Annotated in this window: 37 protein-coding genes; 17 read left to right on the top strand and 20 right to left on the bottom strand. The window is 73.4% G+C overall.

Features of this window, described 5'->3' with window-relative positions:
• The coding region (locus tag AB0G32_RS32400) for a hypothetical protein (protein ID WP_361171510.1) at positions 1-2,157 on the bottom strand (2,157 nt) is incomplete at its 3' end.
• Between the two features lie 108 nt (positions 2,158-2,265).
• On the opposite strand from AB0G32_RS32400, the gene AB0G32_RS32395 reads away from it, so the two are divergent.
• From AB0G32_RS32395 to AB0G32_RS32385, 3 genes are read left to right on the top strand one after another with little or no spacing between them, the layout of a single operon-like run.
• Positions 2,266-3,699 (top strand): S8/S53 family peptidase, encoded by a 1,434-nt coding sequence (locus AB0G32_RS32395; protein ID WP_361171507.1) that lies wholly within the window; start codon positions 2,266-2,268, stop codon positions 3,697-3,699.
• Between the two features lie 59 nt (positions 3,700-3,758).
• Positions 3,759-4,334, top strand: a complete 576-nt coding sequence (locus tag AB0G32_RS32390; protein ID WP_361171504.1) for a sigma-70 family RNA polymerase sigma factor — start codon at positions 3,759-3,761, stop codon at positions 4,332-4,334.
• Positions 4,331-4,810: a hypothetical protein gene (locus AB0G32_RS32385; RefSeq protein WP_361171501.1), complete on the top strand. Its 480-nt coding sequence runs from the start codon at positions 4,331-4,333 to the stop codon at positions 4,808-4,810. Before AB0G32_RS32390 ends, AB0G32_RS32385 begins: the two co-directional genes overlap by 4 nt.
• Before the next feature lie 8 nt (positions 4,811-4,818).
• Here the strand turns inward: AB0G32_RS32385 and AB0G32_RS32380 are convergent, their stop codons facing one another.
• The 4 genes from AB0G32_RS32380 to AB0G32_RS32365 all read right to left on the bottom strand — a co-directional run bounded on the left by AB0G32_RS32380 (position 4,819) and on the right by AB0G32_RS32365 (position 10,416).
• Entirely contained in the window at positions 4,819-6,042 is a 1,224-nt protein-coding gene (locus tag AB0G32_RS32380; RefSeq protein ID WP_361171498.1) for a cytochrome P450, read from the bottom strand.
• 71 nt (positions 6,043-6,113) lie between these two features.
• On the bottom strand, positions 6,114-6,911 hold the full coding sequence (locus AB0G32_RS32375; protein ID WP_361171495.1) for an N-formylglutamate amidohydrolase: 798 nt from the start codon (positions 6,909-6,911) through the stop codon (positions 6,114-6,116).
• 112 nt (positions 6,912-7,023) lie between these two features.
• Complete coding sequence (locus AB0G32_RS32370; RefSeq protein ID WP_361171492.1) at positions 7,024-9,243, bottom strand: NADP-dependent isocitrate dehydrogenase; 2,220 nt, start codon at positions 9,241-9,243, stop codon at positions 7,024-7,026.
• A 36-nt stretch (positions 9,244-9,279) separates the two neighbouring features.
• Complete coding sequence (locus AB0G32_RS32365; RefSeq protein ID WP_361171489.1) at positions 9,280-10,416, bottom strand: mechanosensitive ion channel family protein; 1,137 nt, start codon at positions 10,414-10,416, stop codon at positions 9,280-9,282.
• 299 nt (positions 10,417-10,715) lie between these two features.
• Here AB0G32_RS32365 and AB0G32_RS32360 point away from each other — a divergent pair, with 299 nt between their 5' ends.
• Positions 10,716-11,915 (top strand): AAA family ATPase, encoded by a 1,200-nt coding sequence (locus tag AB0G32_RS32360; RefSeq protein WP_361171486.1) that lies wholly within the window; start codon positions 10,716-10,718, stop codon positions 11,913-11,915.
• 55 nt (positions 11,916-11,970) lie between these two features.
• The gene (locus tag AB0G32_RS32355) at positions 11,971-13,590 is read left to right on the top strand and encodes a VWA domain-containing protein (protein WP_361171483.1); all 1,620 of its coding nucleotides are present in this window, start codon (positions 11,971-11,973) and stop codon (positions 13,588-13,590) included.
• Positions 13,591-13,605: 15 nt separating this feature from the next.
• Here the strand turns inward: AB0G32_RS32355 and AB0G32_RS32350 are convergent, their stop codons facing one another.
• Entirely contained in the window at positions 13,606-14,505 is a 900-nt protein-coding gene (locus tag AB0G32_RS32350; protein WP_361171519.1) for a lysylphosphatidylglycerol synthase domain-containing protein, read from the bottom strand.
• 228 nt (positions 14,506-14,733) lie between these two features.
• Here AB0G32_RS32350 and AB0G32_RS32345 point away from each other — a divergent pair, with 228 nt between their 5' ends.
• The gene (locus AB0G32_RS32345) at positions 14,734-16,635 is read left to right on the top strand and encodes an ABC transporter ATP-binding protein (RefSeq protein ID WP_361171516.1); all 1,902 of its coding nucleotides are present in this window, start codon (positions 14,734-14,736) and stop codon (positions 16,633-16,635) included.
• Here the strand turns inward: AB0G32_RS32345 and AB0G32_RS32340 are convergent.
• A complete protein-coding gene (locus AB0G32_RS32340) occupies positions 16,604-17,512 on the bottom strand; it encodes an AraC family transcriptional regulator (protein ID WP_361171480.1) in 909 nt (302 codons plus the stop codon). The two genes, AB0G32_RS32345 and AB0G32_RS32340, sit on opposite strands and share 32 nt — an antisense overlap.
• A gap of 89 nt (positions 17,513-17,601) precedes the next feature.
• Here AB0G32_RS32340 and AB0G32_RS32335 point away from each other — a divergent pair, with 89 nt between their 5' ends.
• The 3 genes from AB0G32_RS32335 to AB0G32_RS32325 are packed head-to-tail and all read left to right on the top strand — an operon-like array spanning position 17,602 to position 20,034.
• Complete coding sequence (locus AB0G32_RS32335; protein ID WP_361171477.1) at positions 17,602-18,162, top strand: quercetin 2,3-dioxygenase; 561 nt, start codon at positions 17,602-17,604, stop codon at positions 18,160-18,162.
• 10 nt (positions 18,163-18,172) lie between these two features.
• The gene (locus AB0G32_RS32330; protein ID WP_361171474.1) at positions 18,173-19,129 is read left to right on the top strand and encodes an amidohydrolase family protein; all 957 of its coding nucleotides are present in this window, start codon (positions 18,173-18,175) and stop codon (positions 19,127-19,129) included.
• A gap of 14 nt (positions 19,130-19,143) precedes the next feature.
• Entirely contained in the window at positions 19,144-20,034 is an 891-nt protein-coding gene (locus AB0G32_RS32325) for an alpha/beta hydrolase (protein ID WP_361171471.1), read from the top strand.
• Between the two features lie 16 nt (positions 20,035-20,050).
• On the opposite strand, the gene AB0G32_RS32320 is transcribed toward AB0G32_RS32325, so the two are convergent.
• Positions 20,051-20,560, bottom strand: a complete 510-nt coding sequence (locus tag AB0G32_RS32320) for a MarR family transcriptional regulator (RefSeq protein ID WP_361171468.1) — start codon at positions 20,558-20,560, stop codon at positions 20,051-20,053.
• A gap of 114 nt (positions 20,561-20,674) precedes the next feature.
• Between AB0G32_RS32320 and AB0G32_RS32315 the strand changes: the two genes are divergently transcribed.
• Positions 20,675-22,051: an MFS transporter gene (locus tag AB0G32_RS32315; protein ID WP_361171465.1), complete on the top strand. Its 1,377-nt coding sequence runs from the start codon at positions 20,675-20,677 to the stop codon at positions 22,049-22,051.
• Positions 22,052-22,075: 24 nt separating this feature from the next.
• Here the strand turns inward: AB0G32_RS32315 and AB0G32_RS32310 are convergent, their stop codons facing one another.
• Positions 22,076-23,308 carry a cytochrome P450 gene (locus AB0G32_RS32310; RefSeq protein ID WP_361171462.1) on the bottom strand — a complete coding sequence of 411 codons (1,233 nt, stop codon included), beginning with the start codon at positions 23,306-23,308 and terminating at the stop codon, positions 22,076-22,078.
• A gap of 237 nt (positions 23,309-23,545) precedes the next feature.
• On the opposite strand from AB0G32_RS32310, the gene AB0G32_RS32305 reads away from it, so the two are divergent.
• Together AB0G32_RS32305 and AB0G32_RS32300 are read left to right on the top strand one after the other, a co-directional pair.
• Positions 23,546-23,755, top strand: a complete 210-nt coding sequence (locus AB0G32_RS32305) for a hypothetical protein (protein WP_361171459.1) — start codon at positions 23,546-23,548, stop codon at positions 23,753-23,755.
• A gap of 121 nt (positions 23,756-23,876) precedes the next feature.
• Positions 23,877-24,569, top strand: a complete 693-nt coding sequence (locus AB0G32_RS32300) for a response regulator transcription factor (protein WP_361171456.1) — start codon at positions 23,877-23,879, stop codon at positions 24,567-24,569.
• Between the two features lie 59 nt (positions 24,570-24,628).
• Here the strand turns inward: AB0G32_RS32300 and AB0G32_RS32295 are convergent, their stop codons facing one another.
• From AB0G32_RS32295 to AB0G32_RS32285, 3 genes are all read right to left on the bottom strand, one after another.
• On the bottom strand, positions 24,629-25,066 hold the full coding sequence (locus tag AB0G32_RS32295; protein WP_361171453.1) for a pyridoxamine 5'-phosphate oxidase family protein: 438 nt from the start codon (positions 25,064-25,066) through the stop codon (positions 24,629-24,631).
• A 91-nt stretch (positions 25,067-25,157) separates the two neighbouring features.
• A complete protein-coding gene (locus AB0G32_RS32290) occupies positions 25,158-26,885 on the bottom strand; it encodes a GAF domain-containing protein (protein ID WP_361171450.1) in 1,728 nt (575 codons plus the stop codon).
• Positions 26,886-27,024: 139 nt separating this feature from the next.
• Positions 27,025-28,113 carry a MerR family transcriptional regulator gene (locus AB0G32_RS32285; protein ID WP_361171447.1) on the bottom strand — a complete coding sequence of 363 codons (1,089 nt, stop codon included), beginning with the start codon at positions 28,111-28,113 and terminating at the stop codon, positions 27,025-27,027.
• 256 nt (positions 28,114-28,369) lie between these two features.
• Here AB0G32_RS32285 and AB0G32_RS32280 point away from each other — a divergent pair, with 256 nt between their 5' ends.
• Both AB0G32_RS32280 and AB0G32_RS32275 read left to right on the top strand, forming a co-directional pair.
• A complete protein-coding gene (locus AB0G32_RS32280; protein ID WP_136327069.1) occupies positions 28,370-28,525 on the top strand; it encodes a hypothetical protein in 156 nt (51 codons plus the stop codon).
• A 372-nt stretch (positions 28,526-28,897) separates the two neighbouring features.
• Entirely contained in the window at positions 28,898-29,935 is a 1,038-nt protein-coding gene (locus tag AB0G32_RS32275; protein WP_361171444.1) for a 3-dehydroquinate synthase family protein, read from the top strand.
• A 1-nt stretch (position 29,936) separates the two neighbouring features.
• On the opposite strand, the gene AB0G32_RS32270 is transcribed toward AB0G32_RS32275, so the two are convergent.
• Positions 29,937-30,809, bottom strand: coding sequence for an ROK family protein (locus tag AB0G32_RS32270; RefSeq protein ID WP_361171513.1), 873 nt, complete (start codon positions 30,807-30,809; stop codon positions 29,937-29,939).
• Positions 30,810-30,841: 32 nt separating this feature from the next.
• Positions 30,842-31,276 carry a type II 3-dehydroquinate dehydratase gene (locus AB0G32_RS32265; RefSeq protein WP_361171441.1) on the bottom strand — a complete coding sequence of 145 codons (435 nt, stop codon included), beginning with the start codon at positions 31,274-31,276 and terminating at the stop codon, positions 30,842-30,844.
• 218 nt (positions 31,277-31,494) lie between these two features.
• On the opposite strand from AB0G32_RS32265, the gene AB0G32_RS32260 reads away from it, so the two are divergent.
• Genes AB0G32_RS32260 through AB0G32_RS32250 form a run of 3 tightly spaced genes read left to right on the top strand, consistent with a single transcriptional unit; the run spans position 31,495 to position 34,545 of the window.
• On the top strand, positions 31,495-32,661 hold the full coding sequence (locus AB0G32_RS32260) for a DegT/DnrJ/EryC1/StrS family aminotransferase (protein ID WP_361171438.1): 1,167 nt from the start codon (positions 31,495-31,497) through the stop codon (positions 32,659-32,661).
• Positions 32,658-33,812: a Gfo/Idh/MocA family oxidoreductase gene (locus AB0G32_RS32255; RefSeq protein ID WP_361171435.1), complete on the top strand. Its 1,155-nt coding sequence runs from the start codon at positions 32,658-32,660 to the stop codon at positions 33,810-33,812. Before AB0G32_RS32260 ends, AB0G32_RS32255 begins: the two co-directional genes overlap by 4 nt.
• A gap of 43 nt (positions 33,813-33,855) precedes the next feature.
• Positions 33,856-34,545 carry an HAD-IA family hydrolase gene (locus tag AB0G32_RS32250; RefSeq protein WP_361171433.1) on the top strand — a complete coding sequence of 230 codons (690 nt, stop codon included), beginning with the start codon at positions 33,856-33,858 and terminating at the stop codon, positions 34,543-34,545.
• Positions 34,546-34,670: 125 nt separating this feature from the next.
• Here AB0G32_RS32250 and AB0G32_RS32245 read toward each other — a convergent pair whose 3' ends face one another.
• The 6 genes from AB0G32_RS32245 to AB0G32_RS32220 all read right to left on the bottom strand — a co-directional run.
• Positions 34,671-35,855: a cytochrome P450 gene (locus tag AB0G32_RS32245; RefSeq protein ID WP_361171430.1), complete on the bottom strand. Its 1,185-nt coding sequence runs from the start codon at positions 35,853-35,855 to the stop codon at positions 34,671-34,673.
• An 80-nt stretch (positions 35,856-35,935) separates the two neighbouring features.
• A complete protein-coding gene (locus AB0G32_RS32240) occupies positions 35,936-37,171 on the bottom strand; it encodes an LLM class flavin-dependent oxidoreductase (RefSeq protein WP_361171427.1) in 1,236 nt (411 codons plus the stop codon).
• Between the two features lie 79 nt (positions 37,172-37,250).
• Positions 37,251-38,009 carry an arylamine N-acetyltransferase gene (locus AB0G32_RS32235; protein ID WP_361171424.1) on the bottom strand — a complete coding sequence of 253 codons (759 nt, stop codon included), beginning with the start codon at positions 38,007-38,009 and terminating at the stop codon, positions 37,251-37,253.
• Between the two features lie 48 nt (positions 38,010-38,057).
• Positions 38,058-46,358: a type I polyketide synthase gene (locus AB0G32_RS32230; protein ID WP_361171421.1), complete on the bottom strand. Its 8,301-nt coding sequence runs from the start codon at positions 46,356-46,358 to the stop codon at positions 38,058-38,060.
• A 29-nt stretch (positions 46,359-46,387) separates the two neighbouring features.
• The gene (locus tag AB0G32_RS32225) at positions 46,388-52,840 is read right to left on the bottom strand and encodes a type I polyketide synthase (protein WP_361171418.1); all 6,453 of its coding nucleotides are present in this window, start codon (positions 52,838-52,840) and stop codon (positions 46,388-46,390) included.
• Positions 52,841-52,858: 18 nt separating this feature from the next.
• Positions 52,859-56,566, bottom strand: a 3,708-nt coding sequence (locus AB0G32_RS32220; RefSeq protein WP_361171415.1) for an SDR family NAD(P)-dependent oxidoreductase, incomplete at its 5' end; no start/stop codon positions are given.

The raw sequence follows: 56,566 nt of genomic DNA, 5'->3' as shown, positions 1-56,566 counted from the left end.
CGCGGACCCGCCGCCGGCCGGACCGCCGTAGCCCTCGGCGAGCAGGGGGACCTCCGCGCCGCCGCTGGCCAGGCCCGGGCCGCGGACCAGGACGTGGCGGCCGCCGGGCGGCGGCGCGGTCTCGCGGGCGCGCAGCCAACTGGTCGCCGACGGCGAGACGCTGAGCACCCGGTCGCGCAGCGCCGGCAGCAGCGCCCACGGCACCCGGTGCAGCCGCCCCGGCGGTACGACCACGACCGGCCCGGTACCGAGGTGTTCCGCCGCCGGACCGAGCAGCAGTTCCTCCAGGCGCCGCCCGGCGGCCTCCACCACCGGCAGCCGGGCCTCCGCGCCCGGATGGGCCAGCCGCCGCAGCCCGGCCTGGACGTGCTCCGCCTCCCGCTCCGCCTCCGCCAGCAGCCCCGCCTCGAACCGCCGCACCCGCCCCTGCCCGCACAGCAGCACCTGCACCCGGCCGTCCAGCACCGCCAGTTCCACCAGCCGTACGTCGGCACCGAGCGCCGTCAGCAGCCGGCCGACGTCGAACCGGTCGCCGCCGCCCGGCGCCTCCCCGCGCATGTGCAGCGTCCGCGAGCGGATCTCCCGCTCCAGGCGCCGCTGTTCGCGCTCCAGCGCCGCCACCGGACGCCCGTCCATCCGGGCCTCCTCGGCGCGCGCGGCGATCTCCCGGAACGCGGTCAGGTCACTGAGCAGCACCGGGTCGGCCGGCGGCCGGGCTGGCGGCGCGGTCAGCACCGTGGCCCGCCACCGCTCGCTCCACACCAGCAGCCGCCGCGGCCCGCCCGAGGCCAGCGACGCCTCCTGGGCCAGCGCCGCCAGCTCCGCGCCCTGCGCGGTGGCCCGCGCCCGCAGCTCCGAGGCCCCGAGCGTCATCCGGTGGTCGTCCAGTACGTCGAGCCCGCGCCGGCACGCCTCCAGCACCCCCCGCGTGGAGCCGGCCGCCCGGGCCCGCAGCGCCTGCGCCGCCCAGCCCGTCATCCGGGCCAGCGGCGGCCCGCCGCGCCGGCTGCGCGCGGCGACCGCCAGGTGCCGTTCCGCGTCCGCCGTCCAGCCCAGGTCCAGCGCGATCCGCCCGGCCAGCAGCGCCGCCTCCGGCGCGGCCGGCGCGCCGAAGGACGCCAGCTTCTCCGCCACCGCCGCCGCGTCCGCGACCAGCCGCCCCGAACCCCGCCCGGCCGCCACCCGCGCCTCGATCAGCACCAGCCGGGCATGCGTCTCGTACCAGGTGCGCCGCTGCGCCGCGAACAGCCGCACCGCGACCGCCGCCCGCGCTATCGCCGTCTGCGCGTCGCCCCCCACCCGCGCCGCCTTCGCCGCGACCAGCAGCAGCTCAGCCTTGCGGGTGGACTGCCCGCCCATCCCGTCCAGGACCGCGATCGCCTGGTCCACCTCGGCCAGCGCCTCCGGCGCCAGCCCGGCCGCCAGCATGACCTCGCTGCGCCGGATGTTCAGCATGAACATCGGCGTGCCCAGCGCCGCGTACCGCTCGCTCGCCTCGTCGAGCAGCCGCAGCGCCGCCGGCACGTCACCGGACCGGAACGCCGCCAGCCCCCGGCTCTCCACCGCGTCCGCCTTGTCGTGCTCCTGGCCGGTGGTGCCCCACAGCTCCTCCGCCGCCGCGAAGTCGGCCTCCGCCCGCTCCACCGCGCCCAGCGCCAGATGCACCGTGGCCCGCAGCGTCAGCGCCCGCGCCGTCCAGATCACGTCGCCCGCCTGCCGCAGCACGACGATCGCCCGCCGGACGTCCTCCAGCGCCTGCCCGTGCCGGCCCAGCACCCACCACGCGTACGCCCGCCGGAACAGCACCCGGGCCCGGGTGTGCCCGGTGCCGCGCGCCACGCCCCGTTCCAGGGCGGCCAGCCCCTGCCGGGTGCGGCCGGTGTGCACCAGGGCCACCCCCAAGGTGGCCAGCACGTCGGCTTCTCGTTCGGGTGAATCCGCCCGGGCCGCCAGATCGCGGGCCCGGCGCAGATGGGCCAGCGCCAGCCGGGTGTCGCCGAAGTCCCGCTGCCAGATGCCGATCACCTGGTGGGCAATGGAGGCGTGCAGTGGCGGCGGAGCGGTGTCCAGCAGCCCTTCCGCCCGCGCCAGTGCCTCGTTCGGGGCCGCGAACACCATCGGCAGCAGATCGAAAACCGAGTCGCTTCCCGCTGTCACCTCAAGGATGGTAGTGGCAGCGCACCACGTCACACAGGTGCGGGTCTGTATCAATCGGCCGCCTTCGGACTCTGATTGACGAACGCCGCCTCAGGGGGAGGATCCGCCATGGCACCACAGCGATTCCGCGAGCAGTTCGGCCACATCCAGCGCTCGATGCCCGACGTCCCGCTGGCGATGGGACCCGACGACTCCGCCGAGTTCCTCTACGAGAAGGGCGTCGTCCTCGCCCGCGACGGGGAGGAGGCGCGCGTCGTCGAGGACACCGTGCGGGAGCACTTCACCGCCACCGCCGGGCTCGACGCCGGCCACGTGCGCCGCGCGAGCGCCGAGACCAACCGCAGCGGCATCACCCGCATCCAGGTCGGCGACCCCGGCCAGGGCGCCGCCGCCGGCGACCCGGCCGTCGCGAACGCGCTGCGGTCGCTGCGCGCCGCCGAGGGCCGCGCCCGGCGCCGCCTGGTCAGCCGCAACCACGTGGTGCACATCGCCGTCAACGCCTGCCCCGGTGACGAACCCGTTCCGGTGCCGCGCACCGAACCGCCCAACCCGGCGGCGGCCGACACGCCGTACGACCCGGACTCGGCGGTCGGCGTCCTCGTCATCGACACCGGCCTCATGCGCGACCACCGCTCCTACCCGCCGCTCGCGCACACCCGCGGCGACCTGCAGATCCAGGAGTGCGACGACGCGGGCTGCCTGCTCCAGTACGTCGGCCACGGCACCTTCATCGCCGGGCTGCTCGCGGCCGTCGCCCCCAACACGGACATCACCGTGCGCAACACCCTCAACGACGCCGGGGCGATCCTGGAGTCCGAGTTCGGCGAGAAGCTGTTCGAGGCCGTCGACCAGGGCGGCTGGCCCGACGTCCTCAGTCTCTCCGCCGGCACCTCCAACGGCCGCTCCGACGGCCTGCTCGGCGTGCACGCCTTCATGGAGGAACTGCGGGCGCGGGACACCCTGCTGGTCGCCGCCGCCGGAAACAACGGCAGCGCCACGCCGTTCTGGCCCGCCGCCTACGCCGATCTGCCCGGCTGGGAGGACTCCGTGCTGTCGGTCGGCGCGCTGCGCGGCGACGGCGAGTTCGGCGCCTGCTTCTCCAACCACGGCGCCTGGGTGAAGGCGTACGCCCCCGGCGAGCGCCTCACCGGCGCCCTGACCGGCTTCGAGACCCCCGTCCCGTACGTCTACCAGCACTCCACCTACGACGCCTGCCGGTTCGGCTTCGGCTACGGCTGCACCTGCCAGGCGCCCCGGCACACCGGGCTGCTGAGCGAGCCGGGCGAGGCACCCGGCAAGCCGGACCAGGTGATGTTCGAGGGGCACGCGCAGTGGAGCGGGACCTCGTTCGCCGCCCCCGTCGTCGCCGGTCTGATCGCCGCGCACATGACGGCGCACCAGGAGACCGACGCCCGCGCGGCCCGCGGCGCACTGCTGGCGGCGAACACCGAGTACGCGGAGGTCCGCGGCGCCCACGTGCCGGCGCTGCTGCCGCCCACCTGGCGACCGGTCCCCGTCGACTCCCCGGCCGACGGGGCATGACGGGCGGAACGGCCCCCTCCACGGCGTACGATGACGTGTCGTACACGAGGGGTGGGGCCGTGGACCGTAGTGATGTCGGGGCGCTAGTCCAGTCCGCCGCCGACGGCGACGCGGCGGCCTGGAAGGCGCTGGTGGAAGGACTGGGCCCGCTGGTGTGGTCCGTGGCGCGGGCACACCGGCTGTCCGACGCGGACGCGCACGAGGTGTACCAGACCGCCTGGTTCCGTTTCGCCCAGCACCTGGGGCGGCTGCGGGAACCGGAGAAGGCGGGCTCCTGGCTCGCGAGCACCGCGCGCAACGAGTGCCTCAAGGTGCTCAAGGCGGCCCGTCGGTGGACGCCGACGGACGATCCGCAGCTGCTCGACCGGGTCAGTGACGAACCCACGCCGGAGGAGTCGGTGCTCGACTCCGAGGAGGCCGCCGCCCAGAGCGAGCGCGTCCGGTGGCTGTGGCAGGAGTTCGAGGAACTGGGTGAGCGGTGCCGGCAGGTGCTGCGGGTGCTGATGGCGTCGCCGCCGCCCAGCTATCAGGAGGTGTCGGCGGCGCTGGGAATCGCCGTCGGCAGTATCGGACCGATGCGCCAGCGCTGTCTGAGGCGCCTGCGGGCGCGACTGGAAGCCCGGGGGGCGGCATGAGCGAGATGCGTGACGGCAACGACGAGGCCATGGACGGCGGCGCGTTCGACGACTCGCTGCTGGAGGAGGAGCTGCGGCAGGCGGCCGGCATCCTGGACCCGATACCGGCCGAGCTGAGCCGGATCGCCGTGGAGGCGTTCGCGCTGCACGGCCTGGACACCTCACTCGCCGAGCTGACGTTCGACTCGCTCGTCGACGCGCTGCCCATCCGGGGGGAGACCGACCCGCCGCGGATGCTGACCTTCCGCGCCGGGGAGGTGAGCCTGGACGTGGAGGTGAGCGCCGAGGGCCTGTTCGGACAGGTGCTGCCGCCGCAGCCGGCCCGGATCGAGGTGCTGAGCGGCCCCCGGGCGGCCCGGCCGCTGGCCGCCGACGACATGGGACGGTTCACCGGCGCGGCACCGCCGTCCGGCCCGTTCGCGCTGCGGCTGCGGGCCGGCGGCGAGGTCGTCGTCACCGAGTGGCTGCGCGCCTGAGCTCCGTGTCACCAGGCACAGGGCAGGGTCCGCGGACCGCGGATCATGGTCCGGCGCCGCCAGGCCACCTGATCGGTGCCGCCCGCGAGCCGCAGTCCGGGCAGCCGGTCCAGCAGGGTGTCCACGAGCAGTTCCAGCTGCATGCGGGCGAGTACCGCGCCGGTGCAGTAGTGCGGCCCGTTGCCGAACGCCAGGTGCGCTCCGGCGTCCCGGCCGGGGTCGATCCGGTCCGGGTCGGGGAAGACGTCCGGGTCCCGGTTGGCCGCCAGGTAGGAGACGTAGACGGGGTCGCCCGCGCGGATGCGGTGGCCGCGCAGCTCGACGTCCGCCAAGGCGATCCGGGCCAGGCCCACCGAGGAGCGGTGCGGGATCCAGCGCAGCAGCTCGTCCAGGACGGCGCCCCGTTCCGCGGGCCGCTCCCGGGCCTGGGCCAGCAGCTCCGGGCGGGTCAGCAGCAGGTACAGCATCTGGCCGCAGTTGTGGGTGACGGCCTCGCCGCCGATCTGCAGCGGACCGGCCAGCCCGACGGCCTCCTGCTCGCCGACCTCGCCGCGCGCGACGGCGGCACCGAGCAGCGAGTAGACGTCCTCGCCGGGGTCGTGCGCGCGGGAGCGGACGGTCTCCGTGATCCATCCGTACAGACTGTTCTTGGCCCGCTCGGCGCCCGCCACCCCGCCCGAGGTGGAGATGATCTCCCGGGTCCAGGAGTGCACCCGCTCCCGGTCGGCGGCCGGCACCCCCATCACCTCGCTGACGACGGCGATCGGGAAGGGTTCCAGGACCCGCTCGACCAGGTCGGCCGGCGGCCCGTCCCGCACCACGTCGTCCACCAGGGCGTCCAGCATCCGCTGCGCCCGGGGCCGCAGCCGCTTCATCGCCCCGACGGTGAACGCCCCGGCGACCGCCCGCCGCAGCCGGTTGTGATCGGGCTGGTCGGCGAAGGCGAGCGAACCGGGGCGGGGCTTGAAGTGCGGCGCCATCCGCGTCACCTGACGCTGCGTCACCTCGGCCCGTCCGAAGCGCGGGTCGTTGGTGATCAGCTTCACGTCCTCGTGCCGGGTGGCCAGCCAGGCCCAGCCCGCACCGTGCGGCAGCCGGATCCGGGCCAGCGGCCCCTCGCGCATCAGCTCGGCGAGCACCGGGTCGAAGTCCGTACCGTCCAGATCGAGCGCGGGCCAGTCCCGCACCGGGGGCGGGGTCCGTTCGGCGAGCATGCCGGTCTTCTCAGTCATCCCCCCACCCTCACCGGGCCCCGCCCTCCTGTCGCGCGGGAGTGCTCCAGCCGATGGCCCGCCCCGGCCGGTCAGCCGGAGACCGTGTCCACCAGGGCGGCCAGGGACGCGGCCAGGCGGGACAGCCCGGGGCCGGCCGGACCGCCCGGCTCGGTCAGGTACGTGTCCCGGCGGATCTCCACCATCAGCGCGCCGACCTCGGCCACCCGCCGGTAGAACTCCAGCGGTACGTACGTCCCGCTGAACGGGCTGTCCAGCCCCGTCCCCCCGCACCCGGCGAACGCCGCCCGCGCGGCGGCGAGCAGCTCGGGCGGGGTGTGGAAGGCGTCGGTGCCCAGGCAGACCGGCGGGCGCGGACCGGTGCCGTGCAGCTCGTAGGGCAGCGGCTCGCTGGGGTAGGAGTGCACGTCGACGATCACCGCCCGGCCGGTGGCGGCGAGCCGGTCCGCGACCGCCTCGGTCATCGCCCGCGCGTACGGCTGGAAGTACCGTTCGACCAGCGGCCCCGGGTCGGTGCCGGCGGCCCGCAGCACCGCGCGGTGCGTGGTCCGGGTGTACACCGCGCCCATCCCGACGGCCGCCATCTCCTCCCGCTCGTCCGGGAACCGCTCGGGATCGACGACCAGCCGCGACAGCCGGTTGACGAACCGCCAGGGCGTCACGCGCGCCCGGCCGGCCGCCGCCTCGGCGATCTGGTCCGTGTGCGCGTCGGTGATGTGGTCCAGCTCCCGCGCCAGCTCCGCGTCGTCGAGCACGAGGCCGGCCCGCACCTCGGGCGGGACCGACCGGGCGGCGTGCGGCACGTGCAGGATCACGGGGGAGTGCGCGGCGCCGGGCAGCAGCTCGAAGGAGAACGGCGCGTCGGTCATGGACTGCTCCGGGGACGGGGACGGCAGGCGCCGGTGGTGACAGCCGGACACCCCGCCGCCACCGGAGTGGAGACGGGGTGCCCACAGGACGCTCCCGGGCGGGAGCCGCGGCTCAGGCGAGGGACGCCAGCGCCTGGTTCCACGTCGTCGACGGGCGCATGACCTCGGCGGCCCGGGCCGGGTCGGGCTGGTAGTAGCCGCCGATCTCGGCCGGGGTGCCCTGGACGGCGTTCAGCTCCTCGACGATCTTCGCTTCGGCGGCGGTGAGCGTCTCGGCGAGCGGCGCGAAGACCTTGGCCAGGCCGGCGTCCTCGGTCTGCCCGGCCAGCTCCTGCGCCCAGTACAGGGACAGGTAGAAGTGGCTGCCGCGGTTGTCGATGCCGCCGACGCGGCGGGTCGGGGACTTGTCCTCGTTGAGGAAGGTCGCCGTCGCGCGGTCCAGGGTGTCGGCGAGGACCTTGGCGCGGCTGTTGCCGGTGGCCTCGGCGAACTGCTCCAGCGAGGGCACCAGGGCGAAGAACTCGCCGAGCGAGTCCCAGCGCAGGTAGTTCTCCCTGACCAACTGCTGCACGTGCTTCGGCGCCGAGCCGCCGGCGCCCGTCTCGAACAGGCCGCCGCCCGCCATCAGCGGCACCACCGACAGCATCTTGGCGCTGGTGCCCAGCTCCAGGATGGGGAACAGGTCGGTGAGGTAGTCGCGCAGCACGTTCCCGGTCACCGAGATGGTGTTCTCGCCGCGCCGGATGCGCTCCACCGACAGCTTGGTGGCCTCGACCGGGTTCAGGATCCGGATGTCCAGGCCCTCGGTGTCGTGCTCCGTCAGGTACGCCTCGACCTTGGCGATCAGGTTGGCGTCGTGGGCGCGGCCCTCGTCCAGCCAGAAGACCGCCGGGTCGCCGGTGGCGCGGGCCCGGGTGACGGCCAGCTTCACCCAGTCGCGGATCGGGGCGTCCTTGGTCTGGCAGGCGCGGAAGATGTCACCGGCGGAGACCGTCTGCTCCAGGACGGCGGTGCCGTTCTGGTCGACCAGCCGGACCGTGCCCGTGGCGGGGATCTCGAAGGTCTTGTCGTGGGAGCCGTACTCCTCGGCCTTCTGCGCCATCAGGCCGACGTTCGGGACCGTGCCCATCGTCGACGGGTCGAAGGCGCCGTTGGCCCGGCAGTCCTCGATGACGGCCTGGTAGACACCCGCGTAGGAGGAGTCCGGGATCACCGCGAGGGCGTCCTGCTCCTGGCCGTCCGGGCCCCACATGTGACCGGAGGTGCGGATCATGGCCGGCATGGAGGCGTCGATGATCACGTCGGAGGGCACGTGCAGGTTGGTGATGCCCTTGTCGGAGTCGACCATGGCCAGCGCCGGGCCCTCGGCCAGCTCCGCGTCGAAGGACGCCTTGATCTCGGCACCCTCGGGCAGCGACTCCAGGCCCTTGTGGATGCCGCCCAGACCGTCGTTCGGGGTCAGCCCGGCCTTGGCGAGCGTCTCGCCGTACTTCGCGAACGTCTTCGGGAAGAAGGCACGCACCACGTGACCGAAGATGATCGGGTCGGAGACCTTCATCATCGTGGCCTTCAGGTGCACCGAGTACAGGATGCCCTCGGCCTTGGCGCGGGCCACCTGCGCGGTGAGGAACTCGCGCAGCGCGGCGACGCGCAGCACCGAGGCGTCGACGACCTCGTCCTTCTTCACCGGCACCGACTCGCGCAGCACCGTGGTGGTGCCGTCGTCGCCGACCAGCTCGATCCGCAGAGTGCCGTCCTCGGCGATCACCGCGGACTTCTCGGTGGAGCGGAAGTCGTTCTCGCCCATGGTCGCCACGTTGGTCTTCGACTCGCCGGACCAGGCGCCCATACGGTGCGGGTGGTTCTTGGCGTAGTTCTTCACCGAGGCCGGGGCGCGGCGGTCGGAGTTGCCCTCGCGCAGCACCGGGTTGACCGCGGAGCCCTTGACCTTGTCGTAGCGGGCGCGGATGTCGCGCTCCTCGTCGGACTTCGGGTCGTCCGGGTAGTCCGGCAGCGCGTAACCCTGCGCCTGAAGCTCGGCGACGGCGGCCTTCAGCTGCGGGATCGACGCCGAGATGTTCGGCAGCTTGATGATGTTGGCCGCGGGGGTCTTGGCCAGCTCGCCCAGCTCGGCGAGGGCGTCCGGGATGCGCTGGTCCTCGGTGAGGTACTCCGGGAACACGGCGATGATGCGTCCGGCCAGCGAGATGTCCCGGGTCTCCACGGGAACGCCCGCCTGCGAGGCGTACGCCCGGACCACCGGCAGGAAGGAATACGTTGCCAGGGCCGGGGCCTCGTCAGTGTGCGTATAGATGATGGTCGAGTCAGTCACCGGTGCTCCGCTCCACGTCTGCAACATTGCTCGACATCAAGATATCTCGTGACCGGGCTCGTCACGACAGGGGTCCGCGGTGGAATCGGCCAGGACGTCGGCCGTGGACCTCGGCGGGCTGGTGCGCTGCTGCGGGAAGACCACCGCGCCCTGCTGGAGGGCGACCGTCCGGGCCGGGGAGGGGATGCGGATGCCCTCCGCGCGGTAGCGCCGGTGCAGCCGCTTGATGAACTCGTGCTTGATCCGGTACTGGTCGCTGAACTCGCCGACGCCCAGGATGACGGTGAAGCCGATCCGGGAGTCGCCGAAGGTGTGGAAGCGGATGGCCGGCTCGTGCTCCGGGACGGCGCCGGTGATCTCCGTCATCACCTCGGTGACGATCTCCGCCGTCACCCGTTCCACCTGCTCCAGATCGCTGTCGTAGGCGACGCCGACCTGGACGGTGATGGTCAGCTCCTGCTCGGGCCGCATGAAGTTGGTCATGTTCGACTTGGCGAGCTGGCCGTTCGGGATCACCACCAGGTTGTTGGACAGGTCGCGGACGGTGGTCTGGCGCCAGTTGATGTCCTCGACATAGCCCTCCTCGCCGCTGCTCAGCCGGATGTAGTCCCCGGGCTGCACGGTCTTGGAGGCGAGGATGTGGATGCCCGCGAAGAGGTTGGCCAGGGTGTCCTGGAGCGCCAGGGCGACGGCCAGACCGCCCACGCCCAGGGCGGTGAGCAGCGGGGCGATGGAGATCCCCAGGGTCTGGAGCACCACCAGGAAGCCGATGGCCAGCACCAGCACCCGGGTGATGTTGACGAAGATCGTGGCCGACCCGGCGACCCCGGAGCGGGACGCCGTGACCGTCCGCACCAGCCCGGCGATCACCCGGGCCGCGGACACCGTCACCACGAAGATCAGCAGGACCTGCAACACCTGGTTGACGGTGTGCTGGACCGGCCCGGTCAGCGGCAGCGCCGCCGCGGCCGCCGCGACACCGCCCGAGACCGCCGCCCACGGCGCCACCGTGCGCAGCGCGGCCACGATCACGTCGTCCCCGCTCCAGCGGGTGCGGTCGGCGTGCCCGGCCAGCCAGCGCAGCAGCGCGCGCAGCAGGAAGGCGGTCAGCAGCCCGGCGGCCAGCGCGATACCGGCCACGACCAGGTCGTTCGCGGTGAGGCCGCGGGTCACCGGTCACCTCCGGGGGCGCAGGCGGCGGCGAGAACGCTCGCCGACGGCCGGATGCGGGGTTGTGTCACGTCGTCACCTGCTCGTTTCCGGTTGGGCGTGCACGTCGCTCGGCAACCTGTTCGAGCGGCGCGACCGCTCATCCTGCCGCATCCCGGCCGGTGGACCGTACCGCGCCGGCCGGCCGGGGTGGTGCTTCGGCCACCGGGCCGCTGCGAACGAGGGGCCCCGGCCCGGTCCGTCCGCGTTATGTTGCTCGGGCGGCGACGGGTGGCGGAGCGAGGATTCGAGGAGCGGCGTACATGGGGGCACAGGGCGCGCGGGACACGGCCGCGCGGCTGCGGGCGATCAGCGACGAGCTGTCGGACCGCTTCTACGAGCGGGACGACGTGGTGCGGACGCTGGTGGTGACGCTGCTGGCCGGACAGCACTCACTGGTGCTGGGCCCGCCGGGCACCGCCAAGTCCGAACTGGCGCGGGAGCTGACCGGCCGGGTCGAGGGGGCGTCGTACTGGGAGATCCTGCTGTCGAAGTTCACCGCGCCGACCCGGATGTTCGGCCCCATCGACGTGGCCGCGCTGGCCCGGGGCGAGTACCGGCAGGTCTACGAGGGCCGCGCCACCACCGCGCACGTGGCGTTCATCGACGAGATCTTCAAGTGCTCCACGGCCGCGCTGAACGAGACGCTGGGCTATCTCAACGAGCGGATCTACCACCCCGAGAACGGCGGCGAGCCGATCCGCTGCCCCCTCCTCGGAGCCATCACGGCCAGCAACGAACTGCCCACCGGCGAGGACTCGGCCGCGATCTACGACCGGCTGCTGGTCCGCATCGAGGTCGGCTACCTGACCGACCCGTCGAACTTCGCCGCGCTGGTCCGCTCCGCCGTCAGCCGCCCCGAGCCGCCGGTGCGGACCACCGTGGCGCTGGCCGCGCTCCAGCGGGCCGTGACCGAGGAGGTGCCGGACGTGGCGGTCCCGGACCCGGTCGTCGACGCGGTGTGCACCCTGCGGGCCGCCCTGCGCCGCAAGGAACTCATCGCCTCCGACCGCCGCTGGCGCCAGGCGGTACGCCTGCTCCAGGCGTCCGCCTACCTCGACGGGCGGCCGGCGGTCGCCGCGACCGACCTCTCCGTGCTGACCCATGTGCTGTGGGACTCGCCCGCGCAGCGCCCGGCCGTCGAGCGGGAGGTGCTGCACCTGGTCAACCCGGACGCCAAGGAGGCGCTCGACCTCGCCGACACCCTCGACGAACTGGAGGCCCAGCTCGACGCGATGGCCGGGCAGTCCCGCGAGGCGCTGAGCGAGTGGGTGATCAAGCAGGCCCACCACAAGCTCGCCACGGCGGGCAAACGGCTGGAGAGACTCCGCGCGGAGGCGGCCGGCGCGGGCCGGTCCACCACCGCCATCGACCGCGTCACCGGCCGCCAGCGCGCGGTCCGCGCCCGCGTTCTCACCGAGGCCCTGGGGGTGGACGCGAGCATGGTGCGGGCGCAGCTGTGAAGGGCACGGCCATCGGCCGGGTGCGCGCCGGGACGAGCCCGGCGCGGGTCCGGCCGTGAACGGCGACGCGACCACCCTCGGCGAGCTGGCCGGCCGGGCCGGGACCTGGCTCGGACTGTCCGCCGGCCCGCCCGAGCGGCACACCTCGGCCGTGGCCGCCGACCGGTTCGCCCGGTTCGCCTGGCGGGACACCTACGAGCAGTCGGCCGGCCTGCGGGAACTCGCCGCCGAACTGACCGAGTGCCACCCGCACGCCACCGACCTGCTGGCCGACGTGTTCCTGGCCGCCTACCAGGCCGTCCCGGGTCTGCGGGAGCGCGCCGAGATGGACCCCACCCGGCTGGTCAACCACCAGATCGTCACCGCGCTGGTGGAGTCGGCGGACTTCGCCGGGCTGCGCCGGGAGACGGCCGGCGATCCCTACGCCGCCGCCATGGCCGTACTCGCCCAGGGCGCCGCGCTGCGCCGGATGCTGGCGCGGTCCCGGGACGCCCAGGCCCGGGCCGAGCGGGCGGGCCGGGCCCGGCGGGCCGCCGAGGGCGCGGCGGGCGCCGTGGGGGAGGCCCTGCGGGGGGCCGCCGAGGGGGCGGGCGCGGACGGCACCGTGCCGGCCCCGGCCGCCGACGCCGTACAGCGGGCGATCGGCGAAGCGGAGACGGCCGGGGCCGCCGCGCGGCAGGCCGGGCAGGCCGCCGTGCGGGCGCTGGCGGCGGCGGCCGGCGAGGTCCGCACCGCCGCCCGCACGGCGGTGGCCGCGGCGACCCGGACCGTACGGGAGGAGGCCGCGCTGCTGCGGGCCTGGGGCGTCGGCCCCGGCGAACTGGAGCGGATGCCGTTCGACGAGCGGGCCCGGCTCGCCGAACGGCTGCGCACCGGCCGGCTCGCCCGCTGGGCCGAACTGATCGGCCGCTTCCGGCAGATGGCCGACGGCGAACGCGCCCGCAAGGTCGAGAACACCACCGGGGAACTGATCGGCGTCACCCTCGGCGACGACCTCTCCCGCGTCATCCCCTCCGAACTGGCCCACCTCGGCCTGCCCGCCCTGCGCGCGGTGTTCGCCGCCCGCTACGCGGCCGGGGAACTGATGCTCTACGACAGCCAGGGCGAGCAGCGCACCGGCCGGGGCGCGGTCATCGCCTGCGTCGACACCTCGCACTCCATGTACGCGGACGGGCCCGGCGGCATCACCCGGGAGGCGTGGTCCAAGGGCTGCGCCCTGGCCCTGCTGGACCAGGCCCGCGCCGCGCGGCGGGACTTCGTCGGCATCCTGTTCTCCGCCGCCGGCCGGCTCCGCGTCTTCCGCTTCCCGGCGGACCAGCCGGCCGGCACCGCCCAGGTCGTCGAGTTCGCCGAGACCTTCCTCGGCGGCGGCACCGACTTCCAGCACCCGCTGTCGGCCGCGGTCGGCCTGCTGGCCGAGGAGTTCGACGACGCCGCCCGCGCCCGCGGCGACATCGTGCTGATCACCGACGACGCCTGCGAGGTCAGCGAGGAGTGGACACGCGGCTGGAACGAGGCCAAGCACCGGCTGGACTTCCGTCTCTTCGGCGTGGCCATCGGTGTCCCGGACGCGGCCGGGACCGGCTCGGTCCTGGAGGCCCTGTGCGACAACGTCCGCTCCATCGACGACCTCACCGACGTGCACGCCGCCGCCGACCTGTTCCGAACGATCTGAGCCCCCGGGGGCGCCTCAGATCACCTTCAGCCGCACCAGCGCCCCCAGCGTCAGCGCCCCCGGCAGCAGCGGCAGCCAGACGGTGATGATCCGGTACGCCAGCACCACCGCCGTCGCCACCGCCGCCGGGCCGCCCGCCGCCACCAGCGCCACCACCAGCGCGGCCTCCACCGAGCCGAGGCCGCCCGGCGTCGGCACCAGCGCCACCGCCACCGTCGCCGCCAGGTACGCCAGCGCCATGTGCGCGGCCGGCACCGGCAGCCCCAGCGCCCGTCCGGTCAGCACCAGCGCGGTCGCCTGCAACGCGGGGAAGGCGAGCGAACCGCCCCACAGCGCCAGCGCCCGCGCCGGACGGGCGTGCACCGAACGGGCCTCGCCGAGCGCCGTCCGCAGGAAGCCGACGACAGCCGTCCGCAGCCGCCGGACCAGAAGCAGTACGGCCGCCGCCGCCACCAGCACCGCCACCGCGCCGAGCAGCAGCGGGCCGAGGAACCCCGCGGGCAGCAGCTCCCCGAGCCGCAGCGCGCCGGGGAACGCGAGCAGCAGCGCCCCGAGCAGCGCCACCCGGCCCACGCTCTCCGCCAGCAGATACAGCGCGAGCGCCGCCGAGGAACGGGCCAGCGGCAGCCCGCACACGGTCAGGAACCGCAGGTTGACCGCGCCCGCGCCCAGCCCGCTGGGCAGCAGGTGGTTGGCGGCGCCGGCCGCGAACTGGGTGGCGAGCAGCCGCCGCCCGGGCAGCCGCTCCACCACCGCGCCCTGCCGGGTGCAGGCGGCGGCGACCCAGGTCAGACAGGTCGCGGCGACGGCGGCCAGCAGCCAGGGCCAGCGGGCCGTGCCGAGATGCCCGATCCCCTCGGCGAGCACCGACCGCTGCCGCACCGCGACCACGGCGACCAGCAGCAGCGGCAGCAGACAGAGGATCTGGCGGACGCGGTGCGTCAGGTGGGCCGGGACGCGGCGCGGACGCCGGGGAGCGCGTCCCGTGGGAGCGGCGGGGAGGTCTACGGCAGTCACATCGGTACAGCCTTCCCGCACCGCCCCAACTCCCGGTGCCCGCCACGCGGACGGCGGCTTACGGACGGACAGCGGCCGGGCCTTGACCTCAAGATTGCTTGAGGTCCTACCGTCTGCCGCATGAGCATGGAGACCACCGCCTGGACCCAGCTGCACAGCGTCCTCAACGCCGAGCGGGACCGCCGCCCCTTCGCCCGCGCCACCCTGCGCCGCATCGGCGCCTTCGCCCGCCCGCACCGCCGCCGCATCACCTGGTTCGTACTGCTCGGCGTGGTGACCGCGCTGCTCGCCGTCGCCACCCCGGTGCTGGCCGGCCGCGTCGTCGACGCGATCGTGTCCGGCGGCGCCGAGCGCACCGTCGTCCGCCTCGCCCTGCTGATCGCCGCGATCGCCGTCGCGGAGGCGGCGCTCGGCATCCTCTCCCGGCGGCTGTCGGCGCGGCTCGGCGAGGGCCTCATCCTCGATCTGCGCACCGCCGTCTTCGATCATGTGCAGCGCATGCCGGTCGCGTTCTTCACCCGTACCCGTACGGGAGCGCTGGTCTCCCGTCTCAACAACGACGTCATCGGCGCCCAGCGGGCGTTCAGCAACACGCTCTCCGGAGTCGTCAGCAACCTGGTGACACTGCTGCTCACCCTCGCCGTCATGCTCACCCTCTCCTGGCAGATCACGCTGCTCTCGCTGGTACTGCTGCCGGTCTTCGTGATCCCGGCCCGCCGGATGGGCGGCCGGATGGCCCGGATGCAGCGCGAGGCCGCCGCCCTGAACGCCGCGCTGGGCACCCGGATGACCGAGCGCTTCTCCGCGCCCGGCGCCACCCTGGTCAAACTCTTCGGCCGGCCCGGCGAGGAGTCGGCGCGGTTCGCCGAGCGGGCCCGCCGGGTCGCGGACGTCGGAGTGCGCACCGCCACCGCGCAGGCCGCGTTCATCACCGCGCTCACCCTGGTCTCCGCGCTCGCCCTCGCCCTGGTCTACGGCCTCGGCGGCCGGCTCGCCCTGCGCGGCACCCTGGAACCCGGCGCCGTCGTCGCCCTGGCGCTCCTGCTCACCCGGATGTACGCGCCGCTCACCGCGCTCGCCGGGGCCCGGGTGGAGGTGATGAGCGCCCTGGTCAGCTTCGAGCGGGTGTTCGAGGTGCTCGACCTCAAGCCGCTGATCGAGGAGCGGCCCGGCGCACGCCCGGTCCCCGACGGGCCGGTGGCCGTCGAGTTCGACGACGTCCGCTTCGGCTACCCCGCCGCCGACCAGGTCTCCCTCGCCTCCCTGGAGGAGGTCGCCACCCTGGACGGCCGGGGCGGCGCCGAGGTGCTGCACGGCGTCTCCTTCCGCGCCGAACCCGGCCGGACCGTCGCCCTGGTCGGCTCCTCCGGGGCCGGCAAGTCCACCGTCGCCCAGCTGCTGCCGCGCCTGTACGACGCCGACTCGGGCACCGTCCGGATCGGCGGCGTCGACGTCCGCGAGCTGACCGCCGCCTCGCTGCGCGCCACCGTCGGCATGGTCACCCAGGACGGCCACCTCTTCCACGACACCGTCCGCGCCAACCTGCTGCTCGCCGCGCCCGACGCCACCGACACCGACCTGTGGGCCGCCCTCGGCCGGGCCCGCCTCGACGACCTCGTACGCTCCCTGCCGGACGGCCTGGACACGGTGGTCGGCGAACGCGGCTACCGCCTCTCCGGCGGCGAGCGCCAGCGCCTGACCATCGCCCGGCTGCTGCTGGCCCGCCAGCGCGTCGTCATCCTCGACGAGGCCACCGCCCACCTGGACAACACCTCGGAGACGGCCGTCCAGGAGGCGCTCACCGAGGCGCTCGCCGACCGGACCGCCGTCGTCATCGCGCACCGCCTGTCCACGGTCCGCACCGCCGACCAGATCCTGGTCGTCGAGGCCGGCCGGATCGTGGAATGCGGCACCCACGACACCCTCCTCCAAGCCGGCGGCCGGTACGCCGAGCTGTACCGCACCCAGTTCGCGGACCGCCCGGCCGACGCCGCCGTCAGGGCTTCGTCTGGGACCGGAACTCAGTAGGTGTCATCCCCGTGTGCTGCCGGAAGAACGCGCTGAACACGGTCGGATAGCCAAACCCGATCCGTTCCCCGATCACAGCGGGCGGCAGCGCGGTGTGAATGAGCAGGCGTTTCGCCTCCAGCAGCACCCGGTCGTCGATGTAGCGCTTGGCACCGACCCCGAGGGCCGCCCGCGTGGCCCGGGTCAGGGTGCGCGGGCTGTAGCCCAGCCGGGCGGCGTAGTCCTCCACCCGGTGGGTCCGCCCGAAGTCCTCCTCGACCGCCCGCCGGAACCGGTCGAACGGCTCGCTGCCGGCGCCGCGCGTCCGGCGGCGCGGGTCGGCCAGGTGGACCAGCCGCACCAGGATCACCGCGAGCAGGTCGCGCAGTGTCTCGACGTACGCCTCCAGCGTCAGGTCGCCGAGCCCGGCGTGCTCCGCCACCAGCGCGTCGAGCAGCCGCAGCAGTGCCGCCTGGCGCGCCGGGTCCGGGGTGATCAGCCGGTACGGGGCGTGCTCGCCGTCCCGGATCAGGGCGTCCGTCGCGGCGCTCGGGAAGCCGGTCGGGAAGACCAGCACGGTGGCGTCGGCGTCCGCCCCGGTGCCGTCCGGGAACTGGAGCACCTGCCCCGGCCACACCCACAGCCAGTCGCCCGCGCCCAGGGTGTAGGCGGTGAAGTCCACCGCGCAGGCCAGCCGCCCGCCGCGGACCGCGACGACCAGATGGAAGGCGGGCCGCACCGGCGCGGTGAGCGGGCGCTCCCGCTCCTCGGCGCGGGCGGCGAGGCCCGGCAGATCGAGCACTTCGAGGCCCGGCGGCCGGCCCGGCGTCGGGCGGTAGGACACCGTCGGAACACCGCCCGGCCGGCGGCCGGCCGCGAACTGTCCGTTTTTCTTCATCGCGTGCCCGAGTGTATGCCGACCACCCTCCCCGGCCGGTCCTAGGTTGGCGGGAGCCGTCCGCGAGCCGCAGGAAGGACCGATCACCCATGACCATCGAGTTCGCCACCCGCTACCGCCAGCGCTCCCACATCCCGCCGGAGCCGGGCAAGCCGTACTTCATCGAGAAGGGCATGGGCGACCGCGCCCACCTGTTCACCGACATGTTCACGATCTACGCCGGGGGCGAGCAGACCGAGAACACGTTCAACTTCTTCACCTGCGAGGGCCCCAAGGGCGACATCATCCCGGCCCACTCGCACCCGGACACCTACGAGGTCTTCTACATCACCGACGGCGCCGTGCGGCTGTTCGTGGAGGACCTGGAGGGCGAGCAGTACGAGAAGCTGCTCACCGTCGGCGACTTCGGTTTCGTCCCGAAGAACTGCCCGCACGCCTACCGCATCGAGCGCCACCACAGCCGCATCGTCGGCGTGGCGGCAGGACCGGGCGGCACCTTCGAGCGGTTCTTCGAGAACCTCGGCACCCCCACCGACGAACTCTCCCCGCCGCAGCGCCCGTTCGTGCCCGAGCCGCAGAAGTTCGGCACCGTGCCGCAGCAGTACGACGTGAACTTCCTGCCCGACCACAAGTGGCGCACGGAGAAGTGAGGAGCGGCGCATGAGCACCCCCGGATACCTCGACGTCCACGCCCACTTCGTCACCGACTCCTACGTCCGCCAGGCCCGCGCGGCCGGGCACGAGCTGCCCGACGGCGTGCCCGCCTGGCCGACCTGGTCGGCCGAGGCGCACCTGGCGCTGATGGACCGCTGCGGCATCGAGACCTCGATGCTGTCGGTCTCCTCGCCCGGCATCCACTTCGGCGACGACACCGCCGCCCGCGCGCTGGCCCGTGAGGTCAACGAGGACGGCGCCGAGACCGTACGCGCCCACCCCGGCCGCTTCGGCCTGTTCGCCTCCCTGCCGCTGCCGGACGTGGCCGGCGCCCTCACGGAGATCGCGTACGCCTACGACACGCTCGGCGCCGACGGCGTGGTGCTGGAGACCAACACCCACGGCACCTACCTCGGCAACCCGGACCTGGAACCGGTCTGGGCCGAGCTGGACCGGCGCGGCGCGGTGGTCTTCCTGCACCCCACCTCGCCGGTGTGCTGGGAGCAGTCGGCGCTCGGCCGCCCGCGCCCGATGGTCGAGTTCATCTTCGACACCGCCCGCACCGTCACCGACCTGCTGATGTCCGGCACCCTCGACCGGTACCGGAACCTCACCGTGATCGTCCCGCACTGCGGCGGCGCCCTGCCGGTCCTCGCCGACCGGATCAACGGCTTCATGAAGATGTTCATGCCGGCCGGCACCGACGCCCCCGACGCCGTCGCACAGCTCCAGCGCCTCTATTACGACCTGGCCGGCCCCGCCCTGCCGCGGCAGCTCCCGGCGCTGCTGAACCTGGTCGGCACCGACCGCCTGCTGTACGGCAGCGACCACTGCTGGACCCCGGCCGCCGGGGTGGAGGCGCACATCGCGGGCCTGGACGCGGCGCCCGCCCCCGAGGGCCACCCGGACTGGCGCACCCTCACCACCGCCAACGCCCGCCGCGTCCTGTCCCGTACCGCCTGACGTAAGGCACCGCCGTGACCTTCCCGTTCCACCTGCTGGCCCCGCCCGACCCGGCGATACTGCCCCTGCCGCACCCGGCCCGCCCCGCCGACGGCGTGACGCTGCTGCGCGGCGCGGTGTACGCCGTCCGGGACGGCAGCCGCCCGCTCACCGCCGACGTGTGGCTGCCCGAGAACGCCGCCGGCCCGCTGCCGGTCGTCGTCTTCGTGCACGGCGGCGCCTGGCGCACGGGGCTGCGCGACGACCTCGGCCCCCGCTTCCGCGACTGGACACCGGACCCCTTCGCCCAGCTCGCGCGGGCCCAGTTCGCCGTCGTCTGCCCCGACTACCGGCTCAGCGGCGAGGCCCCGCACCCGGCCCAGCAGGACGACCTGGCCGCCGTACTGGCCTGGCTGCGCACCCGCGCCGCCGACCTCGGCGTCGACCCCGCGCGCACCGTCCTGTGGGGCGAGTCGGCCGGCGGCCACCTCGCCGCGCTGACCGCGCTCACCCAGCCGGCCGGCACCGTCGCCGGGTGCGTCACCTGGTACGCCCCCAGCGACCTGCCCGGCCTCGCCGAGGACCGGCCCGAGGGCACGTACGACGCCCACGACCCGGCCTCCTTCGAGGCGCTGCTGCTCGGCGGCGCCCCGGCCGACCGGCCCGACGCGGCCCGCGCCGCCAGCCCGGTCACCCACGCCGGGCCCGGCGCGCCGCCCTTCCTGCTCCTGCACGGCACCGACGACTCCCTCGTCCCCGCCCGGCAGTCCGTCCGCCTCGCCGAGGCCCTGCGCGCCGCCGGGCACCACCCCGACCTGCGGCTGGTCGGCGGCGGCGACCACCTCTGGGTCGGCCTGGCGGAGGCGGACGTGGCGGACTGCTACGCCCGTACCGTCGCCTTCGCCCGCCGCTGCACGGGCGGCTGAGAGCCACCGGGGCGCGTCAGGGGCGGGACTCCAGGTCGAGCAGCAGGGTGCGCAGATCACCGGCCAGCCGGTGCCGCCCCCCGACGTCCAGGGCGCGCAGCAGATCGGACTCGAAGGCGTAGTGCCCCTCGAGGTCCCGGTCCAGATCGGCCACGCCCTGCGGGGTGAGGCTCACCAGGGAGGACCGCCCGTCGTCCGGCGAGGCCGTACGGGCGATCCACCCCTCCTGCTCCAGCCGCTTCAGCCGGCCGCTCAGCCCGGCGCCGGAGACCAGCATGGCCTGCCGCAGCCGGGTCGGCGTCAGCGCGTACGGCGGTCCGGCCCGGCGCAGCGCCCGCAGGACGTCGAAGTCGCCGAGGTTGTTGACGACCATGCCGGGGCGCCGGCGCAGCCGCCGGCTCTGCGCCTCCTCGATCACCTGGGCCAGCCGCTGGACGCGGGCGAGCACCTCGCCCGGCGAGACGTCCAGCCGCGGCCAGGCCGTCGCCCACTCCTGCGCCGCGGCATCGACGGCGTCAGCGCTCATATTTCGTTCGCTTCCTTCTCAGTTGTTGGTTTCCTCACCCTACTCCCGCACGTCAGCGGCTCTCTCTCTTCCCGGCATTTGTTTCGCTCGCGAACTACCTATACGCTCGGTGACATGCAACGTGAAGTTCTCTCACCGGCGGCCCGTGACGCGCTGGCCCCCCGGCGCCGGTCGCCGGGCATCGTGCTGGCGAGCACCAGCCTGGGCACCCTGCTGGTGATCCTGCTGACCTCCGGCCTCAACATCGCCTCGCCCGAGATCCGCGCCACCTTCGACGCGGGCGGCACGGCCATCGGCTGGGTGCTCTCCGGTTACACGCTGGCCTTCGCGATGCTGTCGCTGACCGGCGGCGCGCTGACCGACCGGTTCGGCGCCCGGCGGATCTTCCTGGTGGGGCTGGGCATCTTCACCGCCTTCAGCCTGGTGGCCGCCGTCGCCCCCACCGTGGGCCTCGTGGTCGTCGGCACCTTCGGCGAAGGGGTGGGGGCGGCCCTCGTCCTGCCGTCCGCGCTGGCGCTGATCCAGTTCGTGTACCAGGACGTTCCCGGCCGGCTGTCCTGGGCCATCGGCATCTGGGCCGGCGCCAACGCGCTGGGCGCGGCGCTGGGCCCGGTGCTGTGCGGCGCGCTGGTGTCGGTCTCGTCCTGGCGCGCGATGTTCCTGGCCGTCGCCGTGCTCGCCGTCGTCTTCGCCCTGGTGGGCCGGCCGGTACTGCCGCTGCTGCGCGGCGGCGGGGCCCGCCTCGACCTGCCCGGCCTGCTGGTCATGGTGGTGCTGCTCGGCCTGGTGGCCTTCCTCGCCCACGACTGGCGGGCGCTGCCGCCGGCCGCGCTGGCCGCCGGTGTCGTACTCGCCTGCGCGGCGGTCTGGCTGTTCGGCCGGGTGGAGCGGCGGGCGTCCGCGCCGATGCTGCCGCTGAGCCAGCTGCGGGACCTGCCGTTCAGCGCCAACGCCGTGGTCACCGTGGTGGGCACCGCCGCGTTCTTCGGCACCCTCTACATCGTCAGCATGGGCTTGCAGGACGAGCTGGGCATGACGCCCTTCGTCGCCGGAGTGGCGCTGCTGCCGCTGGCCGGCGGCAACATCGTCGCGGCGCTCGCGGCCGGCCGCACCATCGGCCGGTTCGGGGTCCGGGGCGCGATGGTCCTCGGGTCGGCCCTGCTGATCGCCGCCCTGGCCGTCATCCCGCTGGTCTTCGACCACTACGGCGCGCTGGTCGCCCCGCTGGTCCTGATGGGCGCCGGCTGGGGGCTGCTGGTCCCCACCACCTCCGCCGCCGGACTGGCCCGTGCCCAGCGCGGCAAGGCGGGCGTCGCCTCGGGCGTCACCGCGGGCGGCCGCGAACTCGGCGCCGCGCTCGCCGCCGCGGTACTGCTGCCGCTCGGCGTCCGGGCGGGCGTGTGGAGCGCGGCGGCGGTCGGCGCCGCGTCCCTGGCCGTGGTGCTGCTCGGCGTGCGCCTGCACGACCGGGGCGGGGCGGACGACCGCTGACGGGAGGGCCGACCGCTGACGGGGTCAGCCGTCGGCCGGTCGCAGTCGGACCGGCAGGGCCTGGTGGCCGTTGCTGATCAGTGACGGAAGCGGTCGCAACTCCTCGGCCGGTACGGCGAGTTCAAGATTGGGGAACCGGTCGAAGAGACCGCTCAGCGCGGTGCCGACCTCCAGGCGGGCCAGCGGGGCGCCGAGGCAGAAGTGCGCGCCGTGCCCGAACGCCATGTGGTCCTTCACCTGCCGGGTGAGGTCGAAGCGGTCGGCCGTGGGACCGTGCCAGCCCGGGTCCCGGCTCGCCACGCCGAAGGAGGCGAGGATCGCGTCCCCCCGGGCGATGGTCTGCCCGTCCGGCAGTGGGATGTCGGCGAGGGCGAACCGCAGCGGCAGGTGCTTGACCGCGGGTTCGTACCGCAGCGTCTCCTCCACCACGTCGTCCCAGCCGGCCCGGCCGGCCCGGAGGTGGCCGAGCTGCCCGGGATCGGTCAGCAGGGCGGTGACCGCCTGGTCGATGACGTTGACCGTGGTCTCGTACCCGGCGCTGATCATCAGCAGCAGCGTGTCGCGCAACTCGCCGTCCGTGAAACCCGTACCGTCGCCCTCCTCGTCGCGGGCGGTGATGAGCAGCGAGGTCAGATCGTCCCCCGGCGCGGCCCGCTTGGCCGCGATCAGCCGGTCCAGCGACTCGTACAGCCCGGCCGTGTTGGCGGCCGCCTCCGCGGCGGTCAGCGTGGTGGCGAAGACGGCGTCGACCATGGCGCGAAACCCCTTGCCGTGGTCGTCCCCGACGCCCATCAGCCGGCCGATCACGGCGATCGGCAGCGGATAGGCGAACTCCTCGCGCAGGTCCACGATCACTCCGGCGGGCCGGGCGGCCAGCTCGTCGAGGAGCGTGCCGACGATCGCCTCCACGTCCGGCCGCAGCGCCTGGACGCGCCGGGCGGTGAACGCCGGCGCGACCATCCGGCGCAGCCTGCGGTGATCGCCGCCGTAGGCGGTGAACATGTTGTCCACCGCGATCCACAGCGCGAGCGGCCAGGTGGCGAGAGTCTCGGCGTACCCGGGCCAGTGCGCGCGCCCGTCCTTGGACACCTGCTCGCTGGTGAGCAACCGCCTCAGCAGCCGCGGATCACCCACCGACCAGGCGGTCAGCCCGAGGACGTCCACCCGGGTGGCCGGACCCCGTGCGCGCAGCGCCCGGTACTCGGCGTGATGGTCGCGGGCGGTGGGGTCGAGGACGAGTTTCTGCTGCTCGGACACTCGCGTTCCCTTCGACGGACGCTGCCGGGCGGCGCCGGGCGGCGCGGTGGCGGACCACACCGAATGTCATAGTGCATCCGGCGCCCGGCGGATAAGACCGTTTCCGGGCCTTCGCCGCCGCCAAAGGGATGTTGGGCCCCGCCGGCGGCCGGGACGGGGACCGTTCGGCCCTGTCCGGCAGGGGGGGCGCCGAAGATCATGGGACCGCGGCCGGGAGGCGCCGCCGACCGTCCCCCGTTGCCCGGCGCCTCCCGGTCCGCGAGTGGAGGGGCCGATCCGCCCGGCCGCGCGCCGGTCCTCGCGCGCAAGCCGATGTTCGGCCACCTGGGGCTGATCGGCGCCACCATCGCCATCGCCGGCCTGGCGGCCACCGGCCTGGCCGTCGCGGCCGGTACGGCGGTCCACCGGTACTGGACCGCGTACCCGCTCCCCGCCGCCCTGCTGTAGGGCCGGTCGGCCCTGGCCACCGGCGCCCCCGGTCACCGAGACTCTGCGCAGGGCACCGGCCAGGCCGCCACCGACGGGCGGCCGGTGCCGTACCGGACAGCGCAGAACGAGGAGCATTCCCATGGCCGACGGCGAGCAGCCCGGACCCGACCACTCGATCCGGGTCTTCCTGCTGGACGACCACGAGGTGGTACGGCGCGGGGTGCGCGACCTGCTGGACGACGAACCGGACATCACGGTCGTCGGTGAGGCGGCCACCGTGGCCCAGGCCCTGGTCCGGGTTCCCGCCCTGCGCCCTCAGGTGGCGGTGCTGGACGTACGCCTGCCGGACGGCGACGGTGTGACCCTGTGCCGGGAACTGCGCTCGCGGATGCCGGAACTGACCTGTCTGATGCTGACCTCGTTCGACGACGAGGAGGCCCTGCTGGACTCCATCATGGCCGGGGCCCGCGGCTACGTGCTCAAACAGATCCAGGGCTCCGACCTGGTGTCGGCCGTGCGCACCGTGGCCGCCGGCCAGTCCCTGCTCGACCCGAGCGCCACCGCCCGGCTGATGGCCCGGCTGCGCCAGGACCGGGAACCGGAGCCCGAGCCCGACGCCCTGCCGGGTCTGACCGAGCGGGAGCGGGAGATCCTCGCCCTGATCGGCGAGGGCCTGACCAACCGGCAGATCGGCGGCCGGCTCTACCTCGCCGAGAAGACGGTCAAGAACCACATCTCCCGCCTGCTGGCCAAGCTCGGTGTGGAGCGCCGCATCCAGGCCGCCGTCATCGCCACCCAGGCCCAGGACCGGCTGCGCCGCGACGGTCGCTGAGCTCGCGCGAAGTGCACGGCGGGCGAGGGGAGGGGAGTTCGCGGTCCGGCCGCCGTCGCTCAGCGCGTGCCGGGCGCTCCGGGCGTCCCCAGGAGCCGGCGTCCGGTGACCATCTCGGACTCGATCCGCAGGAACACCGCCTCCCGCAGCGGCAGCCAGGAACCGGACCCGGCTCCGGACCGCGACAGCCGCTCGTGTTCGGCGTGATCGCGCACCAGCGCGGCCCGCCCGGTGACGACCACGCTCCACCCGGACCGGGTCTCCGCGTCGAACTCGTCCGCCTCGAAGGCGACCACGGCCCCGTCGACGGCGTGCACCAGACCGGACTCCGGCGAAGTACTCAGCAAGACCGAACCGCCGCTGTCCAGCGAGAAGTTGACCGGGAGGACGGCGGGCAGTGCCTGCCGGGTGTAGACCACGCGGCCGACCGGCACCTCGGCGAGCAGGCGCAGGCACTCCGCCCGGTCGAGGGCGCCGAAGACGTCGTTTCGGAACATCGGCCCATCGTTCCAGTGGCTTCGGCCCGCAACCAGGGCCGGTCGGCCCCACTGGAGCGGTACCGCGCCGCCGGGTGCGCCCAGTCCCTGGTCAGACGAGCGGAACCGTCCATTCCGCCACGGTCCCGGAGGGCTCGTTCGGCCCGACGGTGAAGGTGCCGCCCAGCTCGGCGGCGCGCCGGCGCAGGTTGTCGAGGCCGCTGCGCCGGGTGACGGCGGGGTCGAGGCCGGTCCCGTCGTCCGCGACGCGCACCGACAGCCGGCTGCCGTCGGTCTCGGCGGTGACCTCGACCTGGGTGGCGCCCGCGTGCCGGGCGGCGTTCGACAGGGACTCCCGCACCACCGCCAGCAGCTGACCGGCGTACTCGTCGGGTACGCAGGTGTCCAGCAGGCCGGTCATCCTGAGCGCGGGCGTGAAGCCGAGCGGGCCGGCCGCCCGGTCGGTCTCGGCCAGCAGCTCGGCGCGGAGCCTGCCGCGCCCGCCGGGCCGGTCCCGCTCGCGCAGCGCGTAGATCGTGCCGCGCACCGTCTTGATGGTGTCGTCGAGGTCGTCGACCACCCGCCGGACCCGTTCGGCGGCCTCGGGCCGGTCGGCGATCCGCCCGAGCACCGAGTTGAGGGTCAGCCCGGAGGCGAACAGCCGCTGGATGGCCAGGTCGTGCAGATCACGGGCGATCCGGTCCCGGTCCGAGAACACCATCAGCCGCTCGGCCTCACGCCGGTGCTCGGCGATCTCCAGGGCCAGCGCGGCCTGGTCGGCGAACCCGCTGATCATGCCCATGGTGGCCTCGGAGAACTCCGGCCGCCCGGGCAGGTTGGCGACCTGGAGCACCCCGCGGGCGTGTTCCTGGTGGCCGCCGAGCGGAAGCAGGAACCCCGGCCCCAGCGCGATCCGCCCCGCCGAGCCACCGCCGTCCTGCGACTCGGCCGACAGCGTGGCGCTGGCCATCCGGGTGTTGGTCCGGTACACCCGCGCGGCCAGCGTGACCGGCGGCAGTACCAGCCCCCGCACCTGTCCGGCGCCCTCCCCGTCGGCGGCCTCGATCACCAGGTCGTCGCCGCCGTCCAGCGGCACCGCCACGGTCACCAGATCGGCCCCCGCCAGCGCCCGGACGGTACCGGCGACCTGGTGCAGCACCTGGTCCGGATCGGTGCCCGAGAGCAGGCTGCGGGTCAGGTCACTGCTGGCCGCCAGCCACTGCTCACGGCGGCGGCTGTCCTCGTACAGCCGGGCGTTGTCGACGGCCACCCCGGCCGCGGCGGCGAGCGTGCGCAGCACCGCCTCGTCCTCGTCGTCGAACTGCGCCCCGTCGCGCTTGTCGGTCAGATACAGGTTCCCGAAGATCCGGTCACGCACCCGCACCGGCGTCCCCACGAACGTGGTCATCGGCGGATGTCCCTTGGGGAAGCCCACGGACGCGGGATGGCTGCCTAGGTCGGCGAGGCGCAGCGGGCGCGGTTCCTTGATCAGCAGTCCCAGGATGCCGTGGCCCTCCGGGTAGGGGCCGATCGCCTCGGCCGTCTCCTCGTCCATGCCGACGGTGATGAACTGCTTGATCCGCCCTTCCTCACCGAGCACGCCCAGCGCCCCGTACCGGGCGTCCACCAGAGCCACCGCGGACTCGGTGATCCGCCGCAGCACCACGTCGAGGTCCAGATCGGAGCCGATGGCCAGGACCGCGTCCAGCAGGGTGTGCACCCGGTCCCGGGTCGCGCGCACCTGCGCCACCTGGGTCTGGAGCCCCTCCAGCAACTCGTCCAGCCGCAACCGCGGCGCGACCGGACCGTCCCGGTGCCCCGCCGCCGGACTCTCGGCCATCCCCACTCCCTCCGGGAAGACGCACCCGACCCCTTCCCTCACCGCGCGTCGATCCTATGGCCCCGGCACTGGCCGGTGAGACCGAGCCGGGGTGTCCACAGTGGTCCGGACGGGCCGCGTCAGGGCGGTCGACGTACGGTCAGTCCTTCAGCCGGACCGGCATCAGGAGCGAGAAACTCGTCTCGTCGTCGAGGCGGCGGACGGCGAGAGGGGCAGCGGGCGCGCCCAGTTCCAGAACCAGTTCGTCCCGGGCCCCGGCGGTGAGCGCGTGGAGCAGGTACTCGCGGTTGACGGCGACGTTGTTCTGGTCGTCGTCGCCGTCGGCGCACACGAGTACGGTTCCGTCCGCCGTCACCCTGAGTACGCTGAGGACAGCGGGCTCACCGTCCTGCTCGGGTGTCTCGCTCGTACGGACCGGACCGGTCTCCAGTGACCGCCGGAAGGCTGCCGTGCCGACGGTGGCCCGGTGCCCGGCCGACAGGTGGACCAGACGACGGTAGTCGGGGAACTCGTGCCCGAGGGTCTGGCCGGCCGCCTGCCGGTCTCCGGCGTCCAGCGTGACGCGGTCACCGTCCACCGTCAGCCGGACGGATTCCGCGTCGTTCAGCAGTGCCCGGATCGCGTCGCTGAGCGGCAGCGGCACAACGGCCTGGACCCGAGAACCGCCGTGTCCCGCCGTCCGGGCCCGTGCGACAGCCAGCCGGTACCGGTCGGTGGCCACCACGTCGAGGTTCGGGCCCTCGATGTCGAACAGGATGCCGCCGAGCACGGGCAGCTCCGGATCGGTACCGGCCGCGAAGCGGACCGCGTCCAGGGCGGCGGCCAGTTCCGGCGCGGGCACGGACAACCGGACGGTGGGGGTGCGAAGTGTGGTCATGGGGTTCTGGTTCTCCCTTTGATCGAGAAGGGCTCGGATCGCGGAGAACTCGGTGCGGGTATTGGCCAGACCCAGTTCGAGACGGCGCAGGTGCGCCTGTAGCAGCCCCCGCACCAGGTCCGTGTCCGTGCCCGGCCAGGCGGCCAGTACGAGCCGGATGTCCGCCAGCGGCATGCCCGCCCGGCGCAGCCGGGCCAGCAGCCGGGCTTCCGCCAACTGCGCCGGCTCGTACCAGCGGTAGCCGCTGACCGGGTCCACCCAGGCGGGACTCAGCACACCGGTACGGTCGTAGAACCGCAGCGCGCTCACGCTCAGTCCGCCGTCCCGGGCCATCTCCCCGATACTGCGCATCTCGTTCTCCACACCCGGAACTCTGAGCCCTCGACAAGGTCGAGAGTCAAACGGAGCGGAGGGCGGCCGAGGAGACGGCGAACTGAACGAAGTTTCGAAAGAGTGCGTGAACGCCGTGTCGCCGGGCACAAGGGCTATCGCACCGAGGTCCTGGCAGTCGGAACTGGCCGGGACCTACCAGCTAAGGGACGACTCAGGCCCTTGTGAAGCTCATGCGCAAACGCGCCTGAGCCGGAATCGAAGATGGGGTTTCGACATGATCATTCTTGGGCTTATTCTGCTGATCATCGGCCTGCTGGTCGGCATGGGCTTGCTGACGACGATCGGTGGCATCCTCATTCTGGTGGGCGTCATCCTGTGGATCCTGGGTGCGACCGGTCGTGCGGTCGGCGGACGCAAGCATTTCTTCTAGAGTCGGAGCGCCCAGGGGCTGCTGCGTGATGGCGAGCCGTCCGTAGTGCCGGGCTGGTCCGGAGCCGGGGCGGACGTCCCGGCTCGGGCATGGGAGAAGGTGCAGGTGCAGGCACGGACCTGGTGATCATGCGGGTGTCGAAGGCCCATGAACACTTGGCGGTCCGTGCCTGCACCCGCACCTTTTTCCATGCCCACCGCGGACTGCGGCTGTGCCGGGCCAGGACCGTGGAGGGGTGGGGGCCGGAGCCGTCGCCGGCCGGACACGTACCGGGCGGACGGCGGTTGGCCGCCGCGTGCATCCGGGTAGGCATGGGGCCGGGACCGGTGCCGGTGGGCGGCCGGGCATCGGACGAGGAAGGACGGGCAGCGCATGACGGCGTCGGCTCAGCCGCACACCCGGGTCATGGTCGAACTCGGCGAGCGCTCCTACCCCGTCGACATCGGGCCGGGCGTGCGGCACTCGTTGGCCGCGGTCCTCGCCGGGCTCGGTGCGCGGCGGGTGGCGATGGTGTCCGCGCGGCCCGAGGAGTGGCTGCCGGACCCGGGGATGCCGTCGGTGGTGCTGCGGGCCCGGGACGGCGAGGCGGACAAGACACTGGCGACCGTGGAGGAACTGGGCCGGGCCTTCGTGCGCTTCGGGCTGACCCGCTCGGACGCGGTCGTCTCCTGCGGCGGTGGCACCACCACCGACGTCGTGGGACTGGCCGCCGCGCTGTACCACCGGGGGATGCCCGTGGTGCACCTGCCGACGACACTGCTCGCCCAGGTGGACGCCAGCGTGGGCGGCAAGACGGCGGTCAACCTCCCCGAGGGCAAGAACCTGCTGGGCGCCTACTGGCAGCCGGCCGCCGTGCTGTGCGACACCGACCATCTGCGCACGTTGCCCGAGCGGGAGATGCTCAACGGCTACGGGGAGATAGCCCGCTGTCACTTCATCGGCGCCGGCGACCTGCGCGGGCTGCCGCTGCCGGAGCAGATCGCGGCGAGCGTGGCACTCAAGGCGTCGGTGGTCGCCGCCGACGAACGGGACTCGGGGCGCCGGCACATCCTCAACTACGGCCACACGCTGGGACACGCCCTGGAGATCGTGACCGACTTCGCGCTGAAGCACGGCGAGGGGGTGGCGGTCGGCACGGTGTTCGCGGGCCGTCTCGCGCTGGCCCTCGGCCGGATCGACGCGGCCCGCGCGGCCGAACACCTCGAGGTGGTGCGGAGCTACGGCCTGCCGACCGCGCTGCCGGCCGGGGTCGACGCGCGGCGCCTGATCGAGGTGATGCGGCTGGACAAGAAGGCGACACACGGCCTGACCTTCGTCCTGGACGGCCCGGATGGCCCCGGGCTGGTGTCCGGGGTGCCCGAGGAGACCGTCGCCTCGACACTGGCCGGGATGGACCGGACACCTGACTGAACTACCCCGCCGGCAGGCCCCGGGCCAGCAGCACCGCGCCGTGCAGGGAGGACAGCCCGCCCAGCAGCGCGGGACGTACCGGGGGCAGCGGGTGCCCGGGGCGTTGCAGGGCCGTGGTCCGCTCGGCCACCATCGGCACCAGGTCCGGCACGGCCGCGGCGAAGCCGCCGCCGATGAGGACCAGCGCGGGGCGGGTCAGTTCGCAGATGCCGGCCACGGCCGCGGCGAGCGCGGCGCAGCTCTCCCGCAACGCGGCCACGGCCCACGGCTCGCCGTCGGCCACGGCCTGCGAAAACGCGGTGGACGGCACCTCCGCTCCCCGGTGCCGGGCCGCGCGGCGCAGGGTCGCCGGACCCGAGGCCGCCGCCTGTACACAGCCGCGCCGTCCGCAGTCGCACAGCGGTCCGTAGCGGTCGACGACGAGGTGGCCGACCTCGCAGGAACCACGCCCCACGCCGGGCACGGGGCGTCCGGCCAGCACGAGACCGCCACCGACACCGGTGCCGACGCCGAGGTAGAGGAGGTCCGCGCAGCCGGCCGCGTCCGCCTCGGCCAGGGCGGCCAGGTCACCGTCGTCGGCGCACGCCACCTCGGCGGCACCGAAGAGCGCGGACAGGGCGGCGCCCAGGCCGAACCCGGCCCAGGCGGGGCGGCCCGGCCAGACGGTGACCGTACCGGCGGCGTCGAGCGTGGCGGGCAGCGCGACCCCGACACCGCGCAGCCCCTGCGGGCGCCCCGCGCACAACTCCCCGACGTGCCAGGCCAGCAGGCCGAGATCGTCGTCGGGGGAGGCCCGCCCGGCCCACCGGAAGGACGACTCCGCCACGCCACCGTCGTCGTGCTCGACGCGCAACGCCACCTTCGTGCCGCCGATGTCGATGCCCAGCCGGCCGGCGGCTCCGGCGGTCAGGCCGGCACCTTCTCGAGCAGGGCGCGGGCGGCGAGCCGGTACCCCAGCGCGCCGAACCCGAAAATGACGCCGGACGCCAGCGGCCCGGTCACCGACTCGTGGCGGAACTGCTCACGGGCCCACACATTCGACAGGTGCACTTCGATCCACGGCCGCGGATAGTTCGCCAGGGCGTCGCGAAGACCCCAGCCGGCCATCATCAGGGCGGCCGGATTGATGATGGCGCCGACGGTGTCGTAGTTCCCCTGAATGGTGCGGATGATCTCCGCCTCACCGTCGAACTGATAGGAGTCCACTTTCCAGCCGCGTTCCGCGACCTCTTCTCCCACCCAGCGTTCGATGTCCTGCAAAGTATCGGTTCCGTATATCTCGGGCTGGCGGGTTCCGAGTATTCCGAGATTCGGCCCGTTCACCAACAACAGCCTGCTCACAGCGCACCTCACCCGGTTCGTCACGGACTTCCATCTATAGCACGGGCCGCGCGGCGCACACCTCGCAGAATGCCCGCCGAATCCCCGGGAGGCGTTTTAAGGGGCTGCTAGGGGGGTGTTGAGGGGGAATGGTGCGGCTGCCGTCGGCCGGTTAGCGTGTTAAAGCGATCGCCTCTGCATATCGCGTCCAGGGAAGTGTCGAGGGAAGTGGGGAAAACATGAGCAAGGGTGTGCGTCTGGAATCCGAGCTGCCCGGCTGGCCGCAGTACGACGACGCGGAACGCGAGGGCCTGATACGGGCGCTGGAACAGGGCCAGTGGTGGCGGATCGGCGGCGGCGAGGTGGACGCCTTCGAGGCCGAGTTCGCCGCCGCCCACGGCAGTCCGCACGCCCTGGCGGTCACCAACGGCACCCACGCGCTGGAACTCGCCCTCGAAGTGCTCGGCGTCGGCGCCGGCTCCGAGGTCATCGTCCCGGCGTTCACCTTCATCTCCTCCTCGCAGGCCGCGCAGCGGCTGGGCGCGGTGGCCGTGCCGGTCGACGTCGACCCGGGTACGTACTGCGTCGATCCGGCGGCGGTCGAGGCCGCGATCGGGCCGCGGACCGCGGCCATCATGCCGGTGCACATGGCGGGCCAGATGTGCGACATGGACGCGCTGGGCAAGCTGTCCGCCGACTCGGGCGTACCACTGGTCCAGGACGCGGCCCACGCGCAGGGCGCGCGGTGGCGCGGCCAGCGGGTCGGGGAGCTGGGCTCGGTCGCGGCGTTCAGCTTCCAGAACGGCAAGCTGATGACCGCCGGTGAGGGCGGCGCGGTGCTCTTCCCCGACGCGGAGGGGTACGAGAAGGGCTTCGTACGGCACAGTTGCGGCCGGCCGCGCACCGACCGCGGCTACTTCCACCGCACGTCCGGTTCCAACTTCCGCCTCAACGAGTTCTCCGCGTCGGTGCTGCGCGCCCAGCTCGCCCGGCTCGACGCGCAGATCGACATCCGCGAGGCACGCTGGCCGGTGCTGAGCCGGCTGCTGGCCGAGATCCCCGGCGTCGTCCCGCAGGCCCTCGACGAGCGCGGTGACCGCAATCCGCACTACATGGCGATGTTCCGGGTGCCGGGCATCACCGAGGAGCGACGCGCGCGGGTCGTGGACACCCTCATCGAGCGGGGGCTGCCCGCGTTCGTCGGGTTCCGCGCGGTCTACCGTACCGACGCCTTCTGGGAGTTCGCGGCGCCGGAGCTGACCGTCGAGGAACTGGCCCGCCGCTGCCCGCACTCCGAGGCCCTCACCCGGGACTCCGTGTGGCTGCACCACCGTACGCTGCTGGGCAGCGAGGAGCAGATGCACGAGATCGCCGCCGTCGTCGCCGACGTGCTCGCTGGCGCATGAGCGCCCCGTCCCCGGCGCTGCCGCCCGTCCGCACCGCCGTGATCGGCCTGGGCTGGGCCGCCCGCTCGATCTGGCTGCCCAGGTTGCTGCGCAGCCCCGCCTTCACCGTGACCGCCGCCGTGGATCCCGACGAGCGCGGCCGGGCCGCCGTCGCCGGCTCCCAGGAGGCGGACGCGGCCGGGCTGTCGGTGCTGGCGGCCGTCGCCGACCTCGACCCCGCCGAGGTGGACCTCGCGGTCGTCGCGGTCCCCAACCACCTGCACTGCGCCGTCGCCTGCGAACTGCTCACCAAGGGCATCCCGGTGTTCCTGGAGAAGCCGGTCTGCCTGACCTCCGAGGAGGCGGAACGGCTGGCCGCCGCCGAACGCGCGGGCGGCACGGTACTGCTGGCCGGCAGCGCGGCCCGCCACCGCGCCGACGTGCGCGGCCTGTACCGGGCCGCCGAACGCCTGGGCGAGGTCCGGCACGTCGAACTGGCCTGGGTACGGGCGCGCGGGGTGCCCGACCGGGGCGGCTGGTTCACCCAGCGGTCGCTCGCGGGCGGCGGGGCCCTGGTCGACCTCGGCTGGCACCTCCTCGACATCGCCGTACCGCTGCTGGGCACCGCCGCCTTCCGGCACGCCATCGGCACCGTCTCCGCAGACTTCATCACCCAGGCGTCCTCCCGGGCCGCCTGGCGCGACGACGACAACGATGCCGAAGGCAGCGGCGAAGGCGATGGCGACGCGGCCGGGGGCGGCGGCACCGACGTCGAGGACACCGCGCGCGGCTTCCTCGTCACCGACGACGGCCGGTCCGTCGTCCTGCACGCGAGCTGGGCCTCGCACGAGGCGGTGGACACCACCCGCGTCACCGTCGAGGGCAGCGCGGGCAGCGCGACCCTGTGCTGCACCTTCGGGTTCAGCCCCAACCGCCTCCGCGAGTCCACGCTGACCCGCACCGCCGACGGCAGCACGCGCCGGCTCGCCGTGCCCACGGAACGCGTCGGCGCCGAGTACGACCGGCAGCTCGCCCTGCTGCCCAGCTTGTTGCACGACCCGGCCGCACGGGGCCGGGCGATCGACGAGGCGCGCCGCACCATCGGCGCCATCGAGCGGGTCTACACCTCGGCCCGCACCGTCCAAAAGGTCCGGGAGTCCGCTCCGGTGTGACCGCACCGGTGTGCGCCGTGACCACGTTCCACGGGAGTCCCCGATGAACAGCCAGTCCGTTCCTGCCGTTCCTTCCGTTCTTTCCCCTTCGGAGGTCACCTCGGTGGTCTTCGACCTCGACGGCGTCCTCGTCGACAGTTTCGCGGTGATGCGCGAGGCGTTCACCCTCGCCTACGCGGAGGTCGTCGGCCCGGGCGAGCCGCCGTTCGAGGAGTACAACCGGCACCTGGGCCGCTACTTCCCCGACATCATGCGCATCATGGGGCTGCCGCTGGAGATGGAGGAACCCTTTGTCCGCGAGAGCTACCGGCTCGCCCACCGGGTGGAGGTGTTCGACGGCGTGCCGGAGCTGCTGGGGGAGCTGCGCCGCCGGGGGGTACGGCTGGCCGTGGCCACCGGCAAGAGCGGCCGGCGGGCCCGTTCACTGCTGGACACGATCGGCATCCGCGACCGGTTCGACGCCGTCCTCGGCTCGGACGAGGTGGCGCGGCCCAAGCCAGCGCCCGACATCGTGCTCAAGGCGATGGAGCTGCTGGGCGCCGACCCCGGGCGGACGGTGATGGTCGGTGACGCCGTCACCGACCTCGCCAGCGCCCGCGGCGCGGGTGTCACCGCGGTGGCCGCGCTGTGGGGCGAGACGGACGAGGCGACGCTGCTCGCCGCGGACCCCGATGTCGTCCTGCGTCACCCGGCGGAACTCCTGGCGCTGTGCCCGGCGGTGCCGGTGTCCTGACACTCGGGGCGTCCGGCATTCGGGGCGTCCGGCACCCCGGGTGCCGGACGCCCCGGACGCGTCGACGGCGGTGCGGAGGGAGGCCGGGACCGACCGGCAGCCCCGCGCACCGCCGTCGCCTGTCCTCACCGGGGAGTGAACTCCACCGGCAGGGACGTCAGGGAGCGGATGAACGGGTTGGGCTTGGCGCCGACCTCGGTGGCCGGTACGGCCAGCCGCAGGTCGGGGAAGCGCCGGAACAGGCTCTCCAGCGCGGTCGCCGCCTCCACCCGGGCCAGCGGCGCGCCGATGCAGTAGTGCACGCCCTGGCCGAACTGGAGGTGCAGCACGTTGCCCCGCGTGAGGTCCAGCCGCTCTCCGTCGGTGACGTGCGCGGGGTCGGCGTGGGCGGCGTCCATGTCCAGCAGCACCTGCTCGCCCGCGGCTATCGTGACGCCGCCGATCTCGACGTCCTCGTTGGCGAAGCGCACGACGAGGATGCCGGGCCCGGCGTGCCGCAGCAGCTCGTCCAGGTTCCGGCCGGCCAGCTCGGGGTCGGCGCGCACCAGGTCGAGCTGGTCCGGGCGGGTCAGCAGCGAGAAGACGGCGTTGCTGATGAAGCTGCCGGTCAGTTCGTAGCCGGCGATCAGCATCATGCGGGCGGTGGCGACCACCTCGCGGTGGCTGAGCCGGTCGTCCTCGTGCGCCGACATCAGCGCGCTGATCAGGTCGTCCCTGGGGTCCTCGCGCCGCTCCTCGGCCAGGTTCTCCACGTACGACCACAGTTTCGCGGAGGCGTCCGCGGAGCGGGCGGCGGCCTCCGGGTCGAAGGGCGGCAGCAGCATCAGGTCGGCCCACTGGTGGAACTCGGTGCGGTCGGCGATGGGCACGCCGAGCAGCTCGCAGATCACCTGCATGGGCAGCGGGACGGCCAGCGCGGAGACCAGGTCCGCCCGGCCGTCGGCGGCGACGGCGTCCAGCAGACCGTCGGTGATCTCCCGCACGCGCGGCCGCAGGGCCTCCACCCGGCGGGCGGTGAACGCCGTGCCCAGCAGCCGGCGCAGCCGGGTGTGCTCGGGCGGGTTGGTGCCCATCAGGGTGTCCTCGAACAGCCCGCTCACCGGGGTCGTCTGCCCCTGTGCGGCGGCGTAGGCGGCGGCCGGGCTCATCTTCGGGTGCGCGAGGCACTCACGTACCTCGTCGAACCGGGACACGAGCCACGCGGCGGTGCCGTGCATCTCGATCCGCCGCGGCGGACCGTTCTTGCGCAGCTCCTCGGCGACGCTCTGCGGATCGAGGATGCGCATCTCTTCTTCCGGTGTCTGAGCCATGGCGCTACGCGATCTCCTCGTGAGTAAGCGGGCCAGAAAGTGGGTCGGTGAGCGGGTTGGTGAGTGGGTTGGTGAACGGGTCAGGGGGCCGGGTTGGGGCTGCGGGCGGGGATGACGTAGGCGGGGTCGGCCGTGCGGGGTGGTTCACGCCGGGCCAGGGCGGCGTCGAGGGCGGGCCGCAGCCGGGCGGCCTTCGCCTGCTCGGCCCGCTCGTGCCGCTCCTTGAACTCGGGCATCACCTCGCGGGCGAACAGCTCCAGCGACTCGCAGACGTGCTCGTGCCGGGTCCCGCCGCCCTGCACTAGGAAGATCGCCTGGTCGAGGCCGGCCTCCTCGTGCTGCCGCAGGAACCGCCGGATCTGCTCCGGGGTGCCCACCGCGCCGCGCGCCGGATTGCCCAGCGGCATACCGGGCTTGCCGAAGGCGGCACGGCCCATGCCGTAGCGGTCGCGGTCGCGCTGGAACGTCTCCCACAGCCGGGTCCGGCCGGGGGCGGCGGCGCCGAAACCGGCGTAGAAACCGAGCCCGAAGTTGAAGAACTGGACGCCGTCGGCGCCGCGTTCCACGGCTGTCGCCTCGTCCTGGTGGCAGAACATCGGGATGGTCGCGGCGACCTGCGCGTTGACCGCGAACCCGGCGGGCACGCAGTCCGCCGACTCGATGCCCTCGTAGTAGGCGTCGACCCACTTCTTGGTCTCGGCCGGGCCGAAGAAGGAGAAGTTGAGCGCGCCGAGCCCCTTGGCGGCGGCGAGCCGGATGGCATCCCGGTTGCCGCAGGCCATCCACATCGGCGGATGCGGCTTCTGCCGGGTCTTGGGCAGCACGTTGCGGACCGGCGCCGAGACGTACTTGCCCTCGTACCCGGCGAACGGCTCCTCCACGAACATGCGGGCCACGGCGTCCACCGCCTCCGCCCACTGGTCCCGCTTGACGGCACGCTCCACCCCGAACCCCTCCAGCTCGGTGGGGGTGGTGGACTCGCCGGTGCCGAACTCCACGCGTCCCCCGGACAGCAGGTCCAGCGTGGCGATCCGCTCGGCGATCCGCGCGGTCGGGTTGAAACCCGGCGGCATCAGGGCGATGGCGTGCCCGATCCGGATACGGCTGGTGCGCTGGCTGACCGCGCCGAGGAATACCTCCGGCCCGGACATGTGCGAGTACTCCTCCAGAAAGTGGTGTTCGGGACACCACACGTGGTCAAAGCCGAGCCGGTCGGCCAGTTCTATCTCCGCCAGCATGTCGTGGAAGAGCCGGTATTCGGAGTCCTCGGTCCAGGGACGGGGCAGCTGGGCACCGTACAACAGGCCGAACTTCATGGGCGCATCACTTTCCTCTGCCGGCGGTCGGCCGGGAACGGGGACGGAGGCGGGGCGGGGGGCGACGGCACCGGACGGGTCAGTCGCGGCCTTCCCAGTAGGTGGCGATCACCTCGGCGCGCTGTGCGGGGTCGACGAGGACGGAGACCTTCTCGTGGCCGTCCTCGACGGTCGTGAACATGTTGCTGGTGAGGAACACCTGTCCCCGCTCGGTGGCCCGCCGGCGGCGGCGCATCGCGGCGAGGATGGCCGGCCCGTTGCCGTCGCCGACGCCCTCCCAGGCGTCGTAGGTCCGGGGCGCGGTGGTGAAACGGTAGGTGGTGCGCCAGTCGTGTCCCAGCGTCCGGGCCTGGAGCACGAGGAACCCGTCCCGTCGCACCAGCCGGAACGCGCAGCCGTACTGCCACTGCGGCTCGTCCGCCACCAGCCGCAGCGGCTCGGTGAAGCAGAGCCCGGCGTGCCCGACGTCGGCCAGCCACTCCGCGCCGTCGATCCGGACCAGCATCAGCATGTGCTCCGGGTCGGGCGCGAAGGTGTCACCGGGCAGGTAGGTGCCGCCGCTGAGCACGTCCAGGTCGTAGCCCAGTTCGCGCAGGAGCCGGGCGAACAGGGTGTTCAGCTCCAGGCACATGCCGCCGGCGCCGGTCGGCACGATGGCGTCGAAGGCCTTGTCGACGTCGATGTCCGCCATGTTCACAGAGCTGAGCCGGTGGGTGTGCGCGGTGTCGTAGGGGACGGACGTGAGGTGACTGCGGTGCAGCCGCCGCAGGTTCACCAGGGTGGGCGCGGGTGGCCGGTCGAATCCCAGCCGCGCCAGGTAGGCGTCGGTGCTGAACATGTGCGATCCCTTCCTCGTTCGCTGTTCGGAACGCTCAGTTCGTGCCGCTCAGTTCGTCTCGCTCAGTTCGTCCCGCAACTGCCGGGCCAGCATCCGCAGGGTCGGGTGGTCGAAGACGAAGCTGGGCGGCAGCCGCAGCGCCGTGTGCCGGGCCAGGCGGTCACGGAGTTCCACCGCCATCAGGGAGTCCAGGCCGATCTCGGTGAACACCACGTCCGGGTCGAGGGCGGTGGCCGCCGTGGCCGCCGTGTGCCCGAGGACCTGCCCGGCCTCCCGCAGCACCAGGTCGAGCAGTACGCCCTCCCGCTCCGCCGCGTCCAGACCGGCCAGCCGCGCGGACACCGGCTCCGCCTCGGCGGCGACCGCCGGCGCCCGCCGGGCCGGGGGCACCAGGGTCCGCAGCGGCGGGGCGACGGGCCCGGTGGCGGCCTGGGCGCGCAGGGCGCCGAGGTCCAGTTTCATCGGCACCACCACGGGCCGGTCGGTGCGCAGCGCGGCGTCGAAGAGCCGCATGCCCTCGGCGGGCGCCAGGGCGGCGACGCCGCCGCGGGTCGTCCGGTGCCGCTCGGGCCGCTCGGTGGCCGCGAGCCGCCCGGTCATACCGGTACCGGCGGCCTGTTCCCACATGCCCCACGCCAGCGACACGGCGGGCAGGCCTGCGGCGCGGCGCCGGTGGGCGAGCGCGTCGAGGTAGGCGTTGGCGGCGGCGTAATTGCCCTGCCCCGGGTTGCCCAGCACACCGGCGGCGGAGGAGAACAGGACGAACGCGGCGAGTCCGGCGTTCCGGGTCAGCTCGTCCAGATGACGCGCGCCGTCGGCCTTGGCCCGCAGCACCGTGTCGAGCCGCTCCGGCGTCAGGGCAGTCAGTATGCCGTCGTCCAGCACACCCGCCGCGTGCACCACGGCGGTCAGCGGTGCGTCGGCGGGCACCTCGCCCAGCAGTGCCGCCACGGCGTCCCGGTCCGCGACATCGCACGCCGCGATCCGTACCCGGGCTCCCGCCGCCGCCAGTTCCGCCGCGAGTGCGGCGGCACCGGGGGCCTGCTCCCCGCGCCGCCCGGCCAGCACCAGACTCCGCACCCCGTGCGCCGCCACCAGGTGCCGGGCCACGACCGCGCCGAGGGCACCGGTACCGCCGGTGACGAGGACGGTGCCGTCGCCCAGACCGGCGTCCAGCACGTCACCCGCCGCCGCTCGGACCAGCCGCCGGGTGAACCACTGACCGTCACGCAGGGCCAACTGCGGCTCGTCGGCGGCAGGGAGCCGAGCGAGCGCTTCGGTGCCCCAGTCGGTGTCGGTACCCGTATCGGCGTCGAGCAGCAGGACCCGCCCCGGGTGCTCCGCCTGCGCTGAGGCCATCAGGCCCCACACCGCGGCCGTTGCCGGGTCGGCCGGCTCGCCCTCCCGGACGGCGACGGCACCCCGCGTCACCACGACCAGCCGGCTGGACAGCAGCGACGGCTCGGCCAGCCACGCCCGCGCCACCCGCAACGCCCGTCCGGTCACCTCCCGCACATCGGCTGCCGCACCGCGGAGGTCCAGCAGCAGTGTGTCGGGTGCCTCGGGCGCGGCGGACAGCCGTCGCACGTCGCCGGCGTCGGCCACCGGCACCGGACGGAGGGCCAGAGACTCACCCCGGGCCGGTACCTCCTCCCAGGCGACGCGGAACATCCGGTCCGCCGTGGCCGCCGCCCCGGTGAGCTGCCCGGGGTCGACCGGCCGGGACACCACCGACCCGAGCGACGCGATCGGGGCACCGGCACCGTCGGCCAGTTCGAGGGTCATGGTGTGCGGGCCGCTCAGGGTCACCCGGACCCGCAACGCCGAGGCACCGGACGCGTGCAGCGTCACGTCACGGTAGGCGAAGGGCAGTACCAGCTGAGGCTCGGACTCGTCACGCTCGTGGAAGGCCAGGGTGTGCATGGCGGCGTCGAGGAGCGCGGGGTGCAGCCCGAACGCCGCCGCCAGGTCGCGGTGCTCGTCCGCGAGGGCCACTTCCGCGTACACGGCGCCGTCACCGCGCCAGGCCGCCCGCAGCCCCTGGAACACGGGCCCGTACCGGTACCCGGCCTGCTCCAGACCGTCGTACAGCCCCTCGACGTCCGCCGGGTCCACGGCCACCGCGCCGACCGGCGGCCACACCGACAGACCGGCCGTCGACGCGGCCGCGACCGTGGCCGCGATCGTGTCCGTGTCCGTGTCGTCCGCAGGTCGCAGCGTGCCGGAGGCGTGCCGCGTCCACGGCGTTCCCAGCCCGGCGTCCTCGGCACGGGAGTGGACGCGCACGGCGCGCCGGCCGGTACCGTCGTCAGCCGCGACGCCGACCCGCACCTGCGTGGCGGCGTCCTCCGCGAGGACCAGGGGCGCCTCCATCACCAGTTCCTCGACCGCGCCGCACCCCACCTCGTCACCGGCGCGCAACGCCAGTTCCACGAAGGCCGCGCCGGGCAGCAGTACCGCCCCGGCCGCGACGTGGTCGGCCAGCCACGGGTGCGTGGCGAGCGACAGGCGCGAGGTGAACAGCACCTCACCCGACTCCGGCACTTCGACCACCGCGCCCAGCAGCGGATGCCCGAGGCCGTCCACCCCGGCGGCCGACACATCACCGGCGGCGCCGGGGCCGCCCTCGCCGGTCAGCCAGTAGTGCGCGCGCTGGAAGGCGTAGGTCGGCAGCTCGGGCATGAGCGGCGGCCGGGCCGTGGTGCCGTGCAGGGCACCGAGGTCGACGGGGACGCCGGCGATGTGGAGTTGGGCGAGGGCGGAGGTGAGGGTGCGGGGTTCGTCGCGGTCGCGACGTAGTGCGGGGATGAGGGTGGTGTGGCTTTCGGGGTCCAGGTTCTCGCGGGCCATGGCGGTGAGGGTGCTGTCGGGGCCGAGTTCGAGGTAGGTGGTGATGCCGTGGTCGGCCAGTGCCTGGATGCCGTCGGCGAAGCGTACGGTCGCGCGTATGTGGTGGGCCCAGTAGGCGGGGGTGCTCAGTGTTTCGGGGTCGGCGAGTTGTCCGGTGGTGTTGGAGAGGAGGGGGAGGGTGGGGGTGTTGAAGGTCAGGCTTTCGAGTGCGTGTTGGAACTCGGGCAGCATTGGTTCCATGCGGGTGGAGTGGAAGGCGTGGGAGACGGTGAGGCGTCGGGTGCGTATGCCTTGTGTGGCGAGTTCTTGTGCGGCTTTGAGTACGGGTTCTTCGTCGCCGGAGAGGACGGTGGAGGTGGGGCTGTTGACTGCTGCGATGTCCACGCCGGGCCAGGTGGGGATGTCGTGTTCGGCGGCGGCTACGGCGATCATGGCGCCGCCTTCGGGCAGTGCTTGCATGAGGCGTCCGCGGGTGGTGACCAGGGTCGCCGCGTCTTTGAGGGACAGTACGCCGGCTATGTGTGCGGCTGTGATTTCGCCGATGGAGTGTCCGCCGACGATGTCGGGTGTGATGCCCCAGGAGGTTATGAGCCGGTAGAGGGCGACTTCTACGGCGAAGAGTGCGGCCTGGGTGTGTGTGGTCTGGTTGAGGCGGTCGGGGTCGTCGCCGAAGACGACGTCGCGTGTCTCGTTGCCGAGGGCGGCGCATACCTCGTCGAACGCCTCGCGGTAGACGGGGAACGTGTCGTACAGTCCGCGTCCCATGCCGACTCGTTGGGAGCCCTGGCCGGTGAACAGTACGGCGAGTCGTCCGCGTGTCGTGGTGCCGGTCACGACGCTGGGTGCGGTTTCGCCGCGGGCTATGGCGTCTAGGCCGGTCAGTGCCTCGTTGCGGTCGGCGGCCAGGATTACCGCGCGGTCCGGCAGCGCGGCCCGGCCCAGGGCCAGCGCGGCACCCAGCTCGGGCAGGTCCAGTTCAGGTTGCCGCACGAGGAAGGACAGCAACCGCTGTGCCTGCGCGCGCAGGGCCGTCGTGCCGCGGCCGGACAGCGGCAGGGGTACCGGGACGTCCTTCGGCCAGGTCGATGTCGTATCGACGGGGGCGGGCTCCGCCTGTTCGAGGATGATGTGGGCGTTGGTGCCGCTGACGCCGAACGCGGAGACGCCGGCCCGGCGTGGACGGTCGGTGTGCGGCCATTCCCGTTCCTGCGTGAGCAGTTCCACCGCGCCGGCGGACCAGTCGACCTGCGGGGTGGGGGTGTCGACGTGCAGGGTGCGCGGCAGGATTCCGTGCTGGAGGGCCAGTACCGTTTTGATGACGCCCGCGACGCCCGCGGCGGCCTGGGCGTGTCCGATGTTGGACTTCAACGATCCGAGCAGCAGCGGGCGTTCGCGGTTCTGGCCGTAGGTGGCCAGTATCGCCTGGGCCTCGATGGGGTCGCCCAGTGCCGTGCCCGTACCGTGTGCCTCCACCGCGTCCACGTCACCCGGCGTCAGCCCGGCCTCCGCCAGCGCCCGCCGGATCACCCGCTGTTGGGAAGGACCGTTGGGGGCGGTGAGGCCGTTGGAGGCACCGTCCTGGTTGACGGCCGAGCCACGCACCACCGCCAGCACCTGGTGGCCGTTGCGCCGGGCGTCCGAGAGCCGTTCCAACGCCAGCACACCCACGCCCTCGGCCCATCCGGTGCCGTCGGCAGCCGCCGCGAAGGACTTGCAGCGGCCGTCGACCGACATGCCGCGTTGTCGCGAGAAGGCTATGAAGATGCCGGGCGTCGGCATCACCGTGACACCACCGGCCAGCGCGATCGAGCACTCTCCCGCCCGCAGGGCCTGGGCGGCCAGGTGCAGTGCCACGAGAGAGGAGGAGCAGGCGGTGTCCACGGCGACCGACGGGCCCTCGAAGCCGAGCGCGTACGACACCCGGCCCGACAGCACGCTGGCCGAGGCGCCGAGACCGAGCATGCCCTCCAGCTCGGCGGGCACGGGTGCGACGCCCGACCCGTAGTTGTGGTAGGTCACGCCGGAGAAGACACCGACGTCCGTGCCGCGCAGGGCGGTGGGGTCCAGACCGGCCCGTTCCAGCGCCTCCCACGACGTCTCCAGCATGAGCCGCTGCTGCGGGTCCACGGCCAGCGCCTCGCGGGGCGAGATGCCGAAGAACCCGGCGTCGAACTCACCCGCGTCGTGCAGGAAGCCGCCTTGTTTGGCGTAGCTGGTGCCGGTGTGGTCCGGGTCGGGGTGGAAGAGGGAGTCCAGGTCCCAGCCCCGGTCCGTCGGGAAGTCACTGACGCCGTCACGGCCGTCGCGTACGAGGTCCCACAGTTCCTCGGGCGTGGTCACGCCACCCGGCAGCCGGCACGCCATGCCGACGATGGCTATCGGCTCGTCCGTCGTCGCCGGGGCCGCGGTCGGCACCACTGGCGCGGGCGCCGGCAGGTCGTCTACCAGCTCTTCCAGCAGGAAGGCGGTGAGGACCTGGGGTGTCGGGTAGTCGAAGAGGAGGGTGGTCGGCAGGGTGCGGCCGGTGAGGGCGTTGAGACGGTTGCGCAGTTGGACGGCGGTGGCCGAGTCGAAGCCGATCTGGTTGAACACCATGTCCGGTTCGATGGCGTCCGGCGAGGAGAACCCCAGGACGGCCGCGGTCTCCCGGCGGACGGTGGCCAGCAGGATGCGTTCCTGTTCCGGGGCGGACTGTCCGGTGAGGCTGGCAATGAGCACGCCGGTGTCCGGCGGCGGTTCCGCGATGCCTGGCAGCTGGTCGGCCACTGAACCGACGGTGTCGGTGGCTGCGGCGCTTTTGAGCCAGTAGTGCTGGTGTTGGAAGGGGTAGGTGGGGAGGTTCCAGGCGGGACCTTGGCCGAGGAGGGTGGTCCAGTTGATGGGGATGCCGCGGGTCCATGCGTGGCCGAAGGAGGTCAGCAGGCGCTGTGAGCTGCCTTCACCGCGGCGCAGGGTGCCGGTCACGAGGACAGGTCCCGATTCGGTCTGTTCGATGGTGGCTTCGATGCTTGGGGTGAGTACGGGGTGGGGGCTGATTTCGATGAAGGTGGTGAAGCCTTGGGTGAGGAGGTGGTGGATGGCGGGGGTGAATTGGACGGTGTTGCGGAGGTTGCGGTACCAGTAGGTGGCGTTGAGGTGGGTGGTGTCGAGCCAGTCGGCTTCGACGGTGGAGAGGAAGGGGGTGTGTGAGGCGGTGGGGGTGATGTCTGCGAGGGTGTGGGTGAGGTGTTCTTGGATGGTTTCGACGTGGGTGGTGTGGGAGGCGTAGTCGACGTCGATGGTGCGGGTGCGGATGCCGTTCTGGTCGCAGGTGGCGGCGAGTTCGGTGAGGGCTTGTGGTTCGCCTGCGACGACGACGGATGCCGGTCCGTTGAGGGCGGCTGTCTGGATGCGGTGGTTCCAGGGGGCGGTGAGTTCTTTGGCCTGGGCTGGGGTGAGGGCGAGGGACATCATGGCGCCGTGGCCGGAGAGGTGGGCGGCGATGGCCTGGCTGCGCAGGACGACGATTTTGGCGGCGTCCGCGAGGGAGAGTCCGCCGGCCACGTGGGCTGCGGCGATCTCACCCTGGGAGTGCCCGATGACCGCTGATGGCCGTACGCCTGCTGTTTCCCACATGCGTGCCAGGCAGACCATGACGGCGAAGGACACGGGCTGGATGACGTCGACTCGGTCCAGGGGGATGTGTCCGTGGATGGCGTCGAGGAGGGACCAGCCGGTCAGTTCGTCCATCACCGCCGCGCACTCGGCCAGTGCCTGGGCGAAGACGGGTGAGGCGTCGGCGAGTTCCGCGCCCATGCCTGCCCACTGTGTGCCCTGGCCGGGGAAGACGAACGCCACCCGTCCTTGCACGTCGGCCCGGCCGCTGCTGCTGCCGGCACCTTCGGCGATGGCTTCCAGTCCGGCCAGTGCTTCGGCCCGGTCTTCGGCGATTACCACCGCCCGGTCCGGCAACTCCGCCCGACCGCTCACCAGTCCTGCGGCGATCGCGCCCAGATCCAGCTCAGGACGTGTCCGTACGAACTCGGCCAACTGCCGCGCCTGCTCCCGCAGTCCCGCTCCGCCACGTCCCGACAGCACCAGCGGCACCACACCTCCCGGCCCTGGTGCCGCGATCGGTTTCTCCGCCACTCCCTCCAGGATTACGTGGGCGTTGGTGCCGCTGACGCCGAAGCCCGACACGGCCGCACGGCGGGGCCGGTCCGTCTGCGGCCACGGGTGTTCCTCGGTCAGAAGTTCCACCGCGCCTGCCGACCAGTCCACCTGTGGTGACGGGGTGTCGACGTGCAACGTTCGAGGCAGCACCCCGTGCCGCATTGCCATGACCATTTTGATGACGCCGGCCACGCCCGCGGCGGCCTGTGCATGTCCGATGTTCGACTTCAGCGAGCCCAGCCACAAGGGCTGTTCACGGTCCTGACCGTACGTCGCCAGTACCGCTTGCGCTTCGATCGGGTCGCCCAGTGCCGTGCCCGTGCCGTGTGCCTCCACCGCGTCCACGTCGGCCGGGGTCAGGCCCGCGCCGGCCAGTGCCTGCCGGATGACGCGTTGCTGGGAGGGGCCGTTGGGTGCGGTGAGGCCGTTGGAGGCGCCGTCCTGGTTGACGGCGCTGGCGCGCACCACGGCCAGTACCCGGTGCCCCAGCCGTTGCGCGTCCGACAGCCGCTCCACCAGCAGCACGCCCGCGCCCTCGGAGAAACCGGTGCCGTCCGCCGACGCGGCGAACGCCTTGCACCGGCCGTCGGCCGACAGGCCCCGCTGCCGGGAGAAGCCGACGAAGATGCCCGGGTTGGCCATGACGGTGACGCCGCCGGCCAGCGCCATCGAGCACTCCCCGGCCCGCAGCGCCTGCACGGCCAGGTGCAGGGCGACCAGCGACGACGAGCACGCCGTGTCCACCGCGACCGACGGGCCCTCGAAGCCGAGCACATAAGAGACGCGGCCGGACAGGACGCTGGCCGAGGTGCCCGTGCCCATGACCGCCTCGAGTTCTTCGGGGACGCGGGATCCGGAGCCGTAACTGTGGTAGGTGACACCGGTGAAGACGCCGACATCCTTGCCGCGCAGGGCGGTCGGGTCGATGCCGGCCCGTTCGAAGACCTCCCAGGATGTCTCCAGCATGAGCCGCTGCTGCGGGTCCATGGCCAGAGCCTCGCGCGGGGAGATGCCGAAGAAGGGCGCGTCGAAGTCGCCCGCGTCGTGGAGAAAGCCGCCCTGGCGGACGTAACTGGTGCCGGGGTGGTCGGGGTCCGGGTCGAAGAGGTGGTCCAGGTCCCAGCCCCGGTCGGTCGGGAAGTCACCGATGGCGTCGCCGCCGGTGGCGACGAGGTGCCACAGCTCCTCCGGGGAAGTCACGCCGCCCGGCAGGCGGCAGGCCATGCCGACGATCGCGACGGGTTCCGACAGTCCTCGGCGGATGTCGGCGTTCTCCCGTTCCAGCCGCTCGTTCTCCATGAGCGTGACACGCAGCGCTTCGACGACCTTCGCGTCGGGAGTGGTCATCCCGGCCTCCGCCTTCTTCCCCATCGTCATCACTTACCGGCCTTGCTCATGGCGCGTTGCACCAAGTCGTCGACGCCCATGTCGGCTATCGCCGGTCCCCGCTCCTGCGCAGGCAGCTCCTCCGTGTCCGCTTGGCCTTCCTCGGTGAGCGTCATGAGGGCGTCGAGGACGCCCAGTTCCCGAAGGCGGCTCAGCGGTGTCCTGGCCAGCACGCGGCGCAGGTCCTCCTCGCTGCCCGGCGCGGCGCCGGCGGGGGTGTCGTCGTCCGGGCCGAGTGTCGCGCGCAGGTGGCGCGCGAGGGCGACGGGCGTCGGATAGTCGAAAACGAGGGTGGTCGGCAGCCGGACCCCGGTGTGGTTGGCGAGTCGGTTGCGCAGTTCGACCGCCGTGAGGGAGTCGAAGCCCAGCTCGTTGAAGGCCAGGTCGGGGCCGATGGCGTGGGCGGTGGCGTGGCCCAGTACCCGGGCGGCCTCCTCCCGGACCAGGCCGAGCAGGAGATGTTCCTGTTCCTCGGCGGTGGCCCGGCTGAGACGCTGGGTGAAGGCACCGGCGTCGGCGGCCGTGCCCGCCGTGCGCCGGGGCTGCCGGACCAGGCCGCGCAGCAGTGGCGGCACCGGCCCCGTGGCGGCCTGCGCCCGCAGCGCGCCGAAGTCCAGTCGCATCGGCAGCAGCACCGGCTGAGGCAGGCGCAGCGCCGTGTCGAACAGTGCCGCGCCCTCGTCCTCCGACAGCCCGATGACTCCGCCACGTGCCATCCGCTGCTGGTCGGCGCCGGTGAGGTGACCGGTCAGGCCGATCCCCGCGCCCTGCGTCCACAGGCCCCAGGCCAGCGAGACGGCGGGTAGGCCCTCAGCCCGGCGCTGGTGTGCGAGGGCGTCCAGGTAGGCGTTGGCGGCGACGTAGCCGCCCTGTCCGGAACTGCCGAGGGTGCCGGCGGCCGAGGAGAACAGGACGAACAGTGCCAGATCCAAGTGCCGGGTCAGTTCGTGCAGATGGTGTGCGGCGTCGGCCTTGGCGGCGAGGACGGTGTCCAGTCGTTCGGCGGTCAGGGCGGTGAGTACACCGTCGTCCAGGGCGCCGGCGCTGTGCACCACACCGTTCAGCGGAGCGTCCGGGGAGACGGTCGACAGCAGCGCGGCCACGGCGTCCCGGTCGGACACGTCGCAGGCGGCGATGCGAACCTTCGCCCCGAGGGCGGTCAGTTCGCGTTCCAGCTCGGCGGCACCGTCGGCCCGGGGGCCGCTGCGGCTGGCCAGCAGCAGGTGGCGGACGCCGTGCTCGGTCACCAGGCGGCGGGCCGCCACCTTGCCGAGTGCTCCGGTACCGCCGGTGACAAGGACGGTGCCGCGCGGGTCGGGCCGGCGCGGCAGCGTGAACACGTTCTTGCCGATGTGCCGGCCCTGGCTCATGAACCGGAAGGCGGCCGGAGCGTGCCGGATGTCCCAGGTGGTGAGCGGCGGCGGGGTCAGAACGCCCTGGTCGAAGAGGGCGACCAGTTCGGTCAGTATCCGCTCGATGCGTTCGCCGCCCGCGTCGGCCAGGTCGAAGGCCCGGTAGGTGACGCCGGGGTGCCGGGCGCCGACCTCGGTGGCGTCGCGGATGTCGGTCTTGCCCATCTCGATGAACCGGCCGCCCCTGGGCAGCAGGCGCAGCGAGGCGTCCACGAAGTCACCGGCGAGCGCGTCCAGGACGACGTCGAAGCCCCGTCCGCCGGTCGAGTCGAGGAACTGCCGCTCGAAGTCCAGGGTGCGGGAGTTGGCGAGCCGCCCGTCGGGTACGCCGGCGGCGCTCGCCGCGTCCCACTTGGCCGGACTCGCGGTGCCGTAGACCTCGGCGCCCCAGTGCCGGGCGAGCTGCACGGCGGCCATGCCCACCCCACCGGCGGCGGCGTGGATCAGCACTGACTCGCCGCGCGCCAGCCCCGCCAGGTCCCGCAGTCCGAACCAGGCGGTGAGGTACACGCAGGGCACCGAGGCCGCCTGTTCGAAGGACCAGCCCTTCGGCATGGGGGCGAGGGTGCGGCAGTCGGCTACGGCCACGGGGCCGCCCGCGCCTTCGAAGAGGCCCATGACCCGGTCGCCCGGGGCGAAGCGGGTGACGCCGGGACCGACCTCCGTGACCACACCGGCGCCTTCGTTGCCGATGCTGATCTCACCCGGGTACATGCCGAGCGCCATCAGTACGTCACGGAAGTTGAGGCCCGTGGCGCGCGTCTCGATCCGGACGTGCCCGGGAGACAGCGCCGCCCGTGCCTCCGGCGCCGGCAGCAGGGCCAGGCCGTCCAGCGTGCCCGGGGCCCGCGTGCCCAGCTCCCATGCGGGCTCACCCGCCGGTGCTGTCAGGACTTCGTCGGCGCCGGCCCGGGTGAGACGCCGCTGGTGGCAGACTCCGGCACGCAGGGCGAGCTGTGGCTCGTCACCGTCGAGCAGGGCGGCCAGGAGGGTGGGGAGCGTGTCGGCGGAGGCCGCCGTGGCGTCCGTGTCGAGGAGCATGACGCGGCCGGGGTGCTCCGACTGCGCTGTGCCCACGAGACCCCACGCCGCGGCCACCGCCGGGTTCAGCCGGTCACCGTCCCGCACACTCACGGCACCCTTGGTCAGCACCACCAGGCGGGTCTGCTCCAGCGCGGGTGCGCCGAGCCACGCCTGGAGCACCTCCAGGGTGCGGTGGGTGACGTGGTGCACGTCGGTGCCCTCGGGTTCGTACAGCAGGACCGCCGACGCTCCGGTCACCCGCGTCACGTCCTGCGCGGTGCGTACGGAGACCGTCTCCACGGGGGCGGCGGGGGCGACCCTCAGCTCCTCCCAGCCCACCAGGAACAGCTGCTCCAGCGGCGTCCGTCCGCCGGCGCCGGCGGCGTCCAGCCCGCCCGTCGGCACCGGCCGCGACACCAGCGACTCGATCACCGCGACCGGCGCGCCGTTCGGGTCGGCCAGCCGGACCCCCACCCCGTCCTTCCCGGAAGGCGTGATCCGTACCCGCAGTGCCGACGCGCCGGAAGCGCGCAGCGACACCCCCCGGTAGGCGAAGGGCAACGCGGGGCCAGCGTCGGCGCCGGCGCGGTCGCGGAAGGCGGTGGCGTGCAGCGCCGCGTCGAGCAGCGCGGGGTGCAGACCGAACGCGGCTGCCTCGGCGGTCAGTTCCTCGGGCAGGGCGACCTCCGCGTAGATCTCGTCGCCCCGCGTCCACGCCGCGCGCAGGCCGCGGAAGGCGGGACCGTACCCGTATCCGTCCGCCGCCAACTCCTCGTAGACGCCGCGCACCCGGTCCTCCGGGACCGGTACCGCCCCGGCGGGCGGCCACCTCGTCAGATCCTGTGCGTTCGGCTCGACACCGCCGCCGACCGGGCCGCTCTCCGGGCTCAGCGTGCCGCTGACATGCCGCACCCAGGCCGCCTCCTGGCGGCGCGAGTGCACCGACACCTGACGCCGTCCGGACCCGTCCGGCGCGTCCACGGTCACCCGCACCTGCACGCCCTCGTGCTCGGGGAGCGGCAGCGGCGCCTCCACCACCAGTTCCTCGACGGCACCGCAGCCGACCTCGTCCCCGGCGCGCACCGCCAGCTCCACGAACGCCGCCCCCGGCAACAGCACCGTTCCCGCCGCCGCGTGGTCCGCCAGCCACGGATGCGTACGCAGCGACAGCCGCGAGGTGAACAGCAGACCGCCGGACCCGGGCAGCTCCGTCACAGCACCCAGCAGTGGGTGCCCGGCCTGCACCAGTCCCAGCGCCGCGGCGTCAGCCGTGCCGCCGCCTCGGCCCAGCCAATACCGCTGGTGTTGGAAGGGGTAGGTGGGGAGGTGCCAGGCGGTGTGTGGGGGTGTTTCGGTGGTGTGGCCGAGGAGGGTGGTCCAGTTGATGGTGGTGCCGCGGGTCCATGTTTCGGCGATGGAGGTGAGGAGTTGTCGGGTGTTGCCTTGGTTGCGGCGCAGGGTGCCGGTGATGAGAAGGGGGATTGGTGGGGTGTGTTCGGCGGTGGCTTCGATGTGGGTGGTGAGGACGGGGTGGGGGCTGATTTCGATGAAGGTGGTGAAGCCTTGGGTGAGGAGGTGGTGGATGGCGGGGGTGAATTGGACGGTGTTGCGGAGGTTGCGGTACCAGTAGGTGGCGTTGAGGTGGGTGGTGTCGAGCCAGTCGGCTTCGACGGTGGAGAGGAAGGGGGTGTGTGAGGTGGTGGGGGTGATGTCTGCGAGGGTGTGGGTGAGGTGTTGCTGGATGGTTTCGACGTGGGTGGTGTGGGAGGCGTAGTCGACGTCGATGGTGCGGGCGCGGATGCCTGCTTGGTCGCAGGTGGTGGCGAGTTCGGTGAGGGCTTGTGGGTCGCCTGCGACGACGACGGATGCCGGTCCGTTGAGGGCGGCGGTCTGGATGCGGTGGTCGTAGGGGGCGGTGAGTTCTTTGGCCTGGGCTGGGGTGAGGGCGAGGGACATCATGGCGCCGTGGCCGGAGAGGTGGGTGGCGATGGCGTGGCTGCGCAGGACGACGATTTTTGTGGCGTCCGTGAGGGAGAGTCCGCCGGCCACATGAGCTGCGGCGATCTCGCCCTGGGAGTGTCCGATGACTGCTGATGGCCGTACGCCTGCTGTTTGCCACATGCGTGCCAGGCAGACCATGACCGCGAAGGACACGGGCTGGATGACGTCGACCCGGTCCAGGGGGATGTGTCCGTGGATGGCGTCGAGGAGGGACCAGCCGGTCAGTTCGTCCATCACCGCCGCGCACTCGGCCAGTGCCTGGGCGAAGGCAGGGGAGGTGTCGGCGAGTTCCGCGCCCATGCCTGCCCACTGTGTGCCCTGGCCGGGGAAGACGAACGCCACCCGTCCTTGCACGTCGGCCCGGCCGCTGCTGCTGCTGGTGCCTTCGGCGATGGCTTCCAGTCCGGCCAGTGCTTCGGCCCGGTTTTCGGCGATTATGGCCGCGCGGCTGGGCAGTGCGGCGCGGGTGTGGGCCAGGAGTCCGGCGAGTTGGCCCAGGTCCATGTCGGGCTGGTGGTGGAGGAAGTGGGCGAGTTGTCGTGCTTGGGCGCGGGTGCCCTGGTCGTCGGCTGCGGAGATCAGCAGGGGCAGGGGGCCGCCGGGGTGCGGGGCGGGGGTGTGGGTGGGTTCGGGAACGTGTTCCAGGATGACGTGGGCGTTGGTGCCACTCACACCGAAGCCCGAGACTCCCACCCGCCTCGGGCGTCCTGTCTCCGGCCACTGCCGTTCCTCGGTCAGGAGTTCCACCGCGCCCGCTGACCAGTCCACCTGTGGTGACGGGGTGTCGACGTGCAAGGTTCGCGGCAGCATTCCGTGCCGCATCGCCATCACCATTTTGATGACGCCGGCCACGCCCGCGGCGGCCTGCGCATGCCCGATGTTCGACTTCAGCGAGCCCAGCCACAAGGGCTGTTCACGATCCTGACCGTACGTCGCCATCAGGGCCTGCACCTCGATCGGGTCGCCGAGTCGGGTGCCGGTGCCGTGGCCTTCGACCGCGTCGATGTCCGAGGGGGCGAGGTGGGCGGCGTCCAGGGCGTCGTGGATGACGCGTTGCTGGGAGGGGCCGTTGGGGGCGGTGAGGCCGTTGGAGGCGCCGTCCTGGTTGACGGCGCTGGCGCGCACCACGGCCAGTACGCGGTGCCCCAGCCGTTCCGCGTCCGACAGCCGCTCCAGGACCAGTACGCCCACGCCCTCCGCCCAGCCCGTGCCGTCCGCCGCCGCGCCGTACGCCTTGCAACGGCCGTCCTCGGCCATGCCGCGCTGCCGGGAGAATCCGACGAAGACACTGGGCGTCGACATGACGGTGGCGCCGCCCGCCAGGGCCATGGAACACTCGCCCGACCGGAGGGCCTGGGCCGCCAGGTGCAGGCACACCAGGGAGGACGAGCACGCCGTGTCGATGGTCATGGCGGGGCCCTCGAAGCCGAGCGCGTACGACACCCGGCCGGTGAGCACGCTCGCCGAGCTGCCCGTCATCAGGTAGCCCTCGACGCCGTCGGGAACCGCGTCGACACCGGTGGCGTAATCCTGGTTGAGAGTGCCGAAGTAGACGCCGACGTTCTTGCCGCGCAGGGCGGTCGGGTCGATGCCGGCCCGTTCGAACGCCTCCCAGGAGGTTTCCAGGAGCAGCCGTTGCTGCGGGTCCATGGCCAGGGCCTCGCGCGGGGAGATGCCGAAGAAGCCCGCGTCGAAGTCGCCCGCGTCGCGCAGGAAACCGCCCTCGCGGACGTAACTGGTGCCGGGGTGGTCGGGGTCCGGGTCGAAGAGATGGTCCAGATCCCAGTCGCGGTCCTCGGGGAAGGCGCCGACGGCGTCGCCACCGGCCGCCACCAGGTTCCACAGGTCCTCCGGGGAGGCGACACCGCCCGGCAGGCGGCAGGCCATGCCGACGATGGCGACCGGTTCCGTGCGCGCGGCCTCGATCTGGTTGAGCCGCTGCCGGGTCTCGTGCAGGTCGGCGGTCACCCGCTTGAGATACCGGACCAGTTTCTCGTCATTGTCCACCGGGGGTCACCTTCCTCTTCACTCGTGGGCGCGGCTGGGGTCCGACGGGTCGACGATCCCGAACTCCTCGTCGATGAAGGCCAGGACGTCGTCGACCGACGCTGTGTCGAGCGTCGTCTGGACGCTGTCGGTGCCGCCGGCCGGTCCGGGGGCGACGGTGCTGAGCCGGGCCGCCAGCACCCGGAGCCGGGCGGCGGCGACGGTGTTCTTGGCCCGGTCGGCCGGGCGGGCCGCCACCAGGTCCTCCAGCCGTGCCAGCTCGCCCAGCAGCGGGTCCGCCGCGGTGCCTGTGTCCAGCAGGGTGATCAGGTGGTCGGCGAGTGCCACGGGTGTCGGGAAGTCGAAGGCGAAGGTGGCGGGGAGGCGCAGCCCGGTGCGGGCGAGGAGCCGGTCGCGCAGTTCGATCACGGTGAGCGAGTCGAAGCCGACGTCGGTGAAGGCCGCCCCGTGGCCGATGCGGCCGGCGGAGGTGTGACCGAGGACGTGGGCCGCCTCCTGCCGGACCAGGTCGAGGAGGATCGCCGGCCGGTCGGCGGCGCCCACGCCGGCCAGCCGGGTGCTGAGCGCGTCCGCTCCGTCGTCCGGTGCCCGCCTGACCCGCTGCCGCCCGCGCCGCGGCGGGGGGACCAGACCGCGCAGCAGCGGGGGGACCGGTCCGCCGGCGGCCTGGGCGCGCAGGGCGCCCACGTCCAGCTTCATGGGGAGCAGTACGGGTGTGCCGCCGCCCAGTGCGGCGTCGAACAGCGCCATGCCCTCGGCCGCCGACAGCGGTGTCATGCCGTCGCGGGCGAGCCTGCGGTGGTCGGTGGCATCGAGTCCGGCCGTCATGCCGGCGTCCTGCGCCCACATGCCCCAGCCGAGGGAGAGCGCGGGGAGTCCCCGGGCGGCGCGGCGCTGTGCCAGGGCGTCCAGGTAGGCGTTGGCGGCGGCGTAGTTGCCCTGTCCCGAGCTGCCGAAGGTGCCGGCCGCGGAGGAGAAGAGGACGAAGGCGGAGAGGTCCAGGCCGGCGGTCAGTTCGTGCAGGTGGCGGGCGCCGTCCGCCTTCGGGCGCAGCACCGTGTCCATCCGGTCCGGTGTCAGCGCCGTCAGTACGCCGTCGTCCAGTACGCCGGCCGTGTGCACCACCGCCGTCAGCGGCGCGTCGGCCGGTACCCCGGCCAGCAGGCCGGCCACGGCCTCCCGGTCCCCGACGTCGCAGGCGAGCACGTGGACGCGAGCCCCGGCCGCCTCCAGTTCCGCCGCCAGTTCGGCCGCGCCGGGCGCCGCGGGTCCGCTCCTGCTGGCCAGGACCAGGCTGCGCGCCCCATGCGTACGCACCAGGTGCCGGGCCACCACCGCGCCGAGCGACCCCGTGCCGCCCGTGACGAGCACTGTGCCGTCGCCGATCACGGGTGCCGCACCCGCCGCCTCGGCGCGCACGAGCCGGCGCAGGAAGCACCGTCCCCCGCGGACCGCGGCCTGTGTCTCGGCGGCGGCGAACAGGGCGGGTACGAGCGTGCTCAGTGCCGTGCGCGAGGACGGCGCGTCGTCGATGTCGACGAGGGCGACGCGTCCGGCGTTCTCCGACTGCGCGGTCCCGGCCAGACCCCACAGGGCGCCGAGCGCGGGGTCGACATCCTCTCCCGGTGCCACGGCCACCGCGCCTCTGGTGAGCACGGCCAGCCGCGTGCCGTCCAGGGCCGGTTCGGCCGACCACGCCTGGACGACGGCCAGCAGACGGCCGGTCAGGTCGCGCAGGGCGCCGGGTTCCGTCAGCTCGACCGTCAGCGTGCCGGTGAGGCCGCCGCCGCGGGCGGCCAGCGCGCGGACGTCCGCCGCCGTGCCGACCGGCACCGGCACGGACTCCGTGCCGTGGTCCGGGGCGGACGGTGCCGCCGGTGTCGTCTCCTCCCAGTCCGGGCGCAGCAGGTGCTCGGCGGCCGGGCCGCCGGCGAACCGCGCGGGCTCGACCGGGCGGGACACCATCGACCCCACGGACGCGACGGGGGCGCCGGTCCCGTCGGCCAGGTGCAGGGTCATGCTGTCCCCGCCGGTCGCGACCACCCGTACCCGCACGGCCGTGGCACCCGTGGCGTGCAGGGTGACGTCGCGCCACACGTAGGGCAGTGTCGGGTGCGCGCCGGTACGGTCGGCGCGGTGCTGGAAGTCGGCCGCGTGCAGGGCGGCGTCGAGGAGCGCCGGGTGCAGTCCGAAGGCCGCCGCCCGGTCCTCGTGGCCGTCGGGCAGGGCTACCTCGGCGTACACCGCGCCGTCCGCGCGCCAGGCGGCCCGCACCCCCTGGAACACCGGCCCGTAGCGGTACCCGGCCTGCTCCAGACCGTCGTACAGCCCTTCGACGTCCGCCGGGTCCACGGCCACCGCGCCGGCCGGCGGCCACACCGACAGGTCCACGGCCTCCGGTGTCGTCTCCGGCGCGGATACCGGCCGCAGCGTCCCGGAGACGTGGCGGACCCAGGCGGCGCCCGCGTCCTCGGTCCGTGAGTGCATCCGTACCGTGCGCCGGCCGTCCTCCCCGGCCACCCCCACGCACACCCGCAGCCGCACCCCGGTGCCCTCGGCCAGCGGCAGCGGGGTCTCCATGACCAGTTCCTCGACCGCGCCGCACCCCACCTCGTCACCGGCCCGTACGGCCAGTTCCACGAAGGCCGCGCCGGGCAGCAGTACCGCCCCGGCCGCGACGTGGTCGGCCAGCCACGGGTGGGTGGCCAGGGACAGCCGGGAGGTGAACAGCACCTCCTCCGACTCCGGCACTTCGACCACCGCGCCCAGCAACGGGTGGCCGGTCTCCTCCAAGCCCGCCGCCGTCACGTCACCGGTCGCCGCGCCGTCCGCCGTCAGCCAGTAGGTCTCCCGCTGGAACCGGTAGGTCGGCAGATCGGCCGGGCCGGCGTCGGTCCGGCCCAGCAGCGCTGACCGGTCGACCGATACACCCCGGGTGTGACAGACGGCCAGTGCCGTGAGGACGGCGCGCACCTCGTCGCCCTCGCGGCGCAGCGCGGGCACGAACACCGCCTGGCTCTGCGCACCGGAGTCGAGGCAGTCGCGGCCCATCGCGGACAGCGTGCCGTCCGGGCCGAGTTCCAGATACGTGGTGACGCCGTGGTCGGCCAGTGCCTGGATGCCGTCGGCGAAGCGGACGGTTGCGCGTATGTGGTGGGTCCAGTAGGCGGGGGTGCTCAGTGTTTCGGGGTCGGCGAGTTGTCCGGTGGTGTTGGAGAGGAGGGGGAGGGTGGGGGTGTTGAAGGTCAGGTTTTCGAGTGCGTGTTGGAACTCGGGCAGCATTGGTTCCATGCGGGTGGAGTGGAAGGCGTGGGAGACGGTGAGGCGTCGGGTGCGTATGCCTTGTGCGGCGAGTTCTTGTGCGGCTTTGAGTACGGGTTCTTCGTCGCCGGAGAGGACGGTGGAGGTGGGGCTGTTGACTGCTGCGATGTCCACGCCGGGCCAGGTGGGGATGTCGTGTTCGGCGGCGGCTACGGCGATCATGGCGCCGCCTTCGGGCAGTGCTTGCATGAGGCGTCCGCGGGTGGTGACCAGTGTCGCCGCGTCTTTGAGGGACAGTACGCCGGCTATGTGTGCGGCTGTGATTTCGCCGATGGAGTGTCCGCCGACGATGTCGGGTGTGATGCCCCAGGAGGTTATGAGCCGGTAGAGGGCGACTTCTACGGCGAAGAGTGCGGCCTGGGTGTGTGTGGTCTGGTTGAGGCGGTCGGGGTCGTCGCCGAAGAC

It is taken from the genome of Streptomyces sp. NPDC023723 (assembly GCF_040639815.1).
GTDB lineage: Bacteria > Actinomycetota > Actinomycetes > Streptomycetales > Streptomycetaceae > Streptomyces.
This window is presented reverse-complemented; position numbering and strand designations above follow the sequence as displayed.

Excerpts from the sequence above, each read along its gene's own strand:
- AB0G32_RS32280 (WP_136327069.1), top strand. The coding sequence starts at position 28,370 with ATGATCATTCTTGGGCTTATTCTGCTGATCATCGGCCTGCTGGTCGGC.
- AB0G32_RS32285 (WP_361171447.1), bottom strand. The coding sequence starts at position 28,113 with ATGCGCAGTATCGGGGAGATGGCCCGGGACGGCGGACTGAGCGTGAGC.
- AB0G32_RS32345 (WP_361171516.1), top strand. The coding sequence starts at position 14,734 with ATGGAGACCACCGCCTGGACCCAGCTGCACAGCGTCCTCAACGCCGAG.
- AB0G32_RS32340 (WP_361171480.1), bottom strand. The coding sequence starts at position 17,512 with ATGAAGAAAAACGGACAGTTCGCGGCCGGCCGCCGGCCGGGCGGTGTT.
- AB0G32_RS32300 (WP_361171456.1), top strand. The coding sequence starts at position 23,877 with ATGGCCGACGGCGAGCAGCCCGGACCCGACCACTCGATCCGGGTCTTC.
- AB0G32_RS32315 (WP_361171465.1), top strand. The coding sequence starts at position 20,675 with ATGCAACGTGAAGTTCTCTCACCGGCGGCCCGTGACGCGCTGGCCCCC.
- AB0G32_RS32260 (WP_361171438.1), top strand. The coding sequence starts at position 31,495 with ATGAGCAAGGGTGTGCGTCTGGAATCCGAGCTGCCCGGCTGGCCGCAG.
- AB0G32_RS32380 (WP_361171498.1), bottom strand. The coding sequence starts at position 6,042 with ATGACTGAGAAGACCGGCATGCTCGCCGAACGGACCCCGCCCCCGGTG.
- AB0G32_RS32395 (WP_361171507.1), top strand. The coding sequence starts at position 2,266 with ATGGCACCACAGCGATTCCGCGAGCAGTTCGGCCACATCCAGCGCTCG.
- AB0G32_RS32255 (WP_361171435.1), top strand. The coding sequence starts at position 32,658 with ATGAGCGCCCCGTCCCCGGCGCTGCCGCCCGTCCGCACCGCCGTGATC.
- AB0G32_RS32330 (WP_361171474.1), top strand. The coding sequence starts at position 18,173 with ATGAGCACCCCCGGATACCTCGACGTCCACGCCCACTTCGTCACCGAC.
- AB0G32_RS32230 (WP_361171421.1), bottom strand. The coding sequence starts at position 46,358 with ATGACCACTCCCGACGCGAAGGTCGTCGAAGCGCTGCGTGTCACGCTC.
- AB0G32_RS32335 (WP_361171477.1), top strand. The coding sequence starts at position 17,602 with ATGACCATCGAGTTCGCCACCCGCTACCGCCAGCGCTCCCACATCCCG.
- AB0G32_RS32235 (WP_361171424.1), bottom strand. The coding sequence starts at position 38,009 with ATGTTCAGCACCGACGCCTACCTGGCGCGGCTGGGATTCGACCGGCCA.
- AB0G32_RS32295 (WP_361171453.1), bottom strand. The coding sequence starts at position 25,066 with ATGTTCCGAAACGACGTCTTCGGCGCCCTCGACCGGGCGGAGTGCCTG.
- AB0G32_RS32290 (WP_361171450.1), bottom strand. The coding sequence starts at position 26,885 with ATGGCCGAGAGTCCGGCGGCGGGGCACCGGGACGGTCCGGTCGCGCCG.
- AB0G32_RS32250 (WP_361171433.1), top strand. The coding sequence starts at position 33,856 with ATGAACAGCCAGTCCGTTCCTGCCGTTCCTTCCGTTCTTTCCCCTTCG.
- AB0G32_RS32240 (WP_361171427.1), bottom strand. The coding sequence starts at position 37,171 with ATGAAGTTCGGCCTGTTGTACGGTGCCCAGCTGCCCCGTCCCTGGACC.
- AB0G32_RS32275 (WP_361171444.1), top strand. The coding sequence starts at position 28,898 with ATGACGGCGTCGGCTCAGCCGCACACCCGGGTCATGGTCGAACTCGGC.
- AB0G32_RS32320 (WP_361171468.1), bottom strand. The coding sequence starts at position 20,560 with ATGAGCGCTGACGCCGTCGATGCCGCGGCGCAGGAGTGGGCGACGGCC.
- AB0G32_RS32360 (WP_361171486.1), top strand. The coding sequence starts at position 10,716 with ATGGGGGCACAGGGCGCGCGGGACACGGCCGCGCGGCTGCGGGCGATC.
- AB0G32_RS32385 (WP_361171501.1), top strand. The coding sequence starts at position 4,331 with ATGAGCGAGATGCGTGACGGCAACGACGAGGCCATGGACGGCGGCGCG.
- AB0G32_RS32375 (WP_361171495.1), bottom strand. The coding sequence starts at position 6,911 with ATGACCGACGCGCCGTTCTCCTTCGAGCTGCTGCCCGGCGCCGCGCAC.
- AB0G32_RS32245 (WP_361171430.1), bottom strand. The coding sequence starts at position 35,855 with ATGGCTCAGACACCGGAAGAAGAGATGCGCATCCTCGATCCGCAGAGC.